The 57671-nt window shown below is 42.0% G+C and carries 41 protein-coding genes, 1 tRNA gene and 1 pseudogene (1 of these 43 running past the window's edge); 34 read left to right on the top strand and 9 right to left on the bottom strand.

Annotated features, from left to right (window positions below; translation table 11 throughout):
* From KDU71_RS03850 to KDU71_RS03870, 5 genes and pseudogenes are all read left to right on the top strand, one after another.
* Window positions 1–225 (top strand): annotated as a pseudogene (locus KDU71_RS03850) (bifunctional 4-hydroxy-2-oxoglutarate aldolase/2-dehydro-3-deoxy-phosphogluconate aldolase); the annotation flags it as partial.
* Window positions 226–236: 11 nt separating this feature from the next.
* Window positions 237–1541, top strand: a complete 1305-nt coding sequence (locus KDU71_RS03855; protein ID WP_212188591.1) for an MFS transporter — start codon at window positions 237–239, stop codon at window positions 1539–1541.
* A 17-nt stretch (window positions 1542–1558) separates the two neighbouring features.
* Window positions 1559–2404, top strand: coding sequence for a 5-dehydro-4-deoxy-D-glucuronate isomerase (kduI, locus tag KDU71_RS03860; RefSeq protein ID WP_244828168.1), 846 nt, complete (start codon window positions 1559–1561; stop codon window positions 2402–2404).
* A 48-nt stretch (window positions 2405–2452) separates the two neighbouring features.
* A complete protein-coding gene (locus tag KDU71_RS03865) occupies window positions 2453–3256 on the top strand; it encodes a gluconate 5-dehydrogenase (protein WP_212188592.1) in 804 nt (267 codons plus the stop codon).
* A gap of 2 nt (window positions 3257–3258) precedes the next feature.
* The gene (locus KDU71_RS03870) at window positions 3259–4419 is read left to right on the top strand and encodes a DUF4861 family protein (protein WP_212188593.1); all 1161 of its coding nucleotides are present in this window, start codon (window positions 3259–3261) and stop codon (window positions 4417–4419) included.
* A 58-nt stretch (window positions 4420–4477) separates the two neighbouring features.
* Here the strand turns inward: KDU71_RS03870 and KDU71_RS03875 are convergent, their stop codons facing one another.
* Entirely contained in the window at window positions 4478–5056 is a 579-nt protein-coding gene (locus tag KDU71_RS03875; RefSeq protein ID WP_212188594.1) for an RNA polymerase sigma-70 factor, read from the bottom strand.
* Between the two features lie 130 nt (window positions 5057–5186).
* On the opposite strand from KDU71_RS03875, the gene KDU71_RS03880 reads away from it, so the two are divergent.
* From KDU71_RS03880 to KDU71_RS03930, 11 genes are all read left to right on the top strand, one after another.
* Window positions 5187–6161, top strand: coding sequence for a FecR family protein (locus KDU71_RS03880; protein ID WP_212188595.1), 975 nt, complete (start codon window positions 5187–5189; stop codon window positions 6159–6161).
* A 156-nt stretch (window positions 6162–6317) separates the two neighbouring features.
* Window positions 6318–9581, top strand: a complete 3264-nt coding sequence (locus tag KDU71_RS03885; protein WP_212188596.1) for a TonB-dependent receptor — start codon at window positions 6318–6320, stop codon at window positions 9579–9581.
* A gap of 19 nt (window positions 9582–9600) precedes the next feature.
* Window positions 9601–11280, top strand: coding sequence for a RagB/SusD family nutrient uptake outer membrane protein (locus tag KDU71_RS03890; RefSeq protein WP_212188597.1), 1680 nt, complete (start codon window positions 9601–9603; stop codon window positions 11278–11280).
* A 149-nt stretch (window positions 11281–11429) separates the two neighbouring features.
* Window positions 11430–12980 carry a hypothetical protein gene (locus KDU71_RS03895; protein ID WP_212188598.1) on the top strand — a complete coding sequence of 517 codons (1551 nt, stop codon included), beginning with the start codon at window positions 11430–11432 and terminating at the stop codon, window positions 12978–12980.
* Window positions 12981–13089: 109 nt separating this feature from the next.
* On the top strand, window positions 13090–15045 hold the full coding sequence (locus KDU71_RS03900; protein WP_212188599.1) for a glycoside hydrolase family 97 protein: 1956 nt from the start codon (window positions 13090–13092) through the stop codon (window positions 15043–15045).
* A gap of 170 nt (window positions 15046–15215) precedes the next feature.
* A complete protein-coding gene (locus KDU71_RS03905; protein WP_212188600.1) occupies window positions 15216–17234 on the top strand; it encodes a glucosidase family protein in 2019 nt (672 codons plus the stop codon).
* Between the two features lie 18 nt (window positions 17235–17252).
* Window positions 17253–19229 carry a glycoside hydrolase family 97 protein gene (locus KDU71_RS03910; protein WP_212188601.1) on the top strand — a complete coding sequence of 659 codons (1977 nt, stop codon included), beginning with the start codon at window positions 17253–17255 and terminating at the stop codon, window positions 19227–19229.
* 141 nt (window positions 19230–19370) lie between these two features.
* Window positions 19371–20423: a PEGA domain-containing protein gene (locus tag KDU71_RS03915; protein WP_212188602.1), complete on the top strand. Its 1053-nt coding sequence runs from the start codon at window positions 19371–19373 to the stop codon at window positions 20421–20423.
* Between the two features lie 145 nt (window positions 20424–20568).
* Window positions 20569–22362, top strand: a complete 1794-nt coding sequence (locus tag KDU71_RS03920; protein WP_212188603.1) for an amylo-alpha-1,6-glucosidase — start codon at window positions 20569–20571, stop codon at window positions 22360–22362.
* 40 nt (window positions 22363–22402) lie between these two features.
* On the top strand, window positions 22403–23428 hold the full coding sequence (locus KDU71_RS03925) for a PEGA domain-containing protein (RefSeq protein ID WP_212188604.1): 1026 nt from the start codon (window positions 22403–22405) through the stop codon (window positions 23426–23428).
* A 77-nt stretch (window positions 23429–23505) separates the two neighbouring features.
* Window positions 23506–26385 carry a glycosyl hydrolase 115 family protein gene (locus tag KDU71_RS03930; RefSeq protein ID WP_212188605.1) on the top strand — a complete coding sequence of 960 codons (2880 nt, stop codon included), beginning with the start codon at window positions 23506–23508 and terminating at the stop codon, window positions 26383–26385.
* Window positions 26386–26528: 143 nt separating this feature from the next.
* Here the strand turns inward: KDU71_RS03930 and KDU71_RS03935 are convergent, their stop codons facing one another.
* Complete coding sequence (locus KDU71_RS03935; RefSeq protein WP_212188606.1) at window positions 26529–27836, bottom strand: acetyl-CoA hydrolase/transferase family protein; 1308 nt, start codon at window positions 27834–27836, stop codon at window positions 26529–26531.
* 310 nt (window positions 27837–28146) lie between these two features.
* Between KDU71_RS03935 and KDU71_RS03940 the strand changes: the two genes are divergently transcribed.
* On the top strand, window positions 28147–28563 hold the full coding sequence (locus KDU71_RS03940; protein ID WP_212188607.1) for a DUF6146 family protein: 417 nt from the start codon (window positions 28147–28149) through the stop codon (window positions 28561–28563).
* Here KDU71_RS03940 and KDU71_RS03945 read toward each other — a convergent pair.
* Window positions 28560–29459, bottom strand: a complete 900-nt coding sequence (locus KDU71_RS03945; protein WP_212188608.1) for a DMT family transporter — start codon at window positions 29457–29459, stop codon at window positions 28560–28562. The genes KDU71_RS03940 and KDU71_RS03945 overlap by 4 nt on opposite strands.
* A gap of 399 nt (window positions 29460–29858) precedes the next feature.
* Between KDU71_RS03945 and KDU71_RS03950 the strand changes: the two genes are divergently transcribed.
* Together KDU71_RS03950 and KDU71_RS03955 are read left to right on the top strand one after the other, a co-directional pair.
* Window positions 29859–30671, top strand: coding sequence for a hypothetical protein (locus tag KDU71_RS03950; RefSeq protein WP_212188609.1), 813 nt, complete (start codon window positions 29859–29861; stop codon window positions 30669–30671).
* A gap of 108 nt (window positions 30672–30779) precedes the next feature.
* The gene (locus KDU71_RS03955; RefSeq protein WP_212188610.1) at window positions 30780–33899 is read left to right on the top strand and encodes an ATP-binding cassette domain-containing protein; all 3120 of its coding nucleotides are present in this window, start codon (window positions 30780–30782) and stop codon (window positions 33897–33899) included.
* Between the two features lie 62 nt (window positions 33900–33961).
* On the opposite strand, the gene KDU71_RS03960 is transcribed toward KDU71_RS03955, so the two are convergent.
* The 3 genes from KDU71_RS03960 to KDU71_RS03970 all read right to left on the bottom strand — a co-directional run bounded on the left by KDU71_RS03960 (window position 33962) and on the right by KDU71_RS03970 (window position 36707).
* Window positions 33962–35512, bottom strand: a complete 1551-nt coding sequence (locus tag KDU71_RS03960) for a 4Fe-4S binding protein (protein ID WP_212188611.1) — start codon at window positions 35510–35512, stop codon at window positions 33962–33964.
* Between the two features lie 22 nt (window positions 35513–35534).
* Window positions 35535–36452, bottom strand: a complete 918-nt coding sequence (locus tag KDU71_RS03965; RefSeq protein ID WP_212188612.1) for a DUF362 domain-containing protein — start codon at window positions 36450–36452, stop codon at window positions 35535–35537.
* 179 nt (window positions 36453–36631) lie between these two features.
* Window positions 36632–36707, bottom strand: a tRNA-His gene (locus KDU71_RS03970).
* A 108-nt stretch (window positions 36708–36815) separates the two neighbouring features.
* Between KDU71_RS03970 and KDU71_RS03975 the strand changes: the two genes are divergently transcribed.
* From KDU71_RS03975 to lon, 6 genes are all read left to right on the top strand, one after another.
* Window positions 36816–37502, top strand: a complete 687-nt coding sequence (locus KDU71_RS03975) for a DNA alkylation repair protein (protein ID WP_212188613.1) — start codon at window positions 36816–36818, stop codon at window positions 37500–37502.
* 145 nt (window positions 37503–37647) lie between these two features.
* Entirely contained in the window at window positions 37648–39117 is a 1470-nt protein-coding gene (locus tag KDU71_RS03980) for an aminotransferase class V-fold PLP-dependent enzyme (RefSeq protein WP_212188614.1), read from the top strand.
* A 194-nt stretch (window positions 39118–39311) separates the two neighbouring features.
* Window positions 39312–40511, top strand: coding sequence for a GNAT family N-acetyltransferase (locus KDU71_RS03985; RefSeq protein WP_212188615.1), 1200 nt, complete (start codon window positions 39312–39314; stop codon window positions 40509–40511).
* A gap of 103 nt (window positions 40512–40614) precedes the next feature.
* The gene (locus tag KDU71_RS03990) at window positions 40615–40875 is read left to right on the top strand and encodes a type B 50S ribosomal protein L31 (protein WP_200464468.1); all 261 of its coding nucleotides are present in this window, start codon (window positions 40615–40617) and stop codon (window positions 40873–40875) included.
* A gap of 108 nt (window positions 40876–40983) precedes the next feature.
* The gene (locus KDU71_RS03995; RefSeq protein ID WP_212188616.1) at window positions 40984–42198 is read left to right on the top strand and encodes a putative sugar nucleotidyl transferase; all 1215 of its coding nucleotides are present in this window, start codon (window positions 40984–40986) and stop codon (window positions 42196–42198) included.
* Window positions 42199–42296: 98 nt separating this feature from the next.
* The gene (lon, locus tag KDU71_RS04000; protein ID WP_212188617.1) at window positions 42297–44747 is read left to right on the top strand and encodes an endopeptidase La; all 2451 of its coding nucleotides are present in this window, start codon (window positions 42297–42299) and stop codon (window positions 44745–44747) included.
* 65 nt (window positions 44748–44812) lie between these two features.
* Here lon and KDU71_RS04005 read toward each other — a convergent pair whose 3' ends face one another.
* A complete protein-coding gene (locus KDU71_RS04005; RefSeq protein ID WP_212188618.1) occupies window positions 44813–45619 on the bottom strand; it encodes an ADP-ribosylglycohydrolase family protein in 807 nt (268 codons plus the stop codon).
* A gap of 208 nt (window positions 45620–45827) precedes the next feature.
* Between KDU71_RS04005 and KDU71_RS04010 the strand changes: the two genes are divergently transcribed.
* From KDU71_RS04010 to KDU71_RS04040, 7 genes are all read left to right on the top strand, one after another.
* Window positions 45828–46937, top strand: a complete 1110-nt coding sequence (locus KDU71_RS04010) for an AI-2E family transporter (RefSeq protein WP_212188619.1) — start codon at window positions 45828–45830, stop codon at window positions 46935–46937.
* Between the two features lie 174 nt (window positions 46938–47111).
* On the top strand, window positions 47112–48257 hold the full coding sequence (locus KDU71_RS04015) for a cytochrome c3 family protein (RefSeq protein ID WP_212188620.1): 1146 nt from the start codon (window positions 47112–47114) through the stop codon (window positions 48255–48257).
* 90 nt (window positions 48258–48347) lie between these two features.
* Window positions 48348–51311: a Fe-S-cluster-containing hydrogenase gene (locus KDU71_RS04020; protein ID WP_212188621.1), complete on the top strand. Its 2964-nt coding sequence runs from the start codon at window positions 48348–48350 to the stop codon at window positions 51309–51311.
* The gene (gene nrfD, locus KDU71_RS04025; RefSeq protein WP_212188622.1) at window positions 51311–52678 is read left to right on the top strand and encodes an NrfD/PsrC family molybdoenzyme membrane anchor subunit; all 1368 of its coding nucleotides are present in this window, start codon (window positions 51311–51313) and stop codon (window positions 52676–52678) included. The genes KDU71_RS04020 and nrfD overlap by 1 nt, the downstream gene beginning before the upstream one ends.
* A gap of 2 nt (window positions 52679–52680) precedes the next feature.
* Window positions 52681–53196 carry a DUF3341 domain-containing protein gene (locus KDU71_RS04030; protein WP_212188623.1) on the top strand — a complete coding sequence of 172 codons (516 nt, stop codon included), beginning with the start codon at window positions 52681–52683 and terminating at the stop codon, window positions 53194–53196.
* 85 nt (window positions 53197–53281) lie between these two features.
* Complete coding sequence (locus KDU71_RS04035) at window positions 53282–54448, top strand: hypothetical protein (RefSeq protein ID WP_212188624.1); 1167 nt, start codon at window positions 53282–53284, stop codon at window positions 54446–54448.
* Window positions 54432–55091 carry a c-type cytochrome gene (locus KDU71_RS04040; protein ID WP_212188625.1) on the top strand — a complete coding sequence of 220 codons (660 nt, stop codon included), beginning with the start codon at window positions 54432–54434 and terminating at the stop codon, window positions 55089–55091. Before KDU71_RS04035 ends, KDU71_RS04040 begins: the two co-directional genes overlap by 17 nt.
* Before the next feature lie 84 nt (window positions 55092–55175).
* On the opposite strand, the gene KDU71_RS04045 is transcribed toward KDU71_RS04040, so the two are convergent.
* Together KDU71_RS04045 and KDU71_RS04050 are read right to left on the bottom strand one after the other, a co-directional pair.
* Entirely contained in the window at window positions 55176–55844 is a 669-nt protein-coding gene (locus KDU71_RS04045) for a hypothetical protein (protein ID WP_212188626.1), read from the bottom strand.
* A 119-nt stretch (window positions 55845–55963) separates the two neighbouring features.
* Entirely contained in the window at window positions 55964–56575 is a 612-nt protein-coding gene (locus KDU71_RS04050; RefSeq protein ID WP_212188627.1) for an NUDIX hydrolase, read from the bottom strand.
* A gap of 7 nt (window positions 56576–56582) precedes the next feature.
* Between KDU71_RS04050 and pyrE the strand changes: the two genes are divergently transcribed.
* Together pyrE and KDU71_RS04060 are read left to right on the top strand one after the other, a co-directional pair.
* A complete protein-coding gene (pyrE, locus tag KDU71_RS04055) occupies window positions 56583–57215 on the top strand; it encodes an orotate phosphoribosyltransferase (protein ID WP_212188628.1) in 633 nt (210 codons plus the stop codon).
* Window positions 57216–57399: 184 nt separating this feature from the next.
* Window positions 57400–57671, top strand: the 5' portion of a protein-coding gene (locus KDU71_RS04060; RefSeq protein ID WP_212188629.1) for an SRPBCC family protein. 133 nt of this gene lie beyond the right edge of the window; the window shows 272 of its 405 coding nt (coding positions 1–272); its start codon is at window positions 57400–57402; its stop codon lies off the right edge, out of view.

A 57671-nucleotide genomic window follows, 5' to 3' on the forward strand; every position in this document is an offset into this window, starting at 1 on the left:
TTTGTAAAGGCCGTTAAAGCCCCCATGCCTTGGACCGATGTCATGCCAACAGGTGGCGTTACCTGTGAGAAGGAGAACTTATCAGAATGGTTTGCAGCCGGCGTAACTTGTGTAGGTATGGGATCCAACCTGTTTCCGAAATCCATTATGGAAGCGAAGGATTGGAAAGCGCTTGAGCAAAAGGTAGCCTTATTGATACATACCATCGAACAAATCAGAAACTAAGATATTTTATCATGACAAAATCAACAACACAGGTGTCGAAGTATAGATATCGTATACTGGCCATGCTGGTGTATGCTACAACCATTAACTATTTCGACCGAAGCATTATTGGGGTAATGGCTCCAACCCTGGAAAAAATGTTCCATTGGAGTAACACCGATTACGCCAACATTATGATTGCCTTTAAAGTAGCCTATGCAATTGGTATGCTTACCATGGGAGGGATCATCGACCGCTTAGGAACCAAAAAGGGTTATACATTGGCAATTGGTATCTGGAGTTTGTTTGGTATGCTGCATGCTGCTGTTCGACCGGCTTTTAGTGTTATTGGTTTTGCGGCTGCCCGTTTCGGATTAGGCTTTGGTGAATCAGGACATTTTCCGGCCGCTCAAAAAACAGTTGCTGAATGGTTTCCTAAGAAAGAACGTGCATTTGCAACAGGCTTATTCAATGCTGCCACCAGCATTGGTGCCATTATGGCACCATTTATTGTTGGATGGATAGTGGACGAATACACTGGCCAAAACTGGCAAATCCCATTCCTTTTTACAGGTGTTCTGAGTTTTATCTGGATTATTTTATGGCATCGGATGTATAAAAAACCTGAAGATCATCCGAATGTGACTAAGGAAGAGCTGGCATATATTAACGCCGATACTACGGCCGAATCAGATGAGAAGATAGCCTGGAGAAAAGTGTTGCCAAAGCGTCAGACCTGGGCTTTTGCAACAGCTAAAATTACCGATGCCGTCTGGTGGTTTTATCTGTTCTGGGGAGCTAAGTTCCTGGCCGATACTTTTGATGTGAACATTAAGAACATCGGTATACCTTTCCTGATTATGTACCTTCTGGCCGATGGTGGCAGTATCTTCGGAGGTTGGTTATCAGGAGCTTTTATGAATAAAGGCTGGACAACCAATAAAGCGCGTAAGATGACATTGTTGCTTTGTGCGCTAATCATTCTGCCTGTAAGCTACGTGGCTATTACGGATAGTAAATGGCTGGCAGTGGTGTTAATTGGTATTGGCGCTGCAGGTCATCAGGCCTGGTCGGCCAATATTTTCACCCTTGTTTCTGATGTCTTTCCTAAAAAAGCAGTAGCTTCAGTAACTGGCATTGGGGGTATGATTGGAGCAGTGGCTGGTATTGTTGGGGATAAACTGTTGGGTACAGTACTTGACACGGCTGGTAATACCGGGTATTTCTGGGCATTTATGATTGCTGGATTCGCCTATCTGTTTATCCTTGGATTGGTACACTTGTTAATGCCAAACATGACCCCATTGGACGAAAACCTGAATGAAGTAAAAGAATAAGTATAAATATAGAAAATATGACAACAGTGAATTACGATCGTCGCAGGGCCTGTCATCCGGGTGACGTGAAACAATACGATACAGAGAGATTAAGAAAAGAGTTTTTGGTTGAGACACTTTTTGTAAAAGACGAAATTAACCTGAGCTATTCACAGTATGAGCGTTATATTTTAGGTGGCGCTTTTCCGGTGGAGCAGGCTTTGGTGATGGAAACCATTGATGCCATTAAGTCGGAGTACTTTTGCGAACGCCGCGAATTGGGTGTTATCAATATTGCCGGTGATGGTGTGGTGAAGGTGGATGGAAAAGAGTATCCCCTAACAGCTAAGGAAGCGATTTATATTGGCCGTGGCAGCAAGGAGATTGTTTTCTCAAGTGTTGATAAAAACAATCCGGCTAAATTTTACTTAAGCTCTACACCTGCGCACAAAGAGTATCCAACTACAATTGTGAATAAGGAAAAAGCCAATATTCTAAACCTTGGGTCGCAGGCCACCAGTAATGAGCGCACCATTTACCAGTTAATCGTTCCGGGTATTGTAGAATCGTGCCAATTGGTGATGGGGCTGACGGAGTTGCACGAAGGCTCGGTGTGGAACACCATGCCAAGCCATACGCATGATCGCCGCATGGAGGCATACTTCTATTTTGAAGTGCCACAAGGGCAGGCCGTGTGTCATTTGATGGGTGAGCCCCAGGAAACACGTCACCTTTTTATGCACAACGAGCAGGCGGTGTTCTCTCCAGAGTGGGGTATCCACTCGGGTGTGGGAACCAGCAATTATTCGTTTATCTGGGGTATGGGAGGCGAAAACCTGGACTATACCGATATGGACCATATTCAGCCAGATGAACTGCGATAAGCAGGAATTGAATTGATGACAATTATTAAGAAAAGAAAATAGGGAATAATGATACAAGAATTATTTAATCTGGAAGGTAAAGTAGCTCTGATTACAGGTGGTACACATGGCATTGGAATGGCCATTGGTAAAGTGCTTGGTAAAGCGGGTGCAAAAGTTTGTGTCAACGATTTATCGGAAGAAAAACTGGCAGCGTGTAAAGCAGAATATGCTAAAGAAGGTATCGATGTTTATACCTTGGTTTTTAATGTGACCGATGAAGCAGCCGTTGATACCGCCATTTCCCAAATCGAAGCCGATCTTGGAGGGGTAGATATACTGGTAAACAACGCTGGTATTATCAAGCGTGTTCCAATACTGGATATGCCTGTTGAAGATTACAAGCAGGTGATTGATGTGGATTTGGTAGCACCATTGATTGTGGCCAAGCGCGTAGCACCTGGTATGATTAAAAAGCGTGCCGGAAAAATTATCAATATGTGCTCCATGATGAGCGTGTACGGACGTAACTCGGTATCGGCCTACGCTTCGGCTAAAGGTGGCTTAAAGCTGTTGACAGCCAATATGTGCTGTGAATGGGCTAAGTACGGGGTTCAAATTAATGGTATCGGCCCTGGTTATATTGCAACCTCGCAAACGGCTCCAATTCGCGAAGACGGTCATCCGTTTAATGACCTGGTAATGATGCGTACCCCGGCAGCCCGTTGGGGTGAGCCCGAAGATATTGGTAACGCAGCCCTTTTCTTAGCGTCCAAAGCCAGTGAATTTGTTAACGGACATATCTTGTACGTTGATGGTGGTATCCTGGCTAACTTTGGCTATGTGAAAGGCGAAAACGATATTGAGGAATAGCTATGAAGCAAATTGTTTTAGTTCTGTCGGTTGTTGTGCTGCTTGTTATGAGCAGCTGCAGCCGTCAGCAGTTAAAGGTAACTGTCAGCAATCCCTCTGATTTTGAGCGAAACAATGAAATGGTGACTGTTAGCCTGGTCAATAATAAACTGGATGGTGATGAGTTTTCTGTGAAGGAAGAGGGTTCTAATCAGGTTATTAAGAGTCAGTTGGTTGATAGTGATGATGATGGTGTTGCTGATGAATTAATCTTCATGGCCAATTTACCGGCCAATGCCTCAAAGCAGTTTGTTATTTCTATCGAAAGACAAACAGTTACTGATGATAGTATCAAAACATTCGCCCGCTTTGCTCCTGAGCGTACTGATGATTTTGCATGGGAGAATGACCGGGTGGCTTTTCGTACCTATGGGCCAGAAGCTCAGCGTATGGCGGAAGCTGGTGAGCCGGGAGGAACCTTGTCAAGTGGTATCGATTGCTGGCTAAAAAAAGTGGATTATTCCATTATTAACAAGTGGTATCAGGGCAATGTGGATGAGCCAGGCTATTACCATATCGACCATGGGGAAGGACTTGATAACTACCATGTAGGGCCCAGTCGTGGATGCGGTGGAACAGGCGTTATGATTGACGGACAACTGTATGCGTCTAAAAATTTCACGAGCTACAAGGTGCTTAACAATGGACCTGTACAGAGTGATTTTGTGTTGGAGTATGAGGCTTATACCGCCAAAGACCAGTTGATTAAAGAAACCAAGTATGTGAGTATTGCATTGGGCCGTAACTTTACCAAATATATAATTGAGGTTGAAGGTGCAGATACACTGACAGTTGGACTGACGCTGCACGACAAAGAAGGCTTGGTTAGTACCAATGAATCAGCTGGCTGGATCAATTATCACACTCCTCATAAAGGGGAGATGCTTAGCAGTGCTATTATTGCACAGCCAGGTTATTTGGCAGGTACATCCATCATTGAGTCTGATGCGAAAGATGAAAGTCATGCCCTGATGCACCTAAAGGTGATAGATGGTAAAGCGGCGTTTTATGCCGGGTTCAACTGGAGTGCCAGTAAGCAGTTTAGTGGCAATGATGCGTGGGAACAATACCTGACTCAACAAGCTAATGCAATGGTGAATCCGATAGAAATAATTGTTCGCTAAGATTTTGATAGTAAGTTTGTATGTGATTATCCTCGTCAATGGCTTTGGCGGGGATTTTTTATCCCCAAAACTGCCCCAGGTAATACAATAATGGCAGGTAGTCCTTCAATTCTTTACGCAGGTGCCTGAGGGCCTTGCTAATGTGTTTTTCTACAGCCTTTTCACTGATATCAAGTTGAGCCGCAATTTCCTTGTTCTTAAGGTCCATTCGTCTACTCATCAAAAATACCTCGAGGCATTTTGGCGGAAGTTGTTGAAGTGCAGCCTCGTATTTGTCATTTAATTCTTTTTCAATTAAACTGCTGATGGCATCGTTTTGCATTTCGTAATGCTGAACTTCTTTTATCGATAGCTGGTCACTATCCGTTGTTCGTTCTTTTCTTTGCAAATGTTTGAGGCACTTATTGCGGGTAATGCCAAACAGGTAACTGTTGAGTGATGTGTTAATCTCCAAACTACTGCGTTGTGTCCAGATGGCCATAAAAACATCCTGTACTATATCCCGCGCTTCATCCTCATCAATGAATTTGCAGGCATAGTAAAAAAGTGACTTCGAATATTTGGAGAATAACTCCTTGTAGATAGTCACCTCGCCATTTTTAATGGCTTGTAATATGATTTTTTCAGATGGATTCATGGATTCCCTAATCGCTTCAAATATACGTAATCCACAAGTAAAACAAAGGATAAACCTCAGTTTCAAAAAAAATCACATTTAGAGGTAGGGTAAATCGCAATTACCGGAACATACTATAAAAACAGAAGTAATGGAGATGAGTGAAGATGTATTGATACAATATATAAAAAGAGAGCTCCCGGCTGATGAGATGGACAAAGTTACACATCAACTCAAGCTTGACAAAGAGCTGTTTCATCAGTATATACAGTTGAAAGATATCTGGGATTATACTGGCCTTACAAGCGATGTTCACCAGTATGATGTGAAAAGAGAGTGGAAGCGATTACCAGTTCGTTCTGCCGGAAGAACTGGTTTTATGCGATTGGTAGGTATAGCAGGTATCGCAGCTGCTGTGGTCATCGCCTTTTTTGTTGGTCAGCTGATTGAAAAAGGCTCAGATAACAATGCATTGCTAAGTGGCGCACATGTGTTCACGGCACCCGAAGGGCAAATAACCAATGTTACCCTGGCTGATGGTTCAACCGTTGTTTTGAACGAAGGCTCAAGTTTGAGTGTGCCTCTAAATTTTGGAACTGACAATCGCAGCGTGGAGCTTAGCGGTGAGGGTTACTTCGATGTTAGTAAAAACAAAGAACTGGTGTTTTCTGTCAAATCCGGTAAGCAAGAAGTAAAAGTGTTGGGAACTGTCTTTAACATTAGGGCCTATACTGCAGAAGATAAGATGATTACCACGCTCGAGGAGGGCATCGTTAGATGGGAGATGGAAGAACATCATATCACACTAAAACCAGGCATGCAAGTGGTGTATGATACCCGACTGGGGAATATTGAGCAGAATACGGTGGATATTCATTCGGTGAAACAATGGGCACTGGGTCGGTATTTATATGAGGATGCTGGTTTGAAGGAGATTGTTGCTGTCATCGAAAAGTGGTATGGCGTAACAGTTAACTGGCAACCGGCTGACTTTGCCGGACAACATTTTAACGGCGTTATAAAGCGATCGGCCTCATTGGAGGAAACGCTGGAGTTAATGAAAGTGATGCTGCCTATTGAATACACAATCAATGGTCAACAAGTAACAATTAAGCGAATGAGATAAATAAAAAATCGGGAAATGCTACCAACATTTCCCGATTCGATAACGATGTCTTGCAGGACATCAATAATAGTAATTTAACATTTCAAATTTATGAAAAAAAAGTGGAACTGTTGTTTCCTCTTTAAGGAGAGGACTACAACAAAATTCGTCAGGGTTATGAAACTAAGCATGCTATTGCTAATAGTATCGTTTATGCAGCTTACGGCAAGTACCTACTCGCAGAGTAAATCCAGTATTACGCTGAAGCTGAAGGATGCAACGATTGAGGAAGCCTTGAAATCGATTCAAAACAATGCAGGAATCGATATCTATTTCCAGTCGGAGATGATACCTAAAGGTGCGAAAGTAGACATCAATGCCCAATCATCAACCATTGGTGAGATCATGGATGCTGTGTTGGCCAAAACCGGTTTAACCTATCGCATGATTGATGATAATATTGTCATTGTTCCTCAACAAACGCTTAATCAGGAAGCCGGGCAACAACAGATTGTTGTTAAAGGAAAAGTAACAGATGTTAATGGAGAGCCTCTGCCGGGTGTAAATGTGTTTGAAAAAACCAATACAACTAATGGAGTAATAACAGGTATTGATGGCGATTATACCATCAATGTTTCATCAGCCGATGCTGTTCTAACATTTTCTTTTATCGGATTTCAGGAGCAGGAAATTGCCATTGGTAACCGTACCACTATTGATGTGGCATTGGTTGAGGAAGTAACCGACCTGAACGAAGTGGTGGTAGTGGGTTACGGCACACAGCGTAAGGCTAACCTGACTGGGGCGGTATCGGCCGTTAAAGGTGATGAATTAGCTAAACGAACTGTTACTGATACCCGCCTGGCATTACAAGGTGCGGCAACAGGGGTAACGGTTATTGACCGTGGTGGTGTTCCTGGTTCCGAAGAGGTAAGTATTAAAATACGAGGCAATACATCTTTATCTGCCGGCAGTGATCCTTTAGTACTGGTAGATGGTATTGAGATGCCCATTAAAGAAGTGAATCCTGCAGATATCGAGAGTGTATCGGTATTGAAGGATGCGGCTTCCAGCTCAATCTATGGTTCTCGTGCAGCCAATGGGGTTATCCTGATAACCACCAAACGTGGTAAGGAAGGTAATTTTGTTGTGAACTACGATGGACATATGGGCTGGCAAACACCTGCTACGCTTCCTGAGTTGGTAAGCGCTGCTGATTACCTGATGCTGGTGAACGAGGCAAAAGTTAATGCCGGATTACAACCTAAATATTCGCAGGATTACATTGATAAAACAGTTTCTGGTACTGATCCTATCAACTACCCATATACTAATCTGTTTGAGGAATTGTATGAAACAGCTCCAATGCAAAATCATTCCTTAAGGGTGAGTGGCGGTACCGATAAAGCGCGTTTATCACTTTCTGTCAACTACCTCGATCAGGATGGTATGTTGAAGAATATCAATACAAAGCGTTATGGCTTAAGACTAAATACTGACTTTATTGTTAATGATCGACTGAATATCCGGACAGACATCAGCTTCAACCGTCGTGATAACGAAAAACCATCGCGAATTGGAGATGCGATTTCTAATATTGTTGGGACTTCACCGGTATTTTTATCGAAATATCCTAACGGCTTATATGGCTTGAATAAAGACAACAAGAGCCCATTAGCTGCATTGGAGGTAGGTGGAATGGCCGAATCAGAAAGCGAGTTGCTCAATATGAAAGGTGGATTTGACTATTTTATTTTAAATGATTTAAAGTGGACTTCCGATTTATCCTATAAGTCATTGAGCACACGATCGCATACTTTCTATGCCGAGCATAAGTTCTATGATCCGTTTGAGGAAGATCGGGTTGTAACACAGTGGTACCCAAGTGAGTTGTTTGATAATCGCTGGATGGAGAAGGAAACCTACTTTAAAACCATGCTGAACTACAACAAAAAGCTGAATAGCCACAACTTATCGGCATTGGCAGGTTTCGAAGCGATTGAGCACAACGCCTATCTTTTGGAAGGGGCACGTAAGAATATCTACAGTCCTGATTATGCAGAACTAAACACGGGTGATGCCGAAACAAAAGATAACAAGGGATACCGCGAAGATTGGGCCTTATTATCCTACTTTGGACGCTTAAACTACGATTACAATCAGAAGTATCTATTGGAGGCCAACGTCCGTTATGATGGTTCATCACGTTTTGCCAAAGGCAACAAGTGGGGCTTCTTCCCATCATTTTCAGCCGGATGGCGTATCTCTGAGGAAGACTTTTTGGCAGGTACAGAGTTTATCGATAACCTGAAACTGAGAGCATCATGGGGTGAACTGGGTAACCAGGATATTGGCTACTACCGATTCACATCGCCCGTATTTGCCGGATACGATTATTCGTTTAACGACAAGGAGGCCAGTGGCTACTCACAGTGGTACTTTGCCAATGAAGATGTTACATGGGAAACCACTGAGATTCTTGATATTGGTTTTGATTTAACCTTGTGGCAGGGCAAATTAGGTCTTGTAGCCGATTGGTTTAAGAAAGATACACATGATGTATTGATGACTTTACCTATTTCAACCATGGTAGGTCTGGCACCAGCTGAATCCAACGTAGGTAACATACGTAACATTGGTTGGGAGATTTCGGTAACACACCAAAATCGCATTGGTGATTTTGAATATGGTGTAGGATTCAATATCTCAGATATCAAAAATGAGGTGGTAAGTCTGGCTGGCCAGGAAGCCACCATCAGTGGCTGGAATATATTAAAAGAAGGTGAGCCGGTATGGGCACTCTACGGTTATAAGTCTGATGGCTTGTTTCAGTCGCAGCAGGAAATTGATGACGCACCCGAGCAACCGAACCACGCTGATTTAAAGCCTGGTGATATTAAACTGGTTGATATCTCTGGTGATGGAATTATTGACGATGAAGACAGAACCATCATCGGTTCTGATATTCCGCGCTATACCTATAGTATTGACTTGAACATGCGCTATAAAGGTTTTGACCTGACTGCCTTGTTACAAGGTGTGGCTCAAGCCGAGAACTATTTCTATGGAGCTCCAAACGAAGGACCAAACTTCGAGATCTTTACCACAACAAGAGCTTTGGATCGCTGGACACCTGATAATCCTAATGCATCCTTCCCACGATTGGAAGATGCTTCCAATAAGAACAATTACCTGTACAACGATTTCTGGTTAAGAGATGCCTCTTATCTGCGTTTAAAGAACCTGCAGATTGGTTATTCATTTAACAGCAATGTACTGGATCGCATTCAAATCGAACGCCTTCGCTTATATGTGGGTGGTACTAACTTGTTTACAATTACTGATGTTGAAAGTGGATTGGATCCTGAAACCTATGATGGTCGTCCATCTTATTATCCGCCTGTATCAACTTACCTGGTGGGTATGCAAGTAACATTCTAATGGTATTAAAATGAGAAAAATGAAGACATTTAAAATATATTTTTTCGCTCTGGTGCTGATCATGGGAGCGACTAATTGTAGCGACGAGTTTTTAGAGAGAACCCCAAGTGATCAGGTTTCGTCGGCAACATTCTTTCAACAGGAAAAGGACATTGTGTATGCACTCAATGCTGTGTACGACCTTATTGGCTTCAATAGCTGGAATCGCTCCTATGGTAGTGGTACAGACTTGTTGCGCATTGAAGTATTAACGGATAATGCAGTGGATCACCACTCCTGGAATGCTTGCTATGAATTGGGTAATGGAACGGCAAATGCTTATGACGGGTATGTGCAATACCGCTGGCAAGAACGCTACCGTGGTATTCAACGAGCTAACCGCATACTCGAAGGTGCACCTAATGTTGAGGATATGAACCTTGATTACCGCAACCGTTTGGTGGCCGAAGCGACCGTTTTAAGAGCTTATTTCTATTTTGATTTAGTGTATTTGTTTGGCGATGTGCCATTTATAACTTCCAGCATTTTGCCCGATGATTGTGAACCAATTGTTGGTGAGAATGGCGGTTTAATACCTAATCCTAAATGTACGCGTACCGATAAGGATGCTGTTATGGATGCCTTGATAGCTGACTTGGAAGCTGTAACCGATCATCTGCCAAAATCATATGATGCTGACAATAAGGGCCGTGTTACCAAAGGTACTGCCTTAACGCTTAAAGCCCGCATTCACCTCTATCGTGAAGAATGGACACAAGCGGCTGCGGCGGCCAAAGCTGTGATGGATTTGGATGTATATTCACTTTATCCGCAATATGCCAACATGTTCGACTATCAGGGCGTTGATAACCAGGAAGTGATATTTGATATTCAGGTGATGAAGGATGTGTGGGAAGGTGAGTTCTGGTTACCTAACTACGGACCAAACTCTGTTGGTGGATGGAGCTGTTCATGTCCCTTACAGTCATTGGTGGATACTTATGAAACTATTGACGGTAAAACCATTGATGATCCTACTTCTGTTTATGATCCTGCACAACCTTATGCTAATCGCGATCCACGTCTGCATCACTCCATTCTTTACCCTGGTCGTGAATGGCAGGGAGGTGTGTACAATACCATACCAGGAGCCAGCTATCCGGGTTCAATTATCCCGGGCGACGATTTAACTGATGGCACAGGCGGACAGTGGAATAAAACGGCAACAGGTTACAACTGGTTGAAATATATTTCACAGCAAGACATTAATGATGCCAACTACTGGGATAGTGGTATTCACTTCATCATCATGCGTTATGCCGAGGTGTTATTAATGTATGCGGAAGCTAAGATTGAAGCAGGCGATATTGATCAGTCGGTGTATGATGCCATTAATGAAGTACGACAACGTGCTGATGTGATGATGCCAGCTGTTGCAACTGGTAAGTCAGTTGATCAGTTGCGCGAGATTGTACGCCGTGAGCGTCGTGTTGAATTGGCTTTCGAAGGCATTCGCTTATATGATATCCGTCGCTGGGAAATAGCAGAACAGGTGATGCCGGGCGAGGCTGAAGGCTTAACCTACACCGATCCTGATACTGGCAATGAGGTGACTTTGTCAGGCGGTAATCGCAACTTCAACCCTGCCAAGCATTATTGGTGGCCTATTCCTCAGGCCGAGATTGATGTGTCGGGTTTATCACAAAACCCTAATTGGTAAATAGGAACCAAAGTAAGTGTATCCCGGAGATTCTCCGGGATGCCTTACACTTTATAAAGTTAAGGTCTGTTGAATACTATGCCGTTAAGATGTAATGAGAAAATAAATACTTATCGTAATCAACTCATTACGGCTAAATAGCTTCAAAAATGAAAATACAATTGATTGGCCTTTTGGCACTTATAATTATTACAGGTTGCAGATATCGCCAAAGTGATTCGAAGCAAAAGATAACCTATGCAACAGGGGACCTGTCGCTTCAATCTGACAATGCTATTTTACAAGAAGGATTCAACTGGGCTGTTGATAAAACCAGTCAGTTTGTGATGACTGGAAAAAACGGATTAGTAAATAAGGATGAACGTACACCTGAAGGAACAGGTACTGCTGATTATATTCCATCCTATTGGGCCGGGTATTATGATCGCACGGCTTTTTATAGCAGAGACTTTGTTCATCAGGCCGTTGGCGCTCAAATTGTTGGCTTATGGGACGAAAATTACACCATGTTTAACACGTTTGCAGCTAACTCCACCGAAGCAAGAGATTGGTGGACACTGTGGGCGTTTAATTTTGATGGAACGCCACACCACATTGATTACAGAAGCGAAAACAAGTTTGTGAAGGAATTGCCTGCTCAGTTTGAGCTGATAGAAAAGGCTTATAAGCAATACCTCTGGAGTGGAGATAAACGTTATATTAGGGATTCTGTACTATGGAATTTCTATACCCGAACCTTAACGGACTTTATTGCCTTACATGATCCCAATAACAACGGTGTTGCCGAAGGTAAAGGTGGTATATGGGCAGGTAGCTGCACCTATAATGAACGGGGCGAGTACCCGATTGAAGCAGGCGATGGCATTGCGTGTCAATACCAGGCAACCCTGGCCTATGCGCATATGTTGATGGCCCGTGGTGAAGCAGGTAAAGCTCAGCTATGGTATGATAAATCAGCTGCACTAAAAGACTATTTTAATAATGACTGGAGCGTCACAGACGATAGTACATATGCACGCGGATTAAATAAAGAAGGGGTGAAATTAACCGGTTTTGGCAAAGAGAACTCGTGGTTTATGCCTTTGAAATTAATTACAGAGCCGGGTCAGAGAAATGATAACTACCTGGAGTTTATTGCTGATAATCTTGGCAATGGGATTGGAACAACGCCTACTGCTCCTCACAATATCGAAGCCTATACCTATTTGCCTGATATGTATTTCCATTACAACAGGAATGATGAGGGCTGGAAATGGATGAAATATATTTTGTCCGTTAAAGATCTTCCGCACGAGCGTCCTTCTCAGGGCACCAATGGTGATTATCCTGAAATTTCATATACCATCGTTTCACAAGTAGTGGAAGGGATGATGGGAATTGAACCTAATGCGATTGCAGGTCAGGTAAATACGGTTTCAAGATTACCCAAGGATATTAATACTATCAAAGTAAATAATGTTCGATTTGGAGACTATTGTATTGACCTGGAACATGTCGGTGTTCAAAAATCAGTATTAACAAACAAATCTGCACAATCATTAAACTGGGAGGTATGTTTTTATGGAACATATAATACTATTCTTGTGAATGAAATAGTAATGCATGCAGAACAAAAGACTATTAATGGGTCGAAAGTTAGTTTTGTCCAAGTGGATGCGGAGGCTGGCTTATCCATCACTGCAGAAGCTCAGGTACACTAAAAATCAATAACATATCGCAAGCGTTTGCCTGTTGAACTATTCAGTGAGATTTCAACAAATCGCTCCGGAATCGCTTTGTGAAGAACATTTTAAACGATAGATAAGCGCAATGAATCTTAAAAATATAACGTTACTGTTGGTCTTTATAAGCACAGTAGTAACAAATAGTAATGCAAAAGAGAGCCAGGTATCTTCGCCTGATCAAAAGATTAAAGTAACGATTAGTATCGGGGAAGAGATTGCCTATTCGGTTGATTATAAGGGTCAGAAACTGATTGCTCCATCTGCTATATCTATGGATCTGGGGTTTGGTGATGTGCTCGGACATAGACCTAAATTGATGGGGAGTAAAACAACAACAGTTAATGAGGTGCTTAAGCCCGTTGTTAAAGAAAAGCGTGCCGAGGTAAAGAATCATTACAATGAATTAATCCTAAGTTTCAAGGACGATTACCAGCTGGCCTTCAGGGTATTTGACGATGGTATGGCCTATCGCTGGATAAGCAAACGGAAAGGGGATATCACGGTTTATAACGAAGAAGCGAATTTTACGTTTGCTACTAATCAGATGGTGTATTTCCCTGAAACAAAAGGATACATTACCGCTTTTCAACACACCTACAAGTACCTGCCACTAGATAGTATCTCTGGCGAAAGGATGTGTATCACACCTGCCTTGGTGGATGTGGATAAAGGACCAAAGGTGGCCATTACAGAGGCTGATTTAAGAGATTACCCTGGCATGTTTTTAAGCGGTAACAGCAATAATACCTTAAAAGGTAAATATGCGCCCTATATTTTAAAAGGCGACAGGCTAGTGAAGAAAGAAGACATTAAACGAGCAGATTACCTGGCAAGAACAACAGGTACACGCAGTTTCCCATGGCGCGTTGTAACCATTGTCGATAATGATGGTGACTTGCTAAATACAGAGATTGTCTATCGCTTGGGAGAGCCTTCTAAAATCAAGGATCCTTCATGGATTAAAAGTGGTAAGATTGCCTGGGACTGGTACAATGCCAACAACATTTATAATGTGGATTTCCGTGCCGGTTTAAACTATGAGACTTATAAATATTACATCGATTTTGCGGCCGATAATAATATTGAGTATGTGGTGCTGGATGAAGGCTGGTCAAATACTTATGATATCTGGGAGCTGAATGAAGATATGCGCATGGATGAATTGACAGCTTACGCCCTTGAAAAAGAGGTAGGGTTGATCCTTTGGGTAGAATGGAGCACTTTCGATGCTGATATGGAGGCCCTGACCGATAGATTTGTTGAGTGGGGAGTGGTTGGTATCAAAATGGACTTTATGAACCGCGATGATCAGTACATGGTGCGTTTGTATGAAAGAGTGGCTGAAACCTGTGCATGTAAGCAATTAATGGTCGATTTTCATGGGGCTTTTAAACCAACAGGTATCCGTCGTACTTATCCTAATATCATGACTTATGAGGGTGTTGCCGGACTGGAGAACTGTAAGTGGGCTGATTATTCTGATCCAGAGTATGATGTAACCTTTCCGTTTATCCGGATGCTGGCCGGCCCGGCTGATTATACGCCCGGCGCTATGAATACAGCACAAAAGAAAAACTTTAAACCAATTTTTAACCGCCCGATGGGACTGGGTACAAGAGCGCATCAATTGGCTATGTATGTGGTATTTGAAAGCCCTTTACAAATGCTGGCTGATTCGCCAACTGCCTATATTAAAGAAACCGAATGCCTGGCATTTCTTTCAGCGGTGCCTGTTGAGTGGGACGAAACAGTGGTGCTGGATGCCAAGGTTGGGGAGTATATTGTGATTGCTCGTAAACACGGAAACGACTGGTACCTGGCTGCCATGACTGATTGGAACAAGCGGGATGTGACCATTGACCTGTCAAAGATAAGCACTGGCACATTTACCCTGGAAGAATATGCGGATGGTGTTAATGCCGACCGAAATGGTAACGACTATAAAAAAACGATTAGAACCATTTCAAGTGATGAAACCATTGAAGTGAAAATGGCACCTGGTGGTGGATGGGTCGCAATTCTTAGGGGTTCTGAAAACTAAATAATAGTGGTAACTTATACATGTCATTATTGATTTTACTGTTCGCTACAAGTTTGATTTAAAGCATAAATCCTATTCATATGAAACGAGCCATGAGAATTGCTTCTCACGCAGGAGCATGATTAATTTTGGCGAGTTCCATGTGGCAATAAAGAACAAAATATAAACACATGAAAAATATCTTCCTAATAGTCTTGTTTCTAATTTCTCTCCAGATAAATGGGCAAGACAATGTTAATATTTGGGAAATAAACAAAGATGGCAGCATCAGCTGGTCTGTCAATGGCGCTGTTTTACCCCACCTCGATGATATCGAGATGAGTGGTAAGTTTATTTCTGCCGTGGTAAAATACGGCGTTAATGCTGATAACAGTTTCAGCATTGGCCGCGAAATAGTGTGGCCGATGTTACGCATCATTCCTAATCAAACCAGAGGTGGTTTGCTGCGTACCATTAATGATGATGTTATTAAAGGGCTTCACATCGAGGGGCGCAGACCAACAAAGGAGTTGGTGCATGAAGTGCAGCACGATGGTACGCTGTCCGTACGAAGAGAGTTGCAGTTTAGCTATTTCAGAACCAGGCCTGTCTTAAAACTGGAGTTGGAGAGTACTCATTTCACCTCATACGACCAGCCTGTTTTTTGTGAGAAATACGTGCTTCGTAATCCTGGTGATAAAGCTGTTTTTGTAGAAATTCCGGAAACCAATAAACAGTGGCTTGCACATGCTGAACGGACTGTGGATGGGCCACACTTTGTGACATATCAAACCATTAATGGTGGTTCAAAAAAGATTGCTGCCGGTGACTCTATCGTTTTTTACACCACTATATCGGCACATCGTTTGAATGAAAAGGCGGCTGACATAGACGTTGAAGAGGAATTAGCTAAAAGAGCCTCTTTTGTTGGCCAATTGTGGGACAACCTGATATTGGAAACACCCGATAAGACTTTAAATACAGCTTTTGCATTTGCTAAAATAAGAGCCAATGAAAGTATTTATCAAACCAAAGGCGGGCCAATGCATGGTCCTGGTGGATTGAACTATTATGCGGCTATCTGGGCCAATGACCAGGCAGAATATATCAATCCTTTCTTCCCGTTCCAGGGTTATGATTATGGTAATGAATCGGCCATTAACGCCTTCCGTCACTTTGCCCGCTTTATGAATGATGTGTATGAACCCATCCCATCATCTATAATTGCCGAAGGCATTAGCTATTGGAATGGAGCAGGAGATAGGGGAGACGCTGCCATGATTGCCTATGGTGCTGCGCGTTTTGCACTCACATATGGTGACAAAAAAATTGCTCAGGAGCTGTGGCCATTGATCGAATGGTGCCTTGAGTTTAGCCGTCGTAAGATCAACGAACACGGCGTTGTGTCGTCTGATTCAGATGAGCTGGAAGGGCGTTTCCCAGCAGGGGATGCTAACTTATGCACCTCTTCATTGTATTACGATGCCTTGCAGTCTGCCTCTTTTTTGTGCAACGAGTTAGGTTTAGGCAATGAACTAGCCGACAATTATGCCATACAGGCTTCAACCTTAAGGAAAAATATTGAACAATATTTCGGGGCCAATGTAATGGGCTTTGACACATACAGGTATTACGAAGGGAATGATATCCTTAGAGCCTGGATATGCATCCCTTTAACAGTTGGTATTTATGAACGCAAAGCGGCCACCATCGATGCCCTTTTCTCACCTGACCTATGGACAGCTGACGGTTTAGCCACAGAAGCTGGAGATACAACCTTTTGGGATCGTTCTACTTTGTATGGTTTAAGAGGGGTATTTGCAGCCGGTGAAACCAAACGCGGGCTAGAGTTTCTGAAATATTACTCTAACCGCCGCTTGCTGGGCGATCGTGTTCCCTATCCGGTTGAGGCTTACCCGGAAAATAACCAACGTCATTTATCGGCTGAGAGCGCCTTGTACTGCCGGGTATATATCGAAGGATTATTTGGCATTCGTCCAACTGGTTTTAACGCGTTTACCATTACCCCTCAGTTGCCAGCTGAGTGGGATTATATGAATATTCGAAAAATGCACGGGTTCGGTCAACAATTTGATGTTGAGGTTATTCGAAAGAAAGGCAAGGTTCAGGTAATCATCAAAGATTCTCAGGGTAAAAATTTATTCAGAAAAACAGTGACCAATGGCACGACCATTCAGGTTAAGTTATAAATCCACAATTAGATGACTATGAACAAACTCGTAAAGCATATTCTGGCACTGCTGTTTTGTGGATGCCTGCTTCAGCCAGCCTCTGCCGAAGAGCTGAAATTAACCTCGTTGGATGGCAATACGGTATTGACGGTGAATATTGATGAGCAAATAAGCTGGTCGGTGGAAAAATACAATCGTACCATTTTACCGAAGGTGATTGTTGATATGACTGTTAATGGAAATCCCTTAGCGAAATCGCCCAGTCTTAAAGCAAAAAAGGAAGTAGACAGAAGCGAATCCTTTGAGGTGACAGTGCCACTTAAAAATCACAAAGTATCCAATGAGTATAAAGAACTGCAGCTTGGTTTTAAAGGAGGTTTCGGTCTTCATTTCAGGGTCTATAACGAAGGCGTAGCTTATCGTTTCTTTACATCATTAAGGGGTGATGTTGAGGTTAATAACGAAGTAATGGACATGGTTTTTCCTGATGGTACCAACTCTTATTTTCCCAAAGAAGTGTCTACTTACTCTCATTATGAGCGCAATTATCTGCACTTAGATATTGATTCTATTCCTGTCGGTGATTTTTGCTCACTGCCTGTTCTGTTTAACCAGGATAATGAGCAGCTTCGGGTACTTTTTTCGGAAGCCAATGTGTATGATTACCCCAATATGTTTCTGGAATCAGCCGGTAATAAGCATCTGGTTTCCATGTTTCCAAAGGCCGTAAAAGAAACTATTCCTCAACCGGGAGCAAGAGCAGATAGAAATGTGATAATTACCAAAGAACACGATTACATTGCCAAAACCAACGGTAAAAGAACGTATCCGTGGCGTCTGTTTGTGATTACCAATGATGATAAAACCTTGTTGGAGCAGGATATGGTGATGCAATTATCTGATCCCCTTAAGATAGATGATACATCCTGGATCAAGCCTGGTAAAGTAGCCTGGGACTGGTGGAACGATAATAACATTTACGGTGTTGATTTTGAATCAGGTCTGAATACCGAAACCTATAAGTATTTCATCGATTTTGCCTCCTCTTATGGTATTGAATATGTGATACTGGATGAAGGGTGGACCAAATCGACTACGGAGATTCTTGATTTTAATCCCGATATGGATGTTAAAGAACTGATACGTTATGGTGAAGAAAAGGGGGTAGGTGTCATTTTGTGGTGCTTATGGAAACCGTTGGATGAAAACATGCAGGAAATACTGGATACCTATGCCCAATGGGGTGCCAAAGGTATTAAGGTGGATTTTATGCAACGGGCCGATCAGTATATGGTTAATTCTTACGAACAGATTGCCAAAGCATGTGCCGAACGAAAATTGTTAGTGGATTACCATGGTTCTTACAAACCCAATGGCCTTCGACGGGCCTACCCAAACGTTATTAGTTATGAAGGGGTAAAAGGGAATGAAAATAATAAGTGGAGCGAAGATATAACACCCTTGCATAACACCATCTTACCATTTATCCGTATGGCTGTTGGGCCAATGGATTACACTCCTGGTGCAATGATTAATATGCAGAAGGAGAACTTTAATATTTCTTTTAGCCGGCCTATGAGTATGGGAACGCGCTGTCATCAAATGGCTATGTATGTCGTGTTTGAAAGTGGTTTGCAAATGATGTGCGATAATCCTTCTAACTATTACAAAGAAGAGGAATGTACCCGTTTTATTTCCAAAATTCCGAGTGTATGGGACAGAACCATTGCATTGGAGGCAAGCGTTGGTGAATATGTGGCTGTTGCCCGGCAGAATGGTGAAAACTGGTACCTCGGAGGTATGTCCAACTGGGAAGAGCGAACTATCCATTTGGATTTCGCCTTTTTGCCCAAAGGTACTTTCGAACTGGAGCTGTTTACCGATGGTGTAAATGCCAATAGGTTTGCACAGGATTACAAAGTGAAAACTATCACAGTACAAAAGGGTGATAAGCTGACTTTGAAATTGGCTAAAGGTGGTGGCTTTGCTGGCATCTTGCATCCTGTAGAATAATTTTCTCAATCTGTTTTTTGATTCCTGATTCATTTTAATGGCGTGAGCAATCACGCTGTTAAAACTGAATCAGCAGGGATAGCTATGGCTATTCACTTAGACCATTTTAACTCAAATGACGTTTGCATAATTCAAAAACAAATGAAAAGGAATAGTTTAAAATCAATCTATAAAAAGTGGCTGGTTGGTATGCTGGCGCTGTTGTTAATGAATGCATGCAAAAATGACAATGATATTGACGAAACCATTGATGCCCAGTTGAAGGGACGTCCAGTGCAAAAAGCTTCTGTTTTTGTTACAGCACCTGAAGATGGGGCTGCCATCTATATAGATGGTGTGTATACAGGCTTAAATACACCGGCAACTGTGAATGTGGAAGTTGGCACACATGATATTGGTGTGGGCCTTGAATCAGCAGTCCAATACCTGAGAAGAAGCATTGAAATAACTGATGTATCCTCATCAGTTGATTTGACTCTTTCAGAGCAGGATCTTGTGGCACCCAAAACCTGGAGAGCCTTGTTTGTTGGTGTTAACCAGGTGACTAATGGTAGTTGTGTGACAAGCTATACAACCGAGCAACTAAATCAAGCCTATGATTTCTTTCAGTGGAGTTTTAATGATGTTGTAGAACCCTGGTCTTACAACACCATGGACTGGGAGTTTGTGCGTCGTGATATTAGTGATGAGCTTGTGCAGCTTAGCTCTGATAATCTGATTACACCTTCGGTACTTGAAAGCTATATGCCAGATATTAATGTGGGTGAGTATGACTTGGTGGTGACTTTTTTCAGGGGTGAACAAGCCGACTGCTCAATTGCTGGTTTTATAGGAATTGCCTGGTATGATGTGACTGCATTGTATAGCCAATCATCTTATTACACAATAAGGTATTATGATGATTTGGAAGGTATGATTCAATACAGTCTGGAAAACGATCCAGGTGTGTTTATTCACGAGTGGTTACATACAGTGGCTGAATTGTTCTATCCTGCTCAAGGGGTCAGAGTACCATCTTTCAGAGGACAAGTGGTGCATGCCGCCGAACGCTATGGATATGTTCACCCATGGATGAACTGGTATAAAGACATCATTCGCGGTCAAGTGGAGGAAAGAGATGGTTTCTCAGGTATTGGACCTGATGCCTTTCTCAAGTGCTCTGTTAGTGAAAGTGCCCTGGGGCAATGTCAGTAAGTGTTAATATGCCTGGTCTTAACCTCACCAATTATTAATCTAACGCAGACTGATTTTGGTTAAAATGGTCTTTAATGAATAGCTTAAAAATATTTGATTTTTTATAAGGAGCCTGCTATTTGGGCGTATTTCAATAACTAAAGTTATGAAGTTTATACATATTACAATAGTATTAATAGGGATAGTAATTTTGACTAGCTGCCGCATTGATACAACATCTCAGGATGAAGGTATAACTTTCAATCTGGCAGATATTCCTTTTAGTACGAATGGCTCTGCTCTTGCTCTTAACCAGCTTACAGATGCAAATCAACAAAAACACTTGGTCATAAATGATATTGGCGGTAATAGTGATTTTGGTTTGGGGCAATTCTTTGAGTTACTGCCTGAAGAACTTGAGTCTGGCAACAATATAGAAATGATTGGCCGTCCACATCTGGTTTCGTTAATTGTGAATGAAAAGCCTGTATTGAAAGCCTGTTTTGCCTCTTCAAAGGAGATGCGAATCAGGGGTAGATATAATGCACTTCAATTGAAGTTGGCAGAGCGCCTAATAAATGAAGAACGTTGTGTTATCAAGCAACATTCATCAACAGAGTACTACTTAGAAATAAAATTTAAGTATGGTATATCAAGGTATATCCTAAGCTGCTTGAGCGGAGCCATTACAAGCTCCAAAGAAGGTTTTAGAATTGAACCGGCCACTGGTAATAGTTATGAGCTGGCTATTAAAGAAACAGATTGTAATTGGCGCAACACTGATAAGTCTGAGAATTTTGAGTCCTGCACAGCAACTACTCATAAAGCCTATAGAAAATGGTTAACTGATATGCCAGCCATTCCCGATGACTATCAAAAAGCCGGGCAGCTGGGTGCTTATATCCTTTGGTCATCGATGCTGGCAGAGCAAGGCTATATCACACGACCAGCTATGCTGATGTCAAAGAACTGGATGCATTATATCTGGAGTTGGGATCATTGTTTTAATGCCATGGCGTGCTCATATCAGATGCCGGATGTAGCGCTTGATCAATTCCTGATAATGTTCGACCACCAGGATGAAAATGGGCGTTTGCCCGATTTAATTGGAAGAGGGCGTGTGATTTGGGATTACCTCAAACCTCCGGTTCATGGCTGGTGTTTTAACAAACTGATGCAACAAATAGATTTGAATACTGAACAGTCTGAAAATGTGTTGAATAAGTTGGGTAAATGGACCCGCTTTTGGTTGACCCGGATGGATGCAGATAGTAATGGTTTGCCCGAATACACACATGGCAATGACTCCGGATGGGACAATGGCTCAGAGTTCGACGTGGATGGAAAAGCTCATCAGTGGGGGCATTGGGAAAGTGCAAACCTGTGTGCCTATCTCATATTGCAGATGGATGTGTTAGCAAAGCTTGCAGATGATCTTGATCGACCAGAAGAGGCGCAATCATGGCAACAACAATCAGATGAGTTGCTGCAACTTATGATCGCGCAGCTGTGGAATGGAGAACGGTTCATTACTCGTAACATTGAAACAGGGGATTATAATCATGAGGCAAATAGCTTAATGGCATATCTGCCACTGGTACTTGGCGAAAAGTTACCGGTTGCTATCCGGGAACCACTTATCGAGAACCTAAAACAGAGCGGGCATATTACGCGCTGGGGATTGGCTACAGAGGTTCCTGGAACTGCACTGTATGATGATGATGGGTACTGGAAAGGTCCCATTTGGGCGCCTTCTTCACTAATTATCATAGATGGACTAGAGCAATGTGGGGAACACGAATTGGCCACTCAATTGGCCGATAAGTTTTGCAAACTATGTGCTGAAAATGGTTTTGCCGAAAACTATAATGCCTTAACGGGTGAAGGGTTGCGCGATAAATCCTATACCTGGACAGCCAGTGTATTTTTTATTCTGGCTCACGAATATCTAAACGATTAACGCACAATTATATCATTGAAACATTATTAAATCAATAAGTATGAAACCAATTTATCTACAAGTCATATTAGTATTATTTGTCCTGTTCACAGCCTGCGATAGCGGCGAAAAAACAAAACAGGATACCTCATTCACTATTACAGTTAACGCCAGTGAGCCTGGCGCCATTTATCTCGATGGTCAATACACTGGCTATACAACACCAGCTGAGTTAAAAGTGAGCGAAGGCCAATATGTGATTGGTGTAGCTACCCAAACGAGTCACTCTTACCTTCGAAAGGAGTTGACTGTTAATGAAGATACCGATCTAATGCTTACGACTGCCGATAAGCCTGAACCCAAAGTATGGAAAGCGCTTTGGGTAGGTGTACATGAGGTGACAGGATTATCAGAATCTGGTCAGTGTAGTTCGCAATTCAGCAAGGAAGAGCTGGATGCAGGCTATGATTTCTTTATGTGGAGCATTGAGAATCATTTTGAGCCATTCTCGTTTAATACCACAAAATGGGAGGTAGAACGCAAGGATATCAACACACCCATTCAACTGCATAAAGCCAGTAACACTTGGTTTACCTTAGAGCCAGAGTCTATTGCTGAATTGCTCCCGGAAGTAGAAGCAGGGAACTACGATGCTGTGTTTGTTTTCTGGCGCGAAAAAGATGGTTCATGCAGTTTCAAGAGTTCTTATTTTGGACTGGCCTGGACCGATCCTTTAAATGATCCTATTAAAACCGGTTATATCACCATCAAGTTTGATGCGGGCGACAATATTCAGGATAACATCAATTGGTACAAAGAAAATGACCCGGGTGTATGGGTGCATGAGTGGTTACATACCGTTGGCGAAAACTATTTTCAGGATCGCGGGGAACGTATGCCTGAGAAAGGTGGTGACGGCCTGGTGTTGCATGCCGCAGAAAAGTATCAATATACCTACCCATGGATGGATTGGTATCGCGATTTTATGACCGGGCAGGTCAAAGAACTGGGATCAGGGCATACCTATTGTGGTATTGGCCCGGAGGCACTGCTTCAAAAGTCACTTCGTGAATCTGCAATGGAATAGTTGCACACATAATATGGGCTTTTAATTATCAATTCAATGATTCAAGACAGGCCCTTAACCAATTAATCCTATTGTTTATGGATGTATATAATCATATTTGCCGTTGGCTATGCCTTCTGATTATTACGCTCATGGGTTGTTCTCATTCTGCAACATCGCGCGTCACAACAGATATCAGATTGGCTGACAAAAAAGGGGCTAATACTTTTACTCTTGTAGAGAAGAGCGAGGCCTGCCCGATTTATATCGATACGCAGGATGCTACTGTTGTATTAACGGCTGTTAATCACTTTGCCGATGATGTGAAACTTGTATCAGGTGTCAAACCGGTTGTTTATGAAGATGATGAGGTTCACGGTCATCAAGCTGTTATTGTTGGCACTATTGGTTCTAATAAAATAATCGATCAGCTAATTGCTCAAAATAAACTTGATGTTAATGCTATAAAAGGTCAGTGGGAATCGTCCATCATCGCTACAATAGACAACCCTATGCCCGGGCTCGATAAAGCATTGGTAATTGCCGGAAGCGATCGCCGTGGTACTGCCTACGGTGTTTTCACCCTTTCAGAAAGTATTGGAGTCTCTCCCTGGTATTGGTGGGCTGATATAATTCCGCAGAAAAAGAAAGCATTGTATATCCCTCAGGGTGTTTATGTGCAAGGCCCCCCTTCGGTTAAGTATCGTGGTATTTTCATTAACGATGAGGGCTTTGGAGGGCTTAATGTGTGGGCACGTAAAACCTATGAAGCAGAAATTGGTGATATTGGCCCTAAAACCTATGCGCGTGTTTTTGAACTATTGCTTCGGCTCAAAGCCAATTATTGCTGGCCGGCCATGCATGCTTGTACCAAGCCTTTTTATTATTACGAAGAAAATCCTGTTGTGGCTGATAACTATGCTATCGTGATTGGTACATCGCATTGCGAGCAGATGCACTGTAATACCATGACTGAATGGGATGAAAAGGAGCATGGGCCCTGGAACTATAAAGTCAATCCCAATCGTATCAAATCATTCTGGTACGATCGGGTCGAGCGCACCAGAAATTATGAGAACATTTATACACTTGGGATGCGTGGTACTGAGGATATAGAAATGCAAGGAGCTGAGAGTATTGATGAGATGGTAGATATTACGCGTCAAACCATCAGTGATCAGCGTCAAATTCTGGAAAAATCAATTGGTAAAAAAGCCAAGGATATTCCTCAGGTATTATGCACCTACAAAGAGGTGTTGGTGACCTATCAGAATGGCCTTGAAGTGCCGGATGATGTGACCCTATTATGGGCCGATGATAACCATGGCTATACACGTCAGTTATGCACTCCGGAAGAACAGCAACGCAGTGGCGGTTCAGGGGTGTATTACCACCTCTCTCTTTTAGGTACGCCGGAGGGCTATTTGTGGCTCAACACTATCTCACCAAGCCTTGTGGCATACGAAATGACAAAAGCCTATCAGTATGGAGCTGATCGTATTTGGATGTTCAATGTAGGCGATATTAAGCCCCATGAAAAAGAGTTGACCTTTGCTATGCAAATGGCTTGGGATATCAATCGTTGGACGCCAAATAACGCTCATTTATTTATGGAAGAGTGGGCTGAGAATACGTTTGGAAACATGGTAGCAAAAGACATCACTTCTGTTATGGCCGATTATTATCGTTTAGCAGAAGCAGGCAAGCCGGAACACTGCTACCGTTTGGATTACTCACCGAAAGAGTTGGATCAAAGAATTGAAGCATACAGAAACCTGTCTGAGCGAGTTGGTACAATTCGAGATAAACTGCCTGAAGATTTAAAAGCAGCTTTTTATCAATTAGTGGAATATCCGGTTTTGGGTTGTCGTTGGATGAATGAGCGTAATCTGCTAGCCAGAAGGAGTCTGCAAAAGGCTGCTATAGGAGATTTATCTGCACTTGATGATGCCAGACAAGCGAAGCACTGTCATGCACAGTTGGATTCGATCACGCACCATTATAATGAAGTAAATGCAGGTGGCAAATGGAATCATATAATGAGCTGGCATCCCTGGATGAGTGATAAAATGCCTGAAGTAGCCACTGATGAATTGGTGCAAAAGGCTCTGGCTTCACCAATGGCGCATACGATAGAACTAAGCAATGTCAAATGCCACGAAACCCTGATACTGAATGATGGAATGTTGCAGGCAGCTATGGATAGAAAAGAGCATACAGATAGTCTTGTTGGTCACTATACCTGGGATTCAGAAAGAGCCGGACAGCTTCCAGTCTGGATATTTGCCACCATTCCCACCAGCTATATGCCCTCGTATTCCCTGGCTGTAAATGGCAAAGAGATTGAGCGTACATTAAAGCATATTGGCAATATCTGGCATACTCAGGCAGCAGCGCCTGTTTGGTATAAAATAGGACATGTCAATATAATGAAAGGTGTTAATGACTTAGCACTTAGCTTGCCTGATTCTCTTCTTACTATTGGCGGTATTCATTTGGGGTGGTATCCGCCTTCTCGGCCGGATTATAAGCAACATATAATGAGTATCGATTATGTTGCCAGTCACAATGGCAGAGAGTCATCTGTTATGGAGACAATAGGTTTGGGAATGGGGAGTGGTGTTTCGATTACTCCATTTACATCGCCTTCCTTAAAGGCCCATCAGTATGGTGAAGCCGCCTGGATAGAATATGAGATAGCCATTTCAAAGGGGCAGTCTGAAATTGAAATCAGGACATTGCCCACACAGCGCATTCATGATGGCAGAGGTTTATGCTATGCTGTGTCAATTAATGGAGGAGAAGTGCAGGTGTTTGATGTGCAGGCTGATGAGTTTACGCCCGAATGGCAGGATAATGTCATCAGGGGCTTTACATCCCGCAAAGTTAATTATAGAGCTGATAAAGACGAGTCAATACGTCTTAGAATCTACTTTCTAGATCCTGGTTTAGTTATGCGTGATATTGTTATTTATTAAAGTAACAATGGGAAAGTAATTTATAGAGTTAATTAGTGTGATAAATGTCTGGAGGCTGGCTTAACGAAGCTGGCCTCTTTTAAAAAAAAGAGCCACCCGCAATTGGATGGCTCCTGAAATATATATAGAAGATTTGATTCCGATTAAATGTTTGGATTCACATAGCGAAAGTGTGAACCAAAGCGATCGAATGCAGCTTTATCAAGCATCTCCTGGTGGTCAGGGTGAGCTACGGAGATAATCAGCTTAGCACGCTCCTGCATTGTTTTACCATACAAGTTAACAGCACCGTGCTCAGTTACAAACCAGTGCATGTTGGCACGAGTTGTTACCACACCTGAACCTTGCAAAAGAGTAGGCGCAATTTTTGAAAGACCTTTAGCTGTTACCGATGGCATGGCAATAATTGGTAGGCCGCCTTTAGAGTAACCAGCACCACGAATAAAGTCAATCTGGCCACCAACGCCAGAGTAGTGAGTTGTACCAATTGAATCGGCACAAACCTGACCTGTGATATCAATAGCCAAAGCTGAGTTAATGGCTGTTACCTTATCGTTCTGACGAATCACGTTCACACTGTTGGTGTGGCGTACATCCATCATAGCCACCATTGGGTTGTCATCAATAAAATCATAAAGTTTCTGAGAACCCATTAGGAAAGAAGCTACCATTTTACCTGGGTCAATCTGCTTGCGCTTACCATTTACTACACCAGCCTCTACCAAAGGAAGAATACCATCGGCAAACATCTCAGTGTGTACGCCTAGGTCTTTGTGGTTGCCAAGCTGAGCCAATACAGCGTTTGGAATACCACCGATACCCATCTGAAGACAAGCACCATCTTCGATTAATTCAGCTACGTTTTTACCGATAGCAATATCCATATCAGTCAATTCACCCATATCGTGAGTGTATAATGGGCTGTTGTCTTCTACAAAGTAGTCGATTTCACTCATGTGGAAGATAGCATCACCCCATGCACGTGGTACATTAGGATTAACCGCTGCAATCACAATGTCTGCACATTCAACAGCTGCACGTGTAGCATCTACCGATGTTCCCAATGAAACAAATCCGTGCTTATCAGGTACCGAACACATAATCATGGCTACATTCACCTTTAATACGCCTTCGCGAATCAGTTTTTGAGTTTCGCTAAGGAATACAGGAATGTAGTCAGCATAACCGGCTTGAGTTTGCTTGCGCAGGTTGCCTCCAACGAAGAATTGTTCCGATACAAATACGCCTTCAAACTCAGGATCTGCAAAGTCCACTTTATCCTCGATATGGATGTGCTGGATTTTAACATCATAGAATTCTTTGTTACGGCCACGCTCAACCATTGCCTTAATCAATTTGTGCGGTGTTACAGCCACACTACTAAGGTGTACACGGTCGCCCGTCTTAATCACTTTTACTGCCTCTTCAGCCGATATAGCTTTATAACTCATGACTTTATTATTTATAGATATTTTTCTTTATTCAGTGGCTGCAAATTTAGAAAATTATGGATGGATGCAAGCGTTTATTAATAATTATTAAGGAGAATCCTCATATTTAAAACAAATCTGAAATAATACACTTTTTAACGATTGGAACTGAAAGTAAACCCCCCATGCATGCTTACCGTATTTTTTTACTTATTGATAAGGTTTTCATGGTGTTAATAATTTTTAACCATTGCATGTACTTGCCCCGACCAGCTGGGTGTAATTGAAATTTTATGTAACTTGTATTGGATACTCTTCAGAAGGTTTGGCTATGAAAACTCTTGTATTTTTTTCGATGTTGGTGGTCGTGTGTATAATTGGCTGTAAAACCACCAAACCAGTTTCAACAGATGAGCTTCCTGCACAGGAAATAAGTGTTGAAAGTAGTGATTCAACCGAATATGAGTTGATTGTATTTGACCCGCGTTTCGAAACTTTTTTGGCTACGCAGCCCTATCCAAAAGAATTTTATTCAGATAATTATTATCAGCAATGGAATTACCGCTATTGCATAGAGTGGAATATTCGACATACCAATCCAATGCGATATGGCGACTTTTATGAAACGTCCATTCCATATGAGCTATCAGTGAATTATGGACTGGATTTCAACTTCAGGCTTTACCAGTATTTTCAGTTTATAGAGCAGGAATATGGTATTGTACTTATTCGCCGCAGGGGGCGCTAGTGTTTCTTTTTTGCAGAGAGACCTATCGCCAGTATGGTGCCCACAATTACAAGTAGAGCCCCGGCATAGGCCAGGGGCGATACTTTATCGATGTTAAACCACCTGATATCGAACCATACCATGAGCTCTAACACAATAAAAGTAATAACCGGGTTCATAATTATCACAATGCTAATTTTATTGGCTTCGGTGTATTTAAAAGCAGCCGATAGGGTGCCATAGGCTACAACGGTATTTAATCCAAGGGCAATTAATAATAGCCAAACCCACCATTCATAAGACTGTACGAATAAATTAAAATCTACCCATGGCAGAAAAAGCAGGACTGGCAGGCCAAATATGATGAGGTTAATTTGTTGTGGATGATGCTTTTGTACTAATTTTTTATTGAAAAAAGCGTAGCCAGCCCAGCTGCTAGCAGCCCCAAGTATCCACAATACGCCTTTGTTGAGTGCTTCTTTCTGGCTTATCATCTCATTAAGTTGGTGGTAATAGAAGAGACCAAAGCCAACAGTGGCAATACCAAAGCCAATAGCACGCGTCAGGTTAATCTTTTCCTTGAATACAGTAAATCCGATAATGCCAAGCATCACAGGGCCTGTTTGTATTATAATTTGGGTGACGGCCGGGCCGGCATAATTAATGCCCTGCATATAGCCTATGTAATTACCTGCTAATAAAACAGCTCCGGCTATCATCATTAATGGAGGTCGCTTATAAACCTTTAGCATTTCGGGCTTTTTGAAGGTGTAGTATGCGATTAACACCATGGTAGCCACAAAAAAGCGTGACCATACAATTGTGTAGGAGTCAAAGTAGTTAAGCGCAACCTTCAATGCGATTGCTAAAATGCCCCAGAGTAATGCAGTGGTGGCAGCCAGTAGTATCCCCTTCATTGGGTGCTGATTAATTAATTACAACTTAATTTCTTTAATGTATCGGTGCGAGCGAAATTGAAATCCAGATGGACTTCATATTTCATCATCCATGAACCAAGTTTCACATAAACATCAACTAAGCAACTTGGTTCATTGAAGTTTTAACTTTGAGCAAATGTAAACAGAAAGCCTATATGCGAATGCTGATATTTAGCAGCAGACCTAAAAATGAATTAATCCGTTAATTTATAGGTATCGCCCGGCAGAATTCTTTTAAAATGAATTATATTTGTTTCATTAATTAAGTGGCTACTTAATCGTTATGAAATAATAGGCTGTATGTCAGTTAATTAATTGCGGTTATCCCGCCTGGTTCTTAATTGATAACGAGATAATAGAAAACCAAAATTTAAACACATGAAAAGCATTATTCGAATAGCATCTTTTGTTGTTGCCGCTACGATGTTGTTAACTGCCTGTAACAGTAAGAAAGCTAAAAAAGACAAAGCCCCAGAGATAAAGAAGGAAAGTGTTGAGAAAGAGGTAAGAGAGTTTGTTTATCCATTGCCAACATCTTTCGAAGTAACTGAAATGCTTAACCGCATTGAAGCTGCATATATTTTGTCATTGTCAAATCCAGTGGCTAATGTTGATAAGTATCTGACTGAAAAAGCACAGGCAATTAACCTGGGTATATACAGTGCTGATTTGAGTTATGCCAGTACCTATCGTCAGCAGCAGGAAACGCTTGATTTTATGAATGCTTCTAAAACATTGGTAGATAAACTTGATATCACACCTGCATTAAACAAAGAGTTGCTTGAAGCCATTGAGAATAATCTGGATAACAAAGATGAGTTGGTTAATGTGATCACTAACTCATTCTACAATACCTATGAGTATCTGAATAAAAATGACCGTGGTTCAGTATCATTATTGGTGATAGCCGGTAGCTGGGTGGAAGCTTTGTATATTGCCTGCCACATCTCTGAAGAAACATTTAGCAACAAGGAGATGGTGGCTATTATTATGAAGCAGAAAGATCCATTGAACAAGTTAATGTCAATGCTTGAAGTGCATGCTGCCGATGAGAATATTAAGTCAACTATGGATGATTTAAAGATTTTACACGAAATATTTAATAGTGTAGATGAAGGAAGTATCACCATGGAGCAGTTAGACGCCATTGAAAAGAATGTAGCTGTGCTTCGCGAGAAGTATGTGTCGTAAGTGATAGAGCTTAATGATATTTTGGGGGGAGCCAATATCGGCTTCCCCTTTTTTGTGAGGTGCTGATAAAAATTTGCTATCTTTCAAACCAACCCATAATAGTCAAAAATGAGTGAACTTTTTCTGGATGCTTTAATGCAGATTTTTGCACTTCTGACTGACCAGCGCGAGGAACAAAAAACGGGCGATGGTTTTATTGAAGTGAAAAATTTCTTGCTGCGAAATCTGAATAATGAATACGCAGAGCAGGCATTAGAGCGTTACGAATTCTATATAAACGAATATCACAAAGATTCATATAGCAAGGATCAGAAGGTAAGAGATAAGCAGGCGTCAACCAATATGGACCGGCTTGCCAAGATCTGTGAAGAACTTAACCAGGAGCTGGAGCAATCAGAAAAATACATGCTGATTACCAACATGCTGAATTTTATTATGCGTGATGGACGGGTATCTGAGGAAGAACGTTTCTTTACCGACGCTTTAGCAAAGCACCTGAAGCTGGATGAAAGAGACTACACTAATCTTCGGAAGTTTATACTCTATTATCCTTTGGAAGTTGATGATAAAGACAGGTTACTGCTGATAAGTGGTCAAAAGGAGAAGCCGGATGAAAACATCAAGCACATCTATAATCCCAAGCAGCAGATATTTGTTTGGGTGCTGCATGTGCAGGAGACCAATCTGCTGTTCTTCCGCTATTCAGGTAACCGGAACTTATACCTCAATGGACATATCATTGAGCAAAACAAGGGAGTGGCTTTCAGGCCCGGGGCAGTGATAAAAACATCACGTATGGCTCCTGTTTATTATGGCCGGGTGGCAGAGCATTTTATTGCAAGGCCGGGCAGAGCCCGTATCCTTTACCGGGCCTTGGATGTATCCTACAAATTCAACAATAACCAGGTTGGTATTCATCCATTTAGCTTTTCCGGCCGTTCAGGGCAGTTGGTGGCAGTGATGGGAGGCAGTGGAACAGGTAAATCCACCTTATTGAATGTATTAAACGGCAACCTCAAATACCATAGTGGTCGTATCCATATTAACGGTTTTGATCTGCATAAAGACGCTGAAGCGCTGGCTGGCGTAATCGGTTATGTACCCCAGGACGACTTGCTGAAGGAAGAGTTAACGGTGTTTGAAAACCTTTACTTTAACGCGCGTCTTTGTTTTAGCCACTTCAATAAGGATGAGATTACGGAGTTGGTAGAGAAGGCTTTACATGATTTTGATTTGGTGGAGGCGAGGGATTTAGTTGTTGGATCGCCCTTGAATAAGATACTGAGTGGTGGTCAGCGAAAGCGCCTGAACATCGCCCTTGAGCTCATCCGTGAACCATCTGTATTGTTTGTTGATGAGCCTACTTCGGGCTTGTCATCTATGGATTCGGAAAAGGTGATGTTGTTGCTTAAGCGGCAAACGCTGAAAGGCAAACTGGTTTTTATTAATATTCATCAGCCAAGCAGCGATTTATATAAGTTGATTGATAAGCTGTTGATTATTGATAAAGGAGGACGGATTATCTACAATGGCAACCCTATGGATGCCATTACCTATTTCAAGAAAAAGGCCTCCTATGTAAATCCGGAGGAAAAGGAATGCTATGCCTGCGGTAATGTGCAAACAGAACAACCACTGCGTATTATAGAAGCGCGTATGGTTAATCCCTACGGCAAATTTATTCGTCAGCGAAAGGTATCCCCCCAGGAATGGTATAAGTACTATGTCGAAAATTTTGAGGATAAATTTGAATGGAAAGAGCCACAGCATAATGCCAAGCGAGAGAAACTGCCGGCCAATCTGTATAATATACCGGGTCGTATACAGCAGTTTGTTATCTATTTTCTAAGGGATACGCTGTCGAAGATTAAGGATAATCAGTACATGATGATTAACATGATGCAGGCACCTATTCTGGCACTCATCCTTGGGTATTTTACTAAGTTTATCAGTGGTGACGGGGCAGATGATTCGGCATATGTATTCGCTAATAATGTGAATATACCGGCTTATTTGTTTATGTGTGTGGTGGTGGCTCTGTTTTTAGGTCTGATAGTTAGTGCTGAAGAAATATTTAAAGATCGGCGCCTGTTGCAACGTGAATCATTTCTGAATTTAAGCCGCTTTAGTTACCTGAATAGTAAAATAGTTGTGCTGTTTGCGATATCTGCCGTTCAAACTCTTAGCTTCGTATTAATAGGCAACTATATTCTCGAAATTAAAGGATTGACATTAAGCTATTGGTTGATATTATTCAGCACGGCCTGTTATGCCAATATGCTTGGACTTAACATTAGTAGCGGGCTTAACTCTGTAGTGGCTATTTATGTACTAATTCCTTTAATATTGGTGCCACAGCTTCTGTTTAGTGGTGTGATTGTCAACTTTGATAAGTTGCATAAAACCATATCTTCGGAGCAATACGTGCCGCGTATTGGCGATTTAATGACTTCTCGCTGGTCCTATGAAGCGTTGGCGGTTAATCAGTTTAAAAACAACGCATACGAAAAGTACTTCTTTGATTTAGATCAGCAGATAAGCTCCGCATCATACAATAGTAATCTGTTGATTCCTAAGTTGAACGATCTGAATGAAACATGCCGTTATCATTTCGAAAGACAGGAGCAAGATGAATTGCAGCATGCATCGCAGTTGCTGGTTGCAGAACTTCTTAAGTTAACAGGGCGCAAAATTTCGCATTACCCATTTTTGGCCTATAATTTAAGTGGCAGATTTGAGTATGGTACTGAAGCATATGAGAAGATAGCGGAACTGCTACAGCAGGAGAGTGAGAATAACAAAAACTTATATGTTCAAGGCAAAAATAAACGGGACCAATTGTACGAGGAGCTCATTGGTAAATATGGTTCGAAAGAAGCTTTTCTGGAGTTTAAAGATACCTACCAAAATGACGCTTTGGAAGAAGTGGTACTGAATAAGCGGGAATTGAAACAGATGGTGGTTACCGGCCATGGCATTATTCAAAAGAAGCATCCCATCTTCAATAAGCCAGTATCAAATTTTGGACGTTCTCATCTATATGCGGCCGATAAGCGGGTGCTGGATGTTTATATCTCAACACCGCTCTTTAACATGATTATTGTCTGGATGGGGGTTGTCTTCTTCTATATTACCCTTTACTTCGATATTCTGCGAAAAGTCATTCGCTACTTCGAAACATTTAAGCTGCGACGACTCAATCAGCGATTACAAAAAATTAGAACTTAGGTTAATAAAAATGGCTGCTCATTAATGGGCAGCCATTTTTATTTTATGTTGTATTTTCTTGCTTAAAATGGGAAGTCTTCTTCAACAGGGGCTGTTGTTTGTTCTTCCTCTTTGGGTTTTTCTGCCGCCTGATGAATAGCATTACCATTGACAAAAATTGCTTTGTAAGGTGCATCAATGGGGCAAGGGTGTTCGCAGGCGCCACAACCAATGCAAATATCCTGGTTCACCTCAGGTATAAGCAGTTTGCCTTCGTATGGCACCATATTAACGGCTTTTGTGGGGCAATGCTCGGAGCAGGCACCACAGTCGGTACCATCGGTATATACCACACAATTTTCCTTAACAAACACTGCTTTACCTAGTTGTGTCAGTTGTTTTTCTTCAATGGTGATTGGTAATATGGCACCAGTGGGGCATATCTGGCCGCAACCCCGGCAGTCGAAATTGCAAAAACCCGAAAGGTAATCCATGTGGGGTTGCATAAAACCTATTAAGCCATATTGTTTGACGGCTGGTTGAAGCACCTGTGTCGGGCAAGCGGCTACACATAAGCCACAGCCTGTGCAAATGTCGTTAAAACGTTTAATACTAATAGAACCCGGAGGTGATACAGGATGGTCTTTCTCATTTACCAATAGCTTTGACGTGTCTTTCTTTGTTTTGACATCAGCCAATACTGTTTGTCCAAGGAGCAGGCCAATGCCAGTAGCAATCACAGTGCGCCTTTCATTATTGGTTATATCTGCAGATAACTGCTTTTTAGCTGTTAAAACCAATGCACTATCTTCACATGCTGTCAAACAGTTGAAGCAATCCACACATCGCGAATGGTCAATACTAAACGTCTTGATGTCGATACATTCGCTTTTGCAGGCGCCAATACACTTTCCACATTTCGTGCAGTTATCTGCTTTGAATTGTATCTTCAGAAATGAAATTTTGGATAATAGGCCAAGAAAGGTACCTACCGGACAGATGGAATTGCAGAACAAACGGCCACGCTTGTATGACATGTAAGTGATGGTTGCCAGTAATGCCAATGAGAAACTAAAGATAAACCAGGGTGCCATGACCAATTTAACAGGACTTAATGTGTACACCTCTACTTTGTGTAATAATAAGGATAAGCCATTGTTGACCAGCACTACCACAGGCCTGATAAGGTAGGTCATTATTCGTCCGAAATTACTGTAGGGATCGAGCAGTGTAACTATCGTTGAAAAGGATAATATTAAACCAATAATGGTAATACCAAGGAGCGAGTACCTCAATATGGGGTAACTCTTTTTTTTCTTGTAGAAAAACTTTTTAGTAGAGCGCTTCCTGGCTATCCACGCAAATGCATCCTGCAATATGCCTAAGGGACAGATGCTGCTGCAATAAATGCGTCCCATAAAAGCGGTTAGTGCAATAATGATTAAAAAGCCAATAGTTCCTATAGCAAAGGTGCTCAGAAACTTCATTACTGATGGGATAAACTGGAGATACAATATTTCCTGAACTGTTTCATTGGCATATTTTTCATAAATATCGAGAAACAGAGAAATAGAGAGAATAAAAAACAAGAGTGATACTATCACCCTTGCTTTCTTAAGTTTGCTATAATTCATTTGCCTGAAAATTTTGAGGCATCTACGCCATTTTTTGCTTGCTGATGCTTAACTCTTCAAGATTCATATTTCCTAACCGCATATTGTGGGCAATTTTGATGTGCCCTATCTCTGATGGTTCCAAGCCAAACATCTTTGTTGCAGCTGCATCGGCCGCAACAATATCCGGTGATGCAATGAGTGCTTTTAAATTAGTTACATCAGCAACAGATACGCCTCTTGGTCCGTTTTTGGTCATCATGTTGTAACCATCAATGATGTTTAAATCGGGCTTTATGAAGGTGCAGAAATCGGCAATACACTGGTGTAGATCGTTGGAATGATAGAATTTACGATCCCAAACAACGCCCATCAGGTTCTTCATGGCCAGCGAAATGCGCGTGCTGCTGTGGTGTTTCATAACCGGAACATTAATAAATACATCCGATTCGAGTATCATTTTGTGCACTTTGGCTTTTTTCAGACTTACACCATTGGGTATGTCCACTTCTTTATAAAATGATTCGGTATTACCGGGTATCATCTTACCACCGGCAGCTTTCACGGCTTCTTCAATGCCGCTGTTGCGATAGCAGCGATCCCATTTGTTACAGGTGTTGTCAAAAACATACACTTCAGAGGCCCCGGCTTCTTTACAACGTTGAACAATGCGGGCTACCACATCGGGGTTGGTGTTGGCTGCTCTTTCGGGCGGTGCATCCCAGCCTATATTGGGTTTTACCACTACTTTTTGTCGGCTTTTCACATATTTTCCTATGCCACCAATCGCTTCTATGGCGCGGTCAAACATATCTCCACCATTTCCGCCTCTCACTGCTGCCAGATCGTATTCTGTTGATGCAGGCATGCCTTTCACACTTTCCAAGCCGCCAAATAGTGGTAGTGCACCACTTAGCAGGCTGGCTCCTATACCCGTTCTTAAAAAGTCTCTTCTTTTCATGCTGTGCCGTTATTCTGTTAATACCTGTTGTTTTCCTGTAGAGAAGTCACAAACAATGAAATTACTAAAAATAATACATGCGTTGGTTGGTAATCAGTAATTTAAACCAGATATAAATAAAGAGAGGCTGCCTGTTTTTGGCATAAAAAAAACCTCAGCTATTTCTAACTGAGGCTTTTGGGTGGAAGATCGGGTTCGAACCGACGACCTCTGGAACCACAATCCAGCGCTCTAACCAACTGAGCTACAACCACCATTTCTGTTTTGCGATGCAAAGATAGTATTTGTGAACTAATATTTGCAAGAAGAATGAAAAAAAATCAAAAAAACTTTTTCCTTTGTATCTGTTTATTCATGGGAGATATGAAGTTTTTTATTGAAAATCAGAGAGTAGAAAAAGATGTGGAGTGGGTAAAAAATCAGGTGCGTTTGCACATGAATGGTGCTACTACTTCACAAATGGAGAGTCGGGGTATTAATTATCGGGTGAATTATGGTGTTGCTGTGCCTCATCTGAAGCAATTGGCATGCCGGATACCGGTTAGTTATGAGTTGGCAGAAAGGTTATGGTTTCTTGAGATTAGAGAGACCATGTTGTTGGCTGCTATCATTGTTCCGGCAGAGGAAATGACCGTGGAGCGGTGCGAGGAATGGGCTGCTAAAATCAATAATGAGGATTTGGTGGAGCGAACAGCTATGTTTTTGTGGCCTAGATTACCGGTCGCCAATCAATTGCTGCCGGTTTGGTTAAGTGCCGCTGATTCTTATTTATCAGCTATGGCCTGCTATAGCTATGGGCATCAGATGAAAAACACAAAAGTGACTGGCAATGTGGGCGTCGATGAATTGATGGCATGTCTAAAAGAGCAGATTAATCCTTTGGTATATAGAGCCGTATCCTTTGCTTTGCGAATGTATATGCGTACTTCTCCTGATTCAATCAAAGAGGTGGAACCATATATTGAGGACCTGAAGAATAGTAGTGAACGTTATCAGTTGACTATGGTTGAAGAGTTAAGGGCCGAAATTGATTTTCTGAAGGAAGCATAAGTGCTGTAAGACCAGATGTTCACTCATTTGGTGAAAAATCATGTTGGGTTCCTATTTTAAAATTTATATTTGTTCACCCCTAACTTTTTTCTGGAAATGATAATGCAAGCTACAGGCTTGAATAAACAGTAAATCCATTTGATTTATGAACGCATTGGAAGCATATTTTGCGAAATTCAGGGAGAATACGATTGGTTGGGATGCTAAGCTACAAACGCCTTACGGGGAAAAACCATTGGTGTATGCTGATTGGATTGCCAGTGGCAGGCTATATGGCCCAATTGAAGAATTGATGAAGAATAAAATTGGACCGATGGTGGCCAATACGCATTCTGAGTCAAGCGATACTGGCATGATAATGACCAATATCTATAAGCATTCTCACAATATTATAAAGAAGCATGTGAATGCCGGTGAAGATGATATTATTATTACGGCTGGTTTTGGCATGACCTATGTGATTAACAAACTGCAACGAATTCTAGGCATGCGAGTGCCTGAGCAGGCACAGCGTTATTGCAGCATTCCGGTCGAGCAGCGTCCGGTTGTATTTATCACCCATATGGAGCACCACTCGAATCATACCTCGTGGCTCGAAACCAACGCGGATGTAGTGGTGATTGAGCCGGATGAGCAGCTATTGGTTAATCCGGACGCCCTACGCCGTGAAGTTCAGAAATACCGTAACAGGACCTTGAAAATTGGGTCTTTTATAGCCTGTTCCAATGTGACTGGTGTAAGAACACCCTATTACGAACTGGCGCAAATCATGCATGAAAACGGCGGATTCTGTTTTGTTGATTTTGCAGCATCTGCACCATACGATACCATTAATATGCATCCTGGTAATCCGCTTCAAAGTCTGGATGCGATCTTCTTTTCACCTCATAAGTTCTTGGGCGGACCAGGTAGTTCAGGGGTGATGGTGTTCAACAGAGCGCTTTACCATAATTCGGCGCCCGATAATTCAGGAGGAGGTACGGTGGACTGGACCAATCGCTGGGGTAAATACCGCTATGTGGACGATATAGAGGCGCGAGAGGATGGTGGTACTCCAGGCTTCTTGCAATCAATCAAGGCAGCGATGGTCATCAGGCTCAAAGAGCAAATGGGCGTTGATAAAATTCATGATCGTGAAAAGGAAATAGTTGAAAAGATATTTAGGGAGTTTAGAGCCATCCCCGGCATGAATATATTAGCCGATAATGTAGAAGACCGTCTTGGAGCTATTTCGTTTTACATAGATAAATTGCATTTTAACCTGGCAGTTCGTTTGTTAAACGACCACTATGGCATTCAGGTGCGCGGCGGATGTTCATGTGCTGGAACCTATGGGCACTATTTGTTGCATGTTGATTATTATACATCCAATAAAATCACCAGTAAGATCAATAAAGGCGACTTATCAGAAAAGCCTGGCTGGATACGGATGTCAATTCACCCAACAATGACCGATAAGGAAGTAGACTATTTAATAGATGCCGTTAGGCAAGTTGCCACTAACTGGCAGTCTATGAGCCTTGATTATGAATATGTAGCTGCTCACAACGAGTATTTCCATAAGGATGTTCCGGTTAAAAAGCCGCTTGATTACGATTCATGGTTTTCTTTTTAACTAAAAATATTGAAGCGAGCCTTAGTGCTCGCTTTTTATTTGAATGCAAACTGCGGTTTGGTTGAAATTATAAAGTGGCAATAAGTGGTCTGCAGGGCGCTATTTATATAGCTTTTCGTAGGATAATTGAAATAATCGGCTATTTTTGCGATGACCCATTCATGATTCACTTTTTTCTTAAAAGCACATAATTAATGAAGATAGTTGAGGTATCAGACAGACGTTCAAGGAAGCAGTTTTTAGATGTAGTTGAAGCCATCTACCATGATGACCCGGCATATGTCAGGCCTCTGGATGCGATGATCGAGGAAGTATTTGATCCCAATCAAAATGCATATTTCAATCATGGTACAGCAACGCGCTTTATATTACTTGATAGTGATGAGGTAATCGGGCGTGTGGCAGCATTTGTTAATTATAAAAAAGCCAATGGATTTGAACAACCTACAGGTGGATTAGGCTTTTTTGAGTGTGTCAATAATCAAAAAGCGGCTTTTTTACTGTTTGATGCAGCTCAGAAATGGCTGAAGGAGCAAGAGATGGAAGCCATGGACGGGCCCATTAACTTTGGTGAAAATGATAATTTCTGGGGGTGTCTGGTCGAAGGTTTTACGCAGCCTGGCTTTGGTATGCAATACAACCCGCCTTATTATAAGGACTTCTTTCAGGCTTATGGATTTGTAACTTATTTTGAGCAGATAACCAACCATCTGGATTTAACGGTTCCATTTCCAGAACGTTTTTGGAAAATTGCAGGTTGGGTGGTAAAAAAGGAAGGATTCTCTTTTAAGCATTTTAAAATTAAAGAGGCCGACCGTTTTATTGACGATTTCGAAACGGTTTATAACGATGCCTGGCGCTTTCATGAAAATTTTACGCCTATAGATAAGAAGGTTTTGAAAGCCACCATGATGAAGGCTAAGGCGTTTATGATGGAAGACTTGATTTGGTATGCGTATCACGATAATAAACCAATTGGATTCCTGGTGCTGTTTCCTGATGTGAATCAGATACTGAAGCACTTTAATGGAAAACTGACTTTATGGAATAAACTGCGATTTCTGTGGATGAAGCGTAAGAAGGTGATGACAAGGGCGCGTGTAGTGATTTTGGGTGTCGTTCCAAAATTTCAACGTTCGGGAATCGAGTCCGGTTTATTTTGGCACCTTAAAGGTGTCGTAGATAAAAATCCGCATTTGAAAGAACTGGAACTATCTTGGGTAGGAGATTTCAACCCTAAAATGAGGGTGTTGCAAGAGTCAATGGGCGCGGCTTTTGGCAAAAAGCACATTACCTTCCGCTATGTATTTAATCACAAAAATAATCAGGAGGTTAGGGCTGCTTCTATACCTGTTGATACCAAGTATAATGCGAAAACTGAAAAAGAATTATAAATTTCAGAGATTAAATACATTAAAAGCTTTGCAGGTTAAAATTTATAGTTTACCTTTGCAGCCCGATACGAATAAGAATATTAAAGAATTAAATTATATAACAATGAAACAGGGAATTCATCCAGACAATTACAGGTTGGTAGCTTTTACCGACATGTCAAATGGGGATACGTTCATTACTCGTTCTACTGTTAACACTAAAGATACTGTTGAAATCGACGGAGTTGAATATCCTCAGGTTAAGTTAGAAATCTCAAGTACGTCACACCCATTTTATACTGGTAAGATGAAACTTGTTGATACTGCAGGACGTGTAGATAAGTTCATGAGCAGATACCAAAAGCACTTTGATAAGCGCAAGTAATTGCTGCTTAGCTACAAAATATAAAGCTTCGGAGTTTCCGGAGCTTTTTTTTTACAATTATCGTAAATTGCCTCAAGCTTCTCTTGTGAGGATTAAACACATTAAAAAATGAACCTGGTACTTTTTGATAATAACTATCGCAGTGGTATGCTGCCGCTGGCTTTTACCCGTCCGCAAGCAGCTATTCGTATTGGTATATTAACTGTGAAAGAAAAGTGGGAGTTGTGGACAAAAGCCTCCGCCAGTTATTTGGTGGATGATGTGTTGTCGCAGAAATTCGCCTCCAACATCCAGGAAGATAATGTATTTATCTCAGCCTCTGTGCTACCAAACGAGGAATTGGTTCATGCCGTTAGTCAATTGGAAAAGGGGCAGGCTCTGGTTAAGGAAGGACTTCTTATAGCAGTTCGTGCTTCAGAATTCTCTCTGCAAGAAGCACAGCTGAATGCACTTGAAAAATTTGACGTAATTAACTTTGAAGGTGAATTTGTACTTCTCGATAAGATCTATAAGCTCATTCCACATAACCAGGCAGAGATAAAAAGTGATTTTAAGGTATTGACCCGTGATAGACAGTCGCAAGCTATTGATGAAACAGTGACAGTTGTTGGGCTCAATAAAAACCCTGAGTTGCTTCATCAGATTTTTATTGAAGAGGGAGCCGAGGTAGAGTATTGCTCATTGAATCCCAAAGAAGGCCCCATCTATATAGGTAGAAATGCCAAAATATGGGAAGGTGCTATGATGCGCGGGCCAATTGCGATTGGCGAGTCGGTGCATATTAGCATGGGTGCTAAAATATTGCCAGGCGCCACTATTGGTCCATGGTCGAAGGTTGGAGGAGAGGTGAGTAATTCGGTTATTACCGGTTATTCTAATAAAGTGCATGATGGCTATTTAGGTGATTCAATACTTGGCGAGTGGTGTAATTTGGGGGCCGATACAAATACTTCCAATCTGAAGAATGACTTTGCCATGGTGAAGCTGTGGGATTATTCGACTGGCCGCTTCGGAAAAACAGGTTTGCAGTTTTGTGGCCTGGTGATGGGCGACTATTCCCGTTGTGCCATTAATACGGCCTTTAATTCAGGCACTGTTGTAGGTGTTGGCTCAAATATTTTTGGAAGTGGTTTCCCGCGTAATTTTGTGCCATCTTTTGTAATTGGCGGGCCGCAAGGCTACCGGATTAATGGTTTAAAGGCTGTGGTTAATACAGGCGAAATGGCTATGGCCAGACGTAATGTTGAAATGTCGGAACAGGATGAGCTAATTCTGGAGGCTGTTTTTGAGCAAACGAAACAATACCGCACATCCCTCAAATAGGTTTTGGCACGCCAATTGACAATTAACGCAGCGGATGGTTAAATACTTAGCCTCCGACAATTTGTCATTAAATGACATTTGATTAAGAGATGAGAATTATGGATAATAATACATTTGGTTTTGATGAGGTGCTGATGTCTGATGTTTTTGAGTCTGATGCTGAGTTTATTCCAATCGTTACTGATGAGGATGAACAAAATGTCAGTGCGTTTGAGGTACCTGACATCTTGCCAATTCTACCATTGCGAAATACGGTTTTATTTCCTGGTGTGATTATTCCGATATCTATCGGTCGTGAAAAGTCCTTAACCCTGATCAAGGAGATTCAAAAATCTAAGGGCGTATTTGGCGCAGTAGCACAGAAAGATATTAAGGTTGATAATCCCCAGAAAGAGGATTTATATGACATAGGTACAGTGGCTAAAGTTATTAAGGTGCTGGAGATGCCTGATAACTCTACATCCGTCATCATTCAGGGCAAAAAGCGCTTCCAGATTGAGGAGATGATTACTGATGAGCCCTACCATATGGCAAAGGTAAAAGGGCTGGAGGATGAAAAGGATGAGAAGCAAAAGAACGAATTTGAGGCAGTCGTAAGTTCCATCAAGGATTTATCGCTACGCGTTATTAAAGCTTCTTCTAATGTGCCACCTGAAGCATCATTTGCTGTAAAAAATATCGAAAACGATGCCTTTCTAATCAACTTTGTTTGTTCCAACTCAGATATTAGTGTCGGTGAGAAGCAGCGACTGTTGGCCGAGAATAAGCTGTTCGACCGTGGTATGTTGCTACTCGAGCATTTGGCCAAAGAAGTGCAGATGCAGGAGTTAAAAAGCGATATTCAGAGTAAGGTTAAACTAGATATCGATCAGCAGCAGCGCGAATACATGCTGCAGCAGCAAATTAAGACCATACAGGATGAGCTGGGCTCAAGTCCTATCGAGCAGGAAATTAGAGACCTAAAGGAGAAAGCCACCAAAAAGAAGTGGAGTAAAGAAGTAAAGGATTTATTCAAGAAAGAGCTTGATAAACTACAGCGGTTGAATCCGGCTGCGGGTGAATATTCGGTGCAGCATAACTACTTACAGACCTTAATTGATTTGCCTTGGAACGATTATACCAAGGATAACTATGATATGAATCGTGCTGAGCGTATACTCGATCGTGACCATTATGGGCTTGATAAGGTGAAGGAACGTATCCTTGAGCACTTGGCAGTTCTTAAACTGAAAGGTGAATTAAAGTCGCCAATTATTTGTTTATATGGCCCTCCGGGAGTTGGAAAGACCTCTTTAGGTAAATCCATTGCCGAGTCATTAGGACGTAAATACGTGCGTATGTCATTAGGTGGCGTGCACGACGAGGCCGAAATCCGCGGGCACCGCAAAACATATATTGGTGCAATGCCAGGTCGTATTATTCAGAGTATCAAAAAGGCTGGAGCGGCCAACCCTGTGTTTATTCTCGATGAAATAGATAAGGTAAATGCCAGTGCACATGGCGATCCGTCGGCAGCTTTGCTGGAGGTGCTTGATCCGGAGCAGAATGAGCATTTTCATGATAACTTCCTGGAAGTAGATTTTGATCTGTCAAAAACTATGTTTGTGGCTACTGCCAATACATTAGGTAATATATCACAGCCACTGCTCGACAGGATGGAGCTTATCAATGTAAGTGGCTATATATTGGATGAAAAGACGGAAATCGCAAAGCGCCATTTATTGCCTAAGCAAATGGAGAATCATGGGATTCCTAAAGGAACTATCTCTGTAAGTAAGAAGGTGATGGCGCACATTGTTGAATCATATACGCGTGAGTCGGGCGTGAGGGAGCTGGATAAAATACTGGCTAAATTGTGCCGAAAGATTGCATTGAAGATTGCCAAAGGTGAAGAGCTGAAGAAAACCATTACTATAAAAGACGTAGCTGAGTATTTAGGTGTTGTGCGTTTCTCGAAGGATAAATGGCAAGACAATACTACTGCTGGAGTGGTGACTGGCCTGGCATGGACTGCTGTTGGCGGTGAAATTCTGTTTGTTGAAACCAGCTTAAGTAAAGGCAAGGGTAAACTTACACTTACCGGTAACCTGGGCGATGTTATGAAAGAATCGGCTTTACTGGCTGTTGAATACTTACGGGCCAATGCCGATAAGCTGGGTGTTAAGCATGAGGCTTTTGATGAATGGAATGTGCATGTGCATGTGCCAGAGGGTGCTATACCAAAAGATGGGCCATCGGCTGGCGTTACAATGGTCACCTCATTGGCATCAGCATTTACACAGCGTAAGGTGCGTGCCCGATTGGCCATGACCGGCGAAATTACGTTACGAGGTAAAGTATTGCCTGTAGGTGGTATAAAAGAAAAGATACTGGCGGCCAAGCGGGCCGGTATTACTGATATAATCCTTTCGCAAGAAAATCAAAAGGATATTGAAGAAATAAACAATATCTATCTGGAAGGTTTAGAATTCCATTTTGTTAAGGATGTTTCAGAAGTTCTGAGATTTGCTTTACTGGATGAAAAAGTTAAAAATCCACTGAAAATATAATAATGGGCCGGTTCAACCGGCCTTTTTTAATGTCCTCAATTTAGCATGCTAAAGCCAATAGGATACTAGTAATTTGATACAACTTCTTCTAGCGGACTAAAGAGCTCCTTGCAATAGCTGTCTTCAAAATGGATAAGTACCTTTTCTAATTCATTGTCGAGCCTCGATAAGGATTTTCGCGTAATGGCTTTGGGTATATGTTTGTAATAAGCCTGCGATATGGCACCTGTTATACTAGCTATTGTATTGCTTGGCCCCTCTAACCATATGGCTTTACGGATGGCCTCCTCAAAGTTTTCGGCATCCAGGAAAGCAGCTATTGCACAAGGAACAGGCGAGCAATAGTGTTGTTCCATCATTGTAGCGCATTCTTTGCTCAGTGTCTCAGGTAAATCGTATCCGATTGTATTAATTAGAAAGTCTTTGATGCTGGTTTTGTCGCGTCCTGTTTTGGCTAGAAATATGCTCCCACAAAGGGCTTGTGACGCTTTAATTTTATCTATCGAAGGGTGTGTAATTGCAGTTGCCTTTTCGGCTTCGGCGATAGCCTGTTCCAGAGAGATGGCCGCAAACCCTATCGGGCTAATACGCCTGGCTGCACCATCGCCACAGCTTTTATATGGCTTTGTATGGTTAGATAGTGCCCACTCCAGAAATTCTGCTTGATACCCCGCTTTCGGATATTTTTGGGTCCATTCTCTTAGGGCTTGCTCAAAGGAGATGTGCCTTAATATAGCATCAGCAGTAGCAATGGTTAGTACAGTATCGTCGGTATAAGCCGAAAATGGTTTTAATAGTTGGAAATCAATATTCGACTGTGGCGAGTTTATAAATGCCGAGCCAATAATGTCTCCTACAATCGCTCCTCTCATTAGTAATCTATTAGGTTTTGGTAGGGTAAAAATAGTGTTTAGTTTTTCTGCTAGATAAGATAATATTTATGCTTATGATTAACGCCTTATTTCTCAGGACCAACTGTTATATATTTTTGACTAAAAAAGAAATTTTAATGGTTGACAACTTGATTTTGCTAGATTATTTCACGTGATTCTAGAGTGTAAATTGCACATTATCTACCCGATGGTTGAACGATTAAAATACATGTTTGGATTGCTGCTTGCCATAATTGCCATTGTTGTAATTTGGTACTTCCGGGCTGTGGTCTCTTTTTTAATTGTATCAGCTGTTATTTCCCTGGTTGCACGGCCTATTTTTGATATCATTCAGAAAATTCGCATTCGCTCCTGGAAGCCATCTAATAGTGTGAGTGCTTTGTTGACAGTCCTTACTCTCTGGGTTTTTATTCTGGCTTTCTTCCGCATTAGTGTTCCATTCATTGTAAAAGAAATACATTTTTTATCCAATGTTGATTTGGATGTTGTTTTTGCAAGGGCTGAGCGTCTGCTCGGTTCGTTGCTTCAGCCATTAAGGGCTACTGAGTTTGGTAAAGCCGGATTAGATGTTGTTGAAGGGCAGATTAAAGAAACTGCACTGACCTTTTTCGATTTTTCCAGACTAAGGGGGATATTCGCTTCTTTAGCAGGCTTTTTGGGAGGCTTATTTATTTTTGCTTTTAGTGTGTCATTTATCACTTTCTTTTTTCTGAAAGAAGAATGGCTGATTATCGAAGGGCTGTTGTTGTTTATCCCTAGTCATTATGAGAATGCGTTGAAGCATATGCTGGCCTCAATTAAAACTTTATTACGGCGGTATTTTATTGGAATTATAGTGCAGATAACACTAATCAGCGTGTTTGTAACATTAGGTTTAGCCATGATTGGCCTCGAAATGCAACACGCTGTGATCATTGGTTTATTCTCTGGCTTTGTGAACGTCATTCCTTATATGGGCCCACTAATCGGCGCTTTTTTTGGTTTTCTGGTAGCTCTGGTGGTATTTGTTCAAACAAGTACGCCTCCTGAATTTGTACCATTTATGCTTGGTGTTATATTGGTCTTTGTCATCGTTCAGTTGTTGGATAATATCGTATTTCAACCCTTTATATTTTCAGCAAGTGTCAGGGCTCATCCACTCGAAATTTTTATACTTATATTGATGGCAGGTTATATGTCCGGTATTATCGGCATGTTTCTGGCCATACCTGTTTATACGATTATTCGGGTGATAGCCAAGGAGTTTTTCTACAATTATAAGTTGGTGCAAAAACTTACCCAGAAAATAAAAGAATAAAAGGTCGGAAATACTATATTTGTCGCATTAAACAATTTTAGTATTGATTCGTTATCAATGGTTGAAAGTTGAATTGTTAAAAAATAACAATAAAAATTAAAAAAGAAATTGAGGTATAACGGGGCTTTCAGCTGCATATATGATGTAATCCTCAGCAACTAATAGCGACTAATTATGGTAAAGACTTTATCCGGTTCCCTTTGGCGGGGAGAAAAAAAATTAAAGTTTTTCTTTTTGTGCTTCGTCCTGTTTTACTGGGCAGGAGTCACAACGGAGGCTTTTGCAAAAAAGCAAGGCCCTCAGCCTGACGTAAAAGTAGGAGAACGCCTGTTTTATGGCTTAATACCAACGGGAGAAGGTTCCAATTCTTGTGTGTCGTGTCATGCTATGTATCCGGCTGATTCGATGAACTGGAATCCATCAGCCATTGAAATGGCCAAGGTAGCGGCAGAAATGGATTTGGCTACTTTTAAAGAGCACTTACTGACACCTACAGGTGCCATGCGCGAAAAGGTGCACGTTAAATATCAGCTAGATGATGAACAGCTATTTCATTTGCAAGGCTATCTGGCAGAGCTATCTGATACAGGTGTGAAAGAGCAACCTATTTCAATTAATAAATTACTGATATTCCTTTTGCTGGGTGGCTTAATGACGCTGGCACTGGTTGATATCTTTTTTACCAAAAAAATACCTTACAAGGCGGTACACGTTTTAATCATCATTTTTGGTATCAGCTTTCAATTGAAAATTGTTGCTCACGAAATGATTGACTTGGGAAGAAGCCAGGATTATATGCCTGATCAGCCCATTAAATTCTCGCATAAAGTACACGCGGGCGATAACAAAATTGATTGTTTGTATTGTCACTCCAATGCTGATGAAGGTAAGTCGGCCGGATTGCCGAGTGCCGGCTTGTGTATGAACTGTCACCAGGTGGTACGTAACGGGTCTAACTCTGGTCAGTTCGAAATCGCCAAAGTAGTTGATGCATATGAAAACAATAAAGATATAGAATGGGTGAGAATTCACAATTTACCTGATCATGTATTCTTTAGCCATGCGCAGCATGTTAACGTAGGTAAGCGTGAGTGTCAGGAATGTCACGGTGAAGTTGAAAATATGCACATTCTTAAGCAAGAGAATGATCTGTCGATGGGCTGGTGCTTGGATTGCCATAAGAAGACGAATGTTGATTTTCTGGATAACGATTACTACAAAACCTTCGAAGCACTTCATAAGGATTTGGCGGAGGGCGTTCGTGACTCTATCCAGGCAGCCGATATTGGCGCTAATGACTGTATGAAATGTCACCATTAATTAATCAAGTGATTTAAGATACATGATGCAAGACACAAGAAGAGAATCATCTTTAACGCGTCTTGACACTTGTTACTAAATGAAACAAATATGAAAGAATACTGGAGAAGCCTTGAAGATTTATTGCCTGAAGAAGACGCTTCGCAAGAAAAAAAATCTTCTGTGGTACTTTCTGATACTAGCGAGTCCTCAAAGAATACACGCCGTGACTTCTTAAAGTATTTCGGTTTTAGTATTGCATCGGCTGCCGTTTTAGCCGGTTGTGAGCGCCCTGTTAAGAAAGCTATCCCCTATTTGATACAACCTGAGGAAATCAGGCCCGGAACGGCCAACTATTATGCATCAACCTTTTACGATGGGGCTGAAATGGTGCCCATTTTAGTTAAAGTGCGTGATGGCCGGCCAATAAAAATTGAAGGGAATGATCTATGCCAGATGACTGGCGGATCGGCCTCGGCCCGTGTACAAGCATCTTTACTGAACCTGTACGACGAATCACGTCCGGCGCAGCCAATGCTCGATGGCAACCCAATACGCTGGGAAGATGTGGATACCAAGCTGTCAGAAACGCTGGCAACCTGGGATACTTCCAAAGAGTTTGTAATTCTTACACCCAGTATTATTAGTCCATCAACTAAAAAACTATTAAAGGATTTTAGTGCCAAGTATCCGTTTGTGGTGCACGAAACCTTTGATGCATTTTCTTATTCGGCGCTTCGCGAAGCTTATAAGATGAGTTTCGGTCAGCCAATAATACCGGCTTTCCGCTTCGATCAGACTAAACTGGTAGTTGGTTTTAATGCCGACTTTTTAGGCACATGGCTGCAGCCAACAGCATTTGGACGTCAGTATGCATCAGCGCGTAAGTTAACTGATGGGCAGCGTGACATGATGCGCCACGTGCAGTTTGAGGCAACCATGACACTTACAGGTTCCAATGCCGATGAGAGAGTTCCAATGCCGGCAGTTGATGAAGCCTACTATTTGGCTGCGCTTTATGCTCAACTGGCCAAAAAAGCTGGTATTGCAGTACCTTCTGTTGATGCCCCACAAGCTATTGTTAAGGTAGCTGATGAATTAGCAGATGCCAAAGGGAAATCATTAGTAGTATCCGGCACCAATGACAGTAATATTCAACGCTTGGTAGTTGAAATAAACTACTTGCTCGAAAATATTGGAAAAACAATCCTTGTGGACCGTCCGCTTAACTTGTTCCAGGGTGATGATAAGGCCTTTGATGGCTTGTTAACCCGTATGGAAAATGGCAATGTTGGTGCTGTGATGTTCTGGGAAACCAACCCGCTATATCAGGCTCCTTTGCAGGGGCGTACCGAGGAAGCTATTAAAAAGGTACCTCTGCGTTTGGCTGTGCAATCACAACAAACCGAAACAGCCCTGTTATGTAACTATCAGCTGCCTGCACCTCATTTTCTTGAAAGGTGGGATGACACCGAGTTGGTTAGTGGTGTTTACACACTGACACAGCCCGCTATTCGGCCACTGTTTAAAACCCGTTCGCCACAGGAAAACCTGATGGCATGGGCCGGTTTTGAAGGAAGCTATTATGATTACATCAAGTTATATTGGAAAGAGAATATTTACAGCCTGGAGTTGGCAAAAGGTAAGCAATTCGAATCATTCTGGAAGGTTAGTCTCAGGGATGGTATTATAGCTGGTAACCCAGCTTCCGCTTCAATAATATATCAGGGTGCAGATATTTCAGCCATAGTGAAGGCAAATGCTACTGCTACATCAGGTAATGATTTGGAACTGGTATTATACCAAAACGTTCCTGTTGGTGATGGTACTCTGGCCAACAACCCCTGGTTGCAGGAATTACCTGAACCGGTATCACGTGTTTGCTGGGATAATTATGTGTCTGTATCGCCTGCTTTTGCTGCGTTACGTGGTTGGACACAAGGAGATGTAGTCAATGTTAATGGCATTGAGTTACCTGTGTTAGTGCAACCTGGTCAGGCCCGAAATACCTTGTCTGTAGCAGTTGGTTATGGACGTAGTAATGCCGGTCGCGTAGCCAGTGACCTGGGTAAAAATGTGTATCCCTTGGTAGAGCTAAGTAATGGTCATCGCGCTTATGTGATTTCAAAAGTAGAGGCTGTGGCTACAGGATCGACCTATGAGCTGGCCGCAACACAATCGCATCACTCGATGGAAGGACGTGCATTAGTTCGCGAAACGACAATAGCTGATTACCTGGCAAATCCGGCTTCAGGCAATGAGATGCATGAAAAGGTTGAGAAATTACATACTACATTATATCACGAGCACGAGTACAAAGGCCATCACTGGGGAATGGTGATAGACCTGAACTCATGTATTGGTTGTAATGCCTGTGTAGTGGCATGTTCAGCTGAGAATAACGTGCCGGTGGTAGGACGTAACGAAGTTCGTCGTTCGCACGAAATGCACTGGATTCGTTTGGATCGTTATTACGCGGGCGACTCTGATAATCCTGAAGTGGTTCGCCAGCCTGTGATGTGTCAGCATTGCGATAATGCACCTTGTGAAAACGTTTGTCCGGTAGCAGCTACCAACCACAGTTCTGAAGGTATTAACCAGATGGCTTATAACCGTTGTATCGGAACGCGTTACTGTAATAACAACTGCCCTTATAAAGTGCGTCGATTCAACTGGTATGATTATACCGGTGCAGATACAATTCCTAATAACCGAATGGATGTGGCTGGCATGACGCTTGACCTTAAGCGTATGGTGCTAAATCCAGATGTTACAGTACGTGCCAAGGGTGTTATTGAGAAATGCTCAATGTGTATTCAGCGTATTCAGGATAAGAAACTAAATGCCAAGAAGGATGGTCGCCAATTGGCCGATGGTGAAATCAAAACGGCTTGTCAGCAGACTTGTCCGGCCGATGCCATCACATTTGGAGATATGAATGATCCAAACAGTAAGGTGTCCAAGCTATTAAAAGACGCCCGTCAGTATGGCTTATTAGAAGAACTGCACACCTTACCTTCGGTAGTGTATTTGACCAAAGTAAGAAATAAGGATAAAAATAAAACGCTAAGCTAATGTACGTATCACCAGTAAGAGAACCGCTCATTAGCGGAGAAAAAAGCTACAGTAAAGTTACCGAGGATATATACGCCCCGATGACCGGTAAGCCTGGCAAATTTTGGTTTGGTGGATTAACATTAGCCTTAATTGCATTAGGATTCGGACTGTTCTCGATCTTCATTACGGTTTGGGACGGCATCGGAACATGGGGACTGGACAGAACCATTGGATGGGGGTGGGGTATCACCAACTTCGTGTGGTGGGTAGGTATCGGTCACGCCGGTACATTTATCTCGGCCATCCTGTTATTGTTCCGTCAGAAATGGCGTACATCTATTAACCGTAGCGCCGAGGCTATGACCATTTTTGCGGTGATGTGTGCCGGGTTATTTCCGCTGATTCACATGGGCCGTTTGCCCTTAGGCTTCTTTATTTTTCCATATCCTAATACGCGCGATGTTTGGGTTAACTTTAACTCACCACTGTTGTGGGATGTGTTCGCCATCTCTACCTATCTGACAGTTTCATTGTTGTTCTGGTACATGGGGCTTATTCCTGATATTGGCACCATCCGTGACCGTTTAAAAGAGGGTATTAAGAAGAAAGTATATTGGTTCCTGAGCTTCGGGTGGACCGGTTCTGCTCGTCATTGGGCACGTCATGAATCAATGAGTTTAATACTGGCAGGTTTAGCTGCTCCTCTGGTACTTTCGGTACATACCATTGTAAGTTTCGACTTTGCGACGTCGGTTATCCCTGGATGGCATACTACCATCTTCCCACCCTATTTCGTTTCGGGTGCGGTATTCTCTGGTTTTGCCATGGTGTTAACCTTGATGATTATCACGCGCAAGGCTATTAACCTGGAGGATTACATCACCAAGGCGCATCTGGAGTCAATGAATAAGATCATTATTGCGACTGGTTCCATCGTTGGTATCGCCTATATTACCGAGTTGTTTATTGCCTGGTATTCTGGTGTGGTATACGAGCAATATGCTTTTGTTAACAGGGCCTTCGGTCCTTATTGGTGGGCCTACTGGATCATGATGACCTGTAATGTGATTACTCCTCAGCTATTCTGGATAAAAAAGATAAGGCGCAGTTTTGCCGCCACATTTGTGATATCCATTTTTGTGAATATTGGGATGTGGTTTGAGCGTTTCGTGATTATCGTAACCTCTCTGCATCGTGACTTCCTGCCATCGAGCTGGAGTATGTATTCGCCAACCTGGGTTGAGGTAGGTATTTATATCGGAACGTTTGGCTTATTCTTCACGTTGTTCTTCCTCTTTATCCGATTCTTCCCGGTAATTGCCATTGCCGAGGTGAAGAGTGTGTTGAAGACATCAAGTGAGAAGTTTATAAAGAAAGGAAAGTAATTATGGCACAGAAAGCTTTTGTTTCAGGATATTATCTGGATGATAAGGACCTGGTTGAGGGAATTAAAGCCTTACAGGAAAAAAATATAGAGATTGCCGATGTGCGTACACCATTTCCGGTACACGGATTAGATACAGTATTGAAGATGCGCCGTTCGCGATTACCCCGGGCTGGATTTATCGCCGGTGCCATGGGTGCTGCAATAGGTTTTGGTTTTCAGGCGTGGGTATTTACGGAGGCCTGGCCGCTGAATTTTGGTGGAAAGCCCTATTTGTCGGTACCATCATTTATTCCGGTTACATTTGAGTTAACTGTATTGATGGCTGCATTTGCATTGGTCTTCGGCTTCTTAATTAGTAGTAAGCTTGGGCCCGGTGCCGATAATATCATCTTCGATGAGGAAGTAACCAACGACCGTTTTCAAATTCTACTCGAAGTGAGTGGAGGTAATAGTGATGAGCTACAAGCAGAATTGCAATCTGCAGGCGCGGAAGGAGTACAACATCATGATGTTTAAAAAAGACATAAGCATCAAGACATAAGACGCTAGACTATTGTTTCTTGATACTTGATACTTAAATCTTGATACAAATTATTGAACTATGTATAAGTCATTTGAATTTACAAAAAAGATAAAGTCCTTTTTAATTGCGATGTTGGTCATAGGCGCTGTATTAGCCGCGGCAGGTATTGCAATGAATCTGGATCATACACACCGCATTTGGGCTAATGTGTTGCTCAATGGCTTTTTCTTTACAGCCATTGCCATGAGCGCTGCTTTCTTCGTGATAGTCCATGTTTTGGGTGAATCTGGCTGGCACACCGCTGTGCAACGTATTCCTGAAGCCATGTCATTGTATGTGCCTGTAGGTGGCGTTTTTATGCTACTGGTTTTAGTGGGTATGCATGATATCTACCACTGGAGCCATACTGAACATCTGGACGAGGTTTTGCAGGGAAAAGCCCCTTATCTCAATCCTTTATTCTTCAGCATCAGGACGGTGGCCTACATCGTTATCTGGAGTTTATTGGTGCTTTGGTTCAGAAAAACATCATTAAAAACTGACAGTACAGACGATATTAAGCTATTTAATAAGCAACGTACGATAGCGGGTATTTTCATTGTCATTTTTGCGGTTACCAGCTCAACATCAGCCTGGGATTGGATTATGTCTATTGATGCCCACTGGTTCAGTACTTTATTCGGGTGGTATATGTTTGTGAGCACATTTGTGGCGGCTGTTGCAGTTATCATCGTTCTTCTGTTCATTCTAAGAAGAATGGGTTATATGGAGCATGTTAATGATGAACACCTGCATGATTTGGGTAAGTACCTGTTCGGATTCAGTATATTCTGGGCGTATCTGTGGGTGTCGCAATACCTGTTGATTTGGTACAGTAATATTCCGGAAGAAACAGTTTACTACGTCAAGCGCATTCAGGATTTTGAAACTGTATTTTATGCCAATGTGATCATTAACTTTCTGGCTCCTTTCTTGATTCTGATGGCAAGAGGTACCAAACGCAAGCTCAACTGGCTCATAGCTGCAGCTGTGATTGTATTCATTGGCCATTGGATAGACATGTATCTGGCCATTATGCCTGGTGCAACCGGACATGCCGAGTTTGGTATTCTTGAGATAGGTATGACTGTTTTTGTGTTGGCTGTTTTCTTATTTGTGTTTTTCTCTAGATTTGCCAAAGCACCTGTTGTACCTGAAAATCATCCTTACTTTAAAGAGAGTTTTGATTATGACAATATTCGATAAAGATATGAAGCACCTTCGTTCCTTTAAAATGATTGGCATGGCCATGTTTATGCTGGTTGTAATGTCGAGCTGCGATAAGAACCGAAATAAACCAGGATATAGTTATTTCCCGGATATGGAACAATCTCAGGCCTATGAAACATATACAGATAATCCAAATTGGGAGAACGGGCGCACCAACCAGTTGCCTGTCGAAGGCACCATTCCGCGTGAGATGATTCCATATGATTTTGAGAAAACCGAAGTAAATCGTACCTGGGCAGGGCAAGAGTTGGAGAATCCATATGCCTATGATAAAAGCATTCTTGAAGAGGGTCACCGATTATACAATATTTACTGCTTGCATTGCCATGGTGATATGGGCGATGGAAACGGGCATTTGTATACTTCTCAGAAGTACCTGTTTATGCCTGCTAATCTCAATTCAGAGAAAATTAGGACCAATCCCGATGGAGAAATTTTTCATGTTATTACCGTTGGTTATGGCGTGATGGGCGCCCATGGTGCGCAGGTATTACCTGATGAACGATGGAAGATTGTATCATACATTCGCGAGGAATTGCATGCGAAAGCCGACGAGGCTGCGAAGGCAACTGAACAAGCACAGAGTGAAGAAGTCGCACCAAGTGAAGCGGAATCATAGAAAAGTAATTAATTGAATATATTTGAAAGGCCCGGTGTGTTTAAGCCGGGCCTTTCTAATTCTTATTGGATGATAGGGTGAGGACTATTGTGCCATTAGTTCAAAACGTTCGTCATTGGCCTCAATAAAGCCTTTGTCGGCTTCCTTATTAGTAGGTACTCTTTGTTTTCGCATAGCCAATGCATTTTCAAGCCTGATCCGATAGCCGTTCTTGTAGGCCATCATATGAGCCTGTTCAAAACCCATTTGTTGAATAATATACATGAAATTTTGCGCTTCCTCGTATTCAATAAACTCACCGAGGGTAAATTGATTAATGCTGTCGTAAGTGTCTTGTTTTAATCCAAGCATATTCTCTTTATATTGGCTTAAATCTAAATCCTTATAGGCGCCAATCTGAATGGCAAACAGGATGCCATCGTAATTGTCTTTTGGGATGGCTGCGCTATGGATGCTGTAGGTAATTTTTTGCAGAGAATCAGGGTTTATTTTCTTCTCAATATAAACAGTGTCAATTCGTGATACCGCCGTTGGCGTTAGTTGCTGGCCTGGCACATTGATAAAGCCTTGCGCTAACAGGAGTATGAACAGGGTTACCGAAAAAACAATGGTAAAGTAAAACCATAGACGCAGCTGGCCAATCTTAGTCGATTGTTTTTGAGCAGTCTCCCTTAAGCGACTTAACTCTTTATCCAAGGCTTCAATACGCAATTGTTGCTTCTGTTCCGATATAAAATTTTCGGGTGCTGACATGAGTTTGGGTGTTTAATGACTACTAATTTAATGGATTGCATTAAGCTTGTAAATGTTACCAACCGTTAATTAACTAACAAGATATTAACAGCTTAATGTTTTTATAGGGGAGAAATGGTTTAATAGCCAGCTTTAGCAAATACTTCGCGAATAGAAGGATAGGTGTGATTCAGTATTTCATTAATAGCCTCCTTTTTCACCCAGGTGGCCGATACAATGTTTTCCTCAGTTTGCGGACTTGGTTCATCAAAACCAAAGTAGTCCATAAAAAACCAGGCTGTTTCTTTAAGGTAATGGACACCTTTTTGCTCATAGGTATGGAAAGTAGATAGCAAAGGGTGGCGAATAACCAGATCGGTGATGCCACATTCCTCTTCTACCTCTCTTAAGGCTGTTTTTCTATAGCTTTCATCTTTTTCGCATTTGCCTTTGGGCAGATCGTAAACGCCTAAGCGGTGAATCACTAAAAATTCATTATTGGGATTTATCACCAGACCGCCAGCTGCCGTAATAAATCTGTAGCATTTTTTAAGGGCGTTCAGCAAAACCTCCTTCCTACGACCATACACATAGGCCTCTTTTAGAGAAGTATTATTTTCAAAGGTGTTAATAAATATCTGGAGCTCATGATGTGATGTGTACTTGTGCAGTGCATCAAAGTTTTGGGAGAGATCTTGCTCCAGTTTATCCGTTAAAAAAAGTGTTCTGTCCTTGAAAAAAACTTTATACATTTGCGGTATGGAAAAATTAGCAGAAATTGTAGCCAATCAGTTGTTGCAAATTAAGGCAATAAAATTGCAACCTGCAAACCCCTTTACATGGGCATCGGGGTGGAAATCACCTATCTATTGTGATAATCGTAAAACACTTTCATATCCGAATGTGCGTGATTTCATTAAGTTGGAATTTGCACGTCTGGTACTTGAAAAATATCCTGATGTGGATGTGGTTGCAGGAGTGGCAACCGGAGCTATCGCACAGGGAGCGTTGGTGTCTGATGCCATTAATAAGCCATTTATTTATGTTCGTTCGGCTGCCAAAGGCCATGGGTTAACCAACCTGATTGAAGGTGACCTTAAGCCTGGGCAAAAAGTAGTGGTGATTGAGGACTTAATCTCAACAGGCGGTAGTAGCTTAAAGGCTGTGGAGGCAATTCGCGAAGCGGGTGCTGAAGTTTTAGGTATGCTGGCGATTTTTACTTATGGCTTCCCGGTTGCTACTGAAGCTTTCGAAAAGGCAGGTGTTGAATTGACCACTTTAAGTTCTTATGAGCAAATGATTCCATATGCCAGCCAATCGGGCTATGTAACTGCCAATGATGTTGCGACTTTGCAAGAGTGGAGGAAAGATCCGGCTAACTGGAATAAATAGCAAGATATGAGCTGTTAGCTTATGGCTGGCGGCTTAAAAATAGTAATTCTGAGCAGGTCTGTTTTAGGCTTGCTCTTTTTCTTTATTAATATAGGTGTGCAGCATGTTAGTTGGCTACAAACGAATGATAGAGACCAATAGACACTGCTGCCTACTGACTGGCAACTAACAAACTATTTGTATTATGACAACATTTGAAAGCGAAATAAAGAAGGCAAGTCATCCGGCAGAGAAGATGTTTAATTTCTTGTCGGATTTTGATCATTTTGGCGAGGTTATCCCGAAAGATAAGATTAATAACTGGCAGTCATTTGGCGATAGTTGTCGTTTCTCCATCGATCCGGTGGGTGAAGTTGGGCTACGTATTGTTGACACAGAGGCGCCCAAGATGATTAAGTACACCGCTGAGGGCAAAACACCTTTCAACTTCTTTTTGTGGATACAACTCAAAGAAGT

Origin of the sequence: Carboxylicivirga sediminis, assembly GCF_018156225.1 — a bacterium.
GTDB classification, from domain to species: Bacteria; Bacteroidota; Bacteroidia; order Bacteroidales; family Marinilabiliaceae; genus Carboxylicivirga; species Carboxylicivirga sediminis.

Coding starts and splice junctions, on each gene's coding strand:
- KDU71_RS03855 (WP_212188591.1), top strand. CDS start 237: ATGACAAAATCAACAACACAGGTGTCGAAGTATAGATATCGTATACTG.
- kduI (WP_244828168.1), top strand. CDS start 1,559: ATGACAACAGTGAATTACGATCGTCGCAGGGCCTGTCATCCGGGTGAC.
- KDU71_RS03865 (WP_212188592.1), top strand. CDS start 2,453: ATGATACAAGAATTATTTAATCTGGAAGGTAAAGTAGCTCTGATTACA.
- KDU71_RS03870 (WP_212188593.1), top strand. CDS start 3,259: ATGAAGCAAATTGTTTTAGTTCTGTCGGTTGTTGTGCTGCTTGTTATG.
- KDU71_RS03875 (WP_212188594.1), bottom strand. CDS start 5,056: ATGAATCCATCTGAAAAAATCATATTACAAGCCATTAAAAATGGCGAG.
- KDU71_RS03880 (WP_212188595.1), top strand. CDS start 5,187: ATGGAGATGAGTGAAGATGTATTGATACAATATATAAAAAGAGAGCTC.
- KDU71_RS03885 (WP_212188596.1), top strand. CDS start 6,318: ATGAAACTAAGCATGCTATTGCTAATAGTATCGTTTATGCAGCTTACG.
- KDU71_RS03890 (WP_212188597.1), top strand. CDS start 9,601: ATGAAGACATTTAAAATATATTTTTTCGCTCTGGTGCTGATCATGGGA.
- KDU71_RS03895 (WP_212188598.1), top strand. CDS start 11,430: ATGAAAATACAATTGATTGGCCTTTTGGCACTTATAATTATTACAGGT.
- KDU71_RS03900 (WP_212188599.1), top strand. CDS start 13,090: ATGAATCTTAAAAATATAACGTTACTGTTGGTCTTTATAAGCACAGTA.
- KDU71_RS03905 (WP_212188600.1), top strand. CDS start 15,216: ATGAAAAATATCTTCCTAATAGTCTTGTTTCTAATTTCTCTCCAGATA.
- KDU71_RS03910 (WP_212188601.1), top strand. CDS start 17,253: ATGAACAAACTCGTAAAGCATATTCTGGCACTGCTGTTTTGTGGATGC.
- KDU71_RS03915 (WP_212188602.1), top strand. CDS start 19,371: ATGAAAAGGAATAGTTTAAAATCAATCTATAAAAAGTGGCTGGTTGGT.
- KDU71_RS03920 (WP_212188603.1), top strand. CDS start 20,569: ATGAAGTTTATACATATTACAATAGTATTAATAGGGATAGTAATTTTG.
- KDU71_RS03925 (WP_212188604.1), top strand. CDS start 22,403: ATGAAACCAATTTATCTACAAGTCATATTAGTATTATTTGTCCTGTTC.
- KDU71_RS03930 (WP_212188605.1), top strand. CDS start 23,506: ATGGATGTATATAATCATATTTGCCGTTGGCTATGCCTTCTGATTATT.
- KDU71_RS03935 (WP_212188606.1), bottom strand. CDS start 27,836: ATGAGTTATAAAGCTATATCGGCTGAAGAGGCAGTAAAAGTGATTAAG.
- KDU71_RS03940 (WP_212188607.1), top strand. CDS start 28,147: ATGAAAACTCTTGTATTTTTTTCGATGTTGGTGGTCGTGTGTATAATT.
- KDU71_RS03945 (WP_212188608.1), bottom strand. CDS start 29,459: ATGAAGGGGATACTACTGGCTGCCACCACTGCATTACTCTGGGGCATT.
- KDU71_RS03950 (WP_212188609.1), top strand. CDS start 29,859: ATGAAAAGCATTATTCGAATAGCATCTTTTGTTGTTGCCGCTACGATG.
- KDU71_RS03955 (WP_212188610.1), top strand. CDS start 30,780: ATGAGTGAACTTTTTCTGGATGCTTTAATGCAGATTTTTGCACTTCTG.
- KDU71_RS03960 (WP_212188611.1), bottom strand. CDS start 35,512: ATGAATTATAGCAAACTTAAGAAAGCAAGGGTGATAGTATCACTCTTG.
- KDU71_RS03965 (WP_212188612.1), bottom strand. CDS start 36,452: ATGAAAAGAAGAGACTTTTTAAGAACGGGTATAGGAGCCAGCCTGCTA.
- KDU71_RS03975 (WP_212188613.1), top strand. CDS start 36,816: ATGAAGTTTTTTATTGAAAATCAGAGAGTAGAAAAAGATGTGGAGTGG.
- KDU71_RS03980 (WP_212188614.1), top strand. CDS start 37,648: ATGAACGCATTGGAAGCATATTTTGCGAAATTCAGGGAGAATACGATT.
- KDU71_RS03985 (WP_212188615.1), top strand. CDS start 39,312: ATGAAGATAGTTGAGGTATCAGACAGACGTTCAAGGAAGCAGTTTTTA.
- KDU71_RS03990 (WP_200464468.1), top strand. CDS start 40,615: ATGAAACAGGGAATTCATCCAGACAATTACAGGTTGGTAGCTTTTACC.
- KDU71_RS03995 (WP_212188616.1), top strand. CDS start 40,984: ATGAACCTGGTACTTTTTGATAATAACTATCGCAGTGGTATGCTGCCG.
- lon (WP_212188617.1), top strand. CDS start 42,297: ATGGATAATAATACATTTGGTTTTGATGAGGTGCTGATGTCTGATGTT.
- KDU71_RS04005 (WP_212188618.1), bottom strand. CDS start 45,619: ATGAGAGGAGCGATTGTAGGAGACATTATTGGCTCGGCATTTATAAAC.
- KDU71_RS04010 (WP_212188619.1), top strand. CDS start 45,828: ATGGTTGAACGATTAAAATACATGTTTGGATTGCTGCTTGCCATAATT.
- KDU71_RS04015 (WP_212188620.1), top strand. CDS start 47,112: ATGGTAAAGACTTTATCCGGTTCCCTTTGGCGGGGAGAAAAAAAATTA.
- KDU71_RS04020 (WP_212188621.1), top strand. CDS start 48,348: ATGAAAGAATACTGGAGAAGCCTTGAAGATTTATTGCCTGAAGAAGAC.
- nrfD (WP_212188622.1), top strand. CDS start 51,311: ATGTACGTATCACCAGTAAGAGAACCGCTCATTAGCGGAGAAAAAAGC.
- KDU71_RS04030 (WP_212188623.1), top strand. CDS start 52,681: ATGGCACAGAAAGCTTTTGTTTCAGGATATTATCTGGATGATAAGGAC.
- KDU71_RS04035 (WP_212188624.1), top strand. CDS start 53,282: ATGTATAAGTCATTTGAATTTACAAAAAAGATAAAGTCCTTTTTAATT.
- KDU71_RS04040 (WP_212188625.1), top strand. CDS start 54,432: ATGACAATATTCGATAAAGATATGAAGCACCTTCGTTCCTTTAAAATG.
- KDU71_RS04045 (WP_212188626.1), bottom strand. CDS start 55,844: ATGTCAGCACCCGAAAATTTTATATCGGAACAGAAGCAACAATTGCGT.
- KDU71_RS04050 (WP_212188627.1), bottom strand. CDS start 56,575: ATGTATAAAGTTTTTTTCAAGGACAGAACACTTTTTTTAACGGATAAA.
- pyrE (WP_212188628.1), top strand. CDS start 56,583: ATGGAAAAATTAGCAGAAATTGTAGCCAATCAGTTGTTGCAAATTAAG.